Source organism: Acrocarpospora sp. B8E8, assembly GCF_039871605.1.
Lineage (GTDB): Bacteria > Actinomycetota > Actinomycetes > Streptosporangiales > Streptosporangiaceae > Acrocarpospora > Acrocarpospora macrocephala.
Map to the genome: position 1 here is coordinate 1 of NZ_JBDPLV010000031.1, position 56,095 is coordinate 56,095.

The following is a 56,095-nucleotide window of genomic DNA, read 5'->3' on the forward strand; positions in this document are numbered from 1 at the left end:
GGTGTGGTAACCGCCGTTCTATGGGGTCTTGTTGCATGTCAGGGCTACGCCACGCCGTACGCGATCCATCCGTGATCCGCAGAACCGGCACCCACCGTCTCAGCATCCGAGAATGCTGTCAGCCCTGCATTACCGCATGATGCGTCCACCGAGTTCCGGCGAGCGTTCCGGGCTTTTGCCGAGCGAATGGGCATCGAGAGAATCCAGATTAAGGCATGGGCCGAACACGCGCTGGAGCGGACTGAGGTGGCGAGTGACAGTCTTCTCGCGATTCACGCCCACGCGTTAAGCGCTCTGCTCGATCGTACGAGAGCTGACACGAAAGAGGACCGACCTGCCGGGCTTCACCCCATCACACGGCTCCTTCACCATGAAATTCATTACTGGAGAAAGACGGCAAGGGCATATGAGTTGCGTGAGCCATCGGAATGGCGCGTTGCCGAGGTCGTCTGCGCCGCTACACTCTTCGGCGGTCATGGCGCCGAAGCCCAGCGGCGCACTCTCCGGGCACTGCCCGTTTTCGATGGAGAGCCAGGTCACGTGATCGACGGGTACCTGCGCTGGGTCACCGCGCTGTATCCCGGGAGCGATGTTCTCGCCCCGGTCGCTCTGCGCCCCGACAGGATGGGTGAGGAGCATGTCGCTCAGGCTCTCGCACAGCGGCCGGGACTGATCGCCCGGATCGCGCCGTTGCTGGAGGGTTACCAGGTGCAAAGATCGCTAAGTGTACTCGCGCGGACACTGCCGCGTCATCCGTACATTATCCACGAGATCTCTGCCCTGCTCCGCACTGATCCCGAGCAGTTCCTTCCCACGGCGATCCTCGTCGCTAATAAGCAGGAAAGTCCTTGGCTCATGAGCGAGGCGATCAGCGATGCGCTGATAGCGCACAACGATCTGGGACTGGTGGGGCGGATCCGTTTGCTTTTTGGGGAGAGCAGGTTTGGCCCCCTGGCAGATGCCGAACGCGCCCTCGATTCTCGCCGGGACCCCGACGAGACGGACGACCTTGAGTTGTTCCGGCCTTCATCGGTGGACTCTCCGTTTTGCTACGCGGTCGCCTCCGGCTGTTTGTCCGCGCTCAGGTGCGTGGCCGACGGGGAGTTCGCCGACGCGCTGAGGATTCTCGAGGCGCTCCGTGCCGCGATACGTCGCGAAAGGCTTGACTTCGGCTCCCTCCCGCCGGCCAGCAAGGAGGTCCAGATTTGGAACACCGTAATCTCCGACCGACCCATGCACGATGCCTACCAAAGTGGAGATATCGGTATGCGCCGGGAACTCGCCCGGGTCCTGACCATGAGCTGTGACTGCTGGCTTGTGCTTGGCCATCCGGAGCGGGCGTTCGCCCGCGTACAGGACGCGATCGGAATACAGCGCGAGTTGGTCAGGCTGCATCCGCTGGGGGAGTCCGGACAGGTCACGCCCACGGGCGCGATTGGCATAGCTGCTGCCGAGGGTGCCGGATGGATCGCGAGAAGATTCGCTCTCGACCTGGCCGATTCGTACTCCTCGCTCGCAGCCGTCTACCGGCGGACAGGCCAACCAGACCTGGCAGGCCGGTTCCACGCCGAGTCGATCAGCCTCCGCGAGGCGGTTATGGCTGTACCTGTCGAATTAGAGTGCACGATCGGCACAGCGATGGCGGGACTGATCCGCCGACCGTGCCACCTTCTACAGGTCATCCTGCAGGAGGCGTACTCGTTCACCGTGACGTCCTCGACGACTCGCGCTTGTGGGACTACAGCATTCTGACGCTCGGCGGGCTCTGTGGGCACTGGTGGACAAGGGGCAGGTCGACTGAACGCACAATCACCGGGTTCAGGGCCTTCGTCCTGCTGATGGTCTTCGCAAGCCCTGCGATTGGGCGAAATTACAGCGCTGACTCGCGTTGAGCGCGGCAGCGCGAGGTGGCGAGGGCGCCGGACTCGGCCACCGCGCCCTATTCCCTGCACTTCCAACAGGGGTCCCACGGCGAAATCCAGAAGCAGACGGCGACCACGGGCAGGACAGTCGTGGGCATCACCGGTGCTCGTCGACGGAATTCATTGAGCTGAAAAGGGTAAGAAGCCGACTTCGGTACGGTTCTCTCGCTGGCCGTGGTCTTCCCATTCGTGTGACTGTGTCAACGGCCGAGCCCCACTGACAGCTGCTCATTCGCTGCGGGAACCGCCGCGCCTCCCGCTGCCCGGCCTGCGCCGAGACCTACCGGCGCGACATCTTCCACCTGATCCGCTCTGGTCTTCTCGGCGTAGACAAAGGCGTCCCGGAAATCGTCAGAATACACCCGCGCGTCCTGGCCACCCTCACCGCGCCCTCCTTCGGGCCGGTCCACCATGGCCCTGGCAAGGACGGCAAGACCATCGTCTGCCATCCCCGCCGCACCGGCCGGGCCTGCTTCACCTGGCACAAGACCGGACCGCATCGGCCAACCTCTGGACCCCGAGACGTACGACTACGCCGGGCACGTCCTGTGGAACGCCCACGCGGGCGACTTGCGGCGACGCTTCACCATCTACCTCTGGCGGCACATGGCCGCTGCCGCCGGACTCACCCGCAAAGCCTTCAACAACCTCGTACGGCTCTCCTCCCGCCAAGGTCGCCGAATACCTGGCACGCGGAGTCGTCCACTTCCACGCGGTCATCCGCCTCGACGGCCCCCCTGCGGTGCCCTACTGGCCGCTCCGCCCGCCCGGGCCACGGTCGAACTGCTGAGCGATGCCATCGGGTCGGCGGTCACCGCCGTGCGGGTCGAAGCGCCCGGCTACGGGCCACTCGCCTGGGACGAACAAGTCGACGTCGCCACGATCAGTCCCGCCGCACTCGACCACGAAACCGCACTCGGCGAACGCCCCGTGGCTGGATACGTGGCCAAATACGCCACGAAATCAGCCGAGACCTCGGGCACCCTCGACCGCGCCTTCAAGACCCGCCCGACCGGACCTTGCCCACCTCCGACTCCGCGACTGGGCACACATGCTCGGCTTCCGCGGCCACTTCTCGACCCGATCCCGCGGCTACTCCACCGCCCTGGGCGCCCCTCCGCCAAGCCCGTATCAACTACCGCGAACGCCTCCTCAACGACCAAAGGCGGGCCTTCGACCCTGACACCACGCTCGTACTCGCGCACTGGAAGTTCGCCGGTCAGGGCTACACGCCCGGCGAATCCGCGTTGGCCGCCTCGACCAACGGCGGTACCGATGACCAATGGGCACCGATGCGGCACGAACTCTCATTGATTCACGGACGGAGGTAGCTGAGTGAACAAGAAGCCAATCCCTTCGGGCATTGATCGTCTGCTGACGGCCGGTGAAGCGGCCGAGCGGCTGAACACCTCCCAGCGATTCCCACGCCGACTGATCGGAGAGCGCCGGATCACCTTCGTCCGCATCGGGCGCAACGTGCGCATACCTGGGTCGGCGTTGGAGGAGTTCATTCAGGCTGGCGTGGTCGCACCGATCGCCTCTTCGTCCTAGGCCACAGCATGGGAGGCAAGGTCGCCCCGCGGGTCGCCGCCGCCGAACCGTCCGTGGCCGGCCTGGTGCTCCTGGCCGGCGATACCCAGCCGATGCCGCAGGCCGTCGTCCGCATCGTCCGCTACCTCGCCTCGCTGGATCCCGGCCCGGCCGCCGAGGCCGCCGTCGAGATAATTACGCGGCAGGCCGCGATGGCCGACAGCCCCGACCTGTCGCCCGACACGCCCGCCGCGGAGCTGCCGTTCGGCTACTCGGGAGCGTACGTCCTCGATCTGCGCGACTACGACCCTGTGGCGAGCGCCGCCGCGCTGGACAAGCCCATGCTCATCCTCCAGGGCGGCCGCGACTACCAGGTGACGGTCGCCGACGATCTCTCGCCGTGGCGGGAGCGCCTCGGCCACCGGCCGGGCGTCGCCATCCGCGTCTACGACGCCGACGACCACATGTTCTTCCCCGGCTCAGGCCCATCCGCACCCGCGGATTACCAGGCGCCCCAGGACGTCGATGCGGCCGACATCGCCGACTGGCTGGCACCCCGCCAGAACAGGATCGCCCGGCTCTTCGCGGGCTTCACCCGCTGACCGCGATCATGCCGCCATCGTACCAACTAGTCCCGTTCCGGATTATCTACAAGCACGCCGGTTATGGGGAGCAGGTGGGGGCGTTTGGCGGTGCGGCCGTCGCCGGAGGAGCGGCCTTGTAGGCGTCGGGCGAGCCAAGGGCCGAGGAAGGTGGCGATCCAGCGTAGTTCGGTGGCTGCGGTGTGCCAGCCGGTGGAGGTGGCCGCCGGTGGGGGCAGGGGGTGGGTCCAGGAGTCGTCGCTGCCGGGGAGGCGGAGTACGTGGGCGACGGCCGCGGCGATTCGTTCGTGTCCGAGAGGGCTGGCGTGCAGGCGGTCCGGGGTCCACAGTCGCGGGTCGGTGACGACCGGATGGTGAGAGGTTTCGGCGACGGCCACCCCGTGGCGGCGGGCCGCGGCACGGATGCGCTGGTTGAGGGCGGTGACGCGGGAGCTGATCGGGCGGGCGAGCGGGGTGATCCTCGCGACGTCGGGAAAGGTGACAGTGGCCACGCGGGCACCCTGGGCGGTGAGCGCGGCGAACATCGCCTCCAGATGGCCGCCCACCTCGTCGGCGTCGAACCGGGACCGGAGCAGGTCGTTGACCCCGGCGACGACGGTGGCCAGATCGGGACGTAAGGCGAGGGCGGGCCCGAGCTGCTCGGCATGGACTTGGGCGGCCACTCGCCCCCGCACAGCCAGATTGGCGTAGCGGAGACCGGGATTACGCACCGCAAGCTGTTCCGCGAGCCGATCGGCCCATCCACGCAGCCCGCTGACGTCGTCGCCGTCACCGAGCCCCTCGGTCTGGCTGTCACCCAAGGCGACATAGCGCAGGTACTCATCGTCGGGCATGAGCCATCCGCCTTCCCGCGAGATCGCGAGGACCACCCGCTATTTCCCAATAAACCATGATAGTCAATTATATGACTAATCACCCCCTTGACTATGGGTGGGGGACGGGATGCGTGTGGTGGCGCTGCGGGCGGCGCGAGGCGATCTTGGCTGTCCCGCGCGACGTACGACCCGACCTGATCGGCCTGCAGGAGGTGTGCAGCCGCGGTGAGGACAATCTCGCGGGATGGCTCGCAAGACGGCTTGCCGTGACTTGTGGGCGGCGGCATGTTGGGCCAGGGCTCGTGTCCCGGGGATGCCCTGCCGTTGCGTCAGGTGGGGAAACGATCCACGCGGAGGACGACTACTTCATTCTGATGATCCAGAATGAAGTAGATGACCGACAGTCCGTTGTAGTCCCAGACGAGCGTGTTCCCGGTGCCGAGGCTTCGGCCGTTTCCCGGGGTCATGCGCAGGACCTCGTAGATTTCCAGCAGGATGTCGATCTCAGCGTCCGACAGGTCCGCTAGCCGCGCCTCGGCGACGGGACTGCCTATGCGGATGATGTACACCTACAGCTGGACTCCCCGGCGGGCCAGAACCTCGGCCAGCGTCGGTCCCTCTGGACGCCTGCCTGACTGGATCTGGTCCGCCTCGCGGTGCATCAGCTGCCAGTCGTCCCGGTTCCGGGCGCGCGTGGCAATGCGCCACCACCCGGAGAGGAAGCTGTCCAGCGCGGCCAGGTCGACAACGTCGGCGTGGGTGATCGCCTCTAGTTCGGCGTCGAACGCGGCAATGTTGGCGGCGGGCAGCGCGGCACGCACGGCGGTGAACGTGCGCTCGATCTCACGGTTGTGATCTTCATGCCACTGGACGGTCATGACGACGCCTCACCTCCTGCCTAGCACCGGCGTTGACCACAGTTTACCGGGCCGGGCACGGACAGGAACGGGAAACAGCCCGCAGCCCGGTCGATCAAAAGATCAGACAGTTACGCGAGCGGCTCCTTAACGGAGTTCTGATAGGCGTCCCGGTGTCAGCCGAGGATGCCGCGGTCGTAGGCGGTGGCGACGGCGGCGGCGCGGTCGTTGACGTCGAGTTTGGCGTAGATGTGGGTGAGGTGGCTTTTGACGGTGGCTTCGCTGATGAACAGGATGGCGGCCACCTCGCGGTTGGCGGTGCCCTTGGCGACCAGGCGGAGGATCTCGCGTTCGCGGGCGGTCAGGGTGGTGGTGGCGGGGGACCGTACCCGGGAGACCAGGCGGGCGGCGATGGCGGGGGACAGCACGGTGCGGCCCGCGGCGGCGGCGCGGACGGCGGTGAACAGTTCGTCGCGGGGGGCGTCCTTGAGGAGGTAGCCGGTGGCGCCGGCCTCGATCGCGGGGCACAAGGGCGTGCAGGTGGTGGACGACAGGTCTGCCTCGGCGGAGACGGGGTTGGGGTCCCATCGCGGTGACATGGACCAAAATCTGGACCAAACGATAGTGTGTTCGATGGATGAAACTGGTGGTGCGGGTGAAGCTCCTGCCGACACCTGAGCAGGCGGCGGCGCTGGGAGCGACCCTGCGTGCGGCCAACCGGGCCGCGAACTGGGTGTCGGGCGTCGCCTTCGAGCGCAGCCTTCGACGTCACTACGATCTCCGCAAAGCTGTCTACGGCCAGGTGAGAGAGGAGTTCGGGCTCGCGGCGCAGGCCGCCCAGCATGTGATCAAGAAGGTCGCGGACGCCTACGCGACCTTGCGGGCCAACATCCGCGCCGGGAACCTCGGCGAGGCGGGCTCGAAACGGCGGGTGAAAGCCGAGAGCAAGCCGATCGCTTTCCGCCCCGGCGCGGCGCAGCCGTTCGACGACCGCTGCCTGTCGTGGCAGGTCGACACCAGGACCGTCTCCATGTGGACGGTCGCCGGTCGGCTGCGCGGGATCGCGTTCACCGGCTCGCCGCAACAGGTGGCGATGCTGGCCAAACACCGCAAGGGTGAATCGGATCTGGTGCGCCAGGACGGGTCCTGGTTCCTGATCGCCACCTGCGAGCTACCCGACCTGCCCATCGCCGACCCGAGCGGCGGCTTCGTCGGTGTCGATGTCGGGATCGTCAACATCGCCACCACCAGCGACGGCACCCGCCACAGCGGTAAAGCGTTGAACGCCCACCGGTACCGGCAGCGGCGGCTGCGCCGCCGGTTGCAGGCCAAAGCCACCAAGAGCGCCAAACGCCTGCTGAAGGCACGGCGGCGCAAGGAGGCGCGGTTCGCCGCCGACACCAACCATGTGATCTCCAAACGCATCGTGACCGAGGCAGAACGCACCGGACGCGGGATCGCCCTGGAAGACCTCCACGGCATCCGCGAGCGGGTACGGCTTCGCAAGCCCCAGCGGGTCATCTTGCACACCTGGAGTTTCCACCAGTTGGCCACCTTCATCGGCTACAAGGCGGCCCGGGCGGGTGTCGCGCTGGTCTATGTCGATCCGGCCTATACCTCCCAGGAGTGCTGCCGGTGTGGGCATGTGGACAAGAGGAACCGGCCGGACCGGGAAACCTTCGCTTGTACGTCGTGCGGCTTCGCTGAGCACGCCGACGTCAACGCGGCCCGTAACATCGCCAGACGCGGTGTGATGGGCTGGGCAGTGAGTCACGCTGCCGACGACGCGGCCTGACCCGTACACGCCATGTACGGCGAGGAGCCGCAAGCTCGGCCCTTTAGGACTTTGTTGCCCGATTCGAATCGGGCAACAAAGTCCTTCAGAGCCGGGAAGCTGACTCATGGCGCACCAAGCCGAGACGGCGGTGCCGACACCGGGCTCGGACTCGATCTCGACGGAGCCCGCAACGCGTTCGGCCCTGGCGCGCAGCCCGCCGAGCGCCCGGGTCGGCCGCCCGGAAGGACGGCAGCAGGCCCAGGATCGTCAGCAGCAGGGGCGGGAAGGCCACGACCCAGAACACCCCCGCCCGGTTGCGGCCGATGAGGCGGGCCTCGGCTTTGAGTACGGCGGTGGAGGCGGACACGTCAGGTCTCCCGCTCGGTGAAGTGGAGGAAGGCGTCGTCCAGGGTGGGGGTGGTGACCTGGAGCCGGTGCGCGGTGATCTGGTGCCTGGCCAGCAGGGCGACCAGCGGCCCGACGGTCTCGTCGGTGCCGCGCACGCTCACCTGGCCGTCCTCGCCGTGCCGTACGGACACCACCGCGGGCAGCGCGGCCAGGCCCAGGTCGGCGACGGGCCGGGAGGGGATGAAGGTGATGACCGTGACGCCGTCGGTGCGGCGGATCAGCCCGGCGGGCGTGTCGAGGGCGACGACCTTGCCTATGCCTCGATGGTCGCGGGCGGGGCGGCCGCCGGGCATCGCCCGTCGCGCTACGCCCCCATCATCCGATCGGATGATGGGGGCGTACGACCGGGCTCAGTCGAAGCCGAAGCCCCAGGGGAGCGGTTCGCGGTGGAAGAGCCGGCTCGGGACGGCGTCGGCGATCGCCTTGTAGCCGGTCGGGTTCAGGTGCAGGTGGTCGCCGACGTCGTAGGCCGGGAGGAACTGCCGGGGGTTGGCCGGATCGCGCGTGGCCCGGTCGAGGTCGATGACGGCGTCGAACCTGCGGCTGGTGCGGATCCAGTCGTTGACCGTCTGCCGGGCCGCCTCCCGGAATCCCTGCGCGTCGTCGTAGGCGGTGTTGGCGCCGAACGGCGTCAGCGTCGCGCCGTACACCCGGATCCCGTGGGCGTGGGCCCGGACGATCATCTGGTCGTAGGCCGTGATCAGGTCGGCGGCGACCTGCTGCTGGGCGGCCTGGGTGGCCTCGGCCGTGCCGATGTCGTTGACGCCCTCGAACAGGATCAGCCACTCGACCCCGCTCTGCGCCAGCACGTCGCGGTCCAGCCGGCCCAGGGCGTTGGGCCCGAGCCCGTCGTTCAGGACCCGGTTGCCGCCGGCGGCCTGGTTGAGCACCGCCACGTTCGCCGTGTCGTGGCGGGCGTGCAGGCGGTCGAGCAGCTGGTCCGGCCAGCGGTCGTTCATGTTCGTGGTCGAGCCGCGCCCGTCGGTGAGCGAGTCGCCCACGACGGCGACCGCCGCGGTCGTGCTCTTCGACCACACCTCCACGCCGCTGAGGAAGTACCAGTGGTCGGTACGGGTCGCCCCCACCAGATCCGCCGCCCCGACGTGATCACCCGCCAGCAGGTACGACGAGGTCCGGGAACCGGGATGCGAGGTGATGTTGTTGGAGTTCTGCCCCTGGGCCAGATACAACGTCACGGTGAGGTTGGAGCGCGGGGCCACGGTGAAGTTCAGCGGGTCGGAGACCACCTGCGCGCCCACCGGGACGACCACCGAGGTCCGGCCGCTGAACGTGACCGGCCGGATGGTCGCCGGCAGGACCGCGCTGACACCCGCCTGCCCTCCGGCCGGCAGCGCGATGGTCACCTTGGTGATGGGCAGCGCCGTACCCCCGAAGGCGTTGGAGAAGCGCAGCCGCATCTGCTGCCCGCCGACCGAGGCGTGCACGGTCTGCCGCAGCGTGGCGTCGGCGAGCACCAGGTTGTCCTGCGTGAACGGCGCCGGCGGCATGTTGCCCGGCTCGGTCAGCTGGGGCATCGACACCCAGGTGTTGACCCAGTGCCCCGCCATCTTGGGCGAGACGCGCGCCGGATCCTGGGCGCGGCCCTGCTCGCCAAGGGCGCTGAAGGCCGGCGCCGCCACGACGACGGCCACCGCGACGACCGCGGCGATCATGACCCGGACGAGCTGCGACATCCGTTCGGCCGGCTGGGCGAGCAGGGCCGGGTACGGCCGGGCCCGCCTCACCGCCCGACTCCACGGCGCCGGGGGGAGTGCAAAGGTTTCATCGCTGACCCTCCATCAACTCTGTTCCTGACGACGATCGGCCCCGAAAAGTTTCTGACCAGTTCGGAAATATTTCGGGGGCAACGTACGACGCCTGGATCACCCGGTCAATGGGCTCCCCGCCACCGAGCGGAGCTCGCCCGCGAGGCCCTAGCGGCGGCCACCACGCACAGCCTCGGCTCCGGCGAGGTTAGGCCCACTGTGACGAGCGAGACCGACCCGGCGGCCGCAGACCCTCCGTCCCGTGAAACGTTCACCCCCGACGTGGATCAGGTCGTCCGCTTCTCCACCGTGCTGGGCTCGCGCGGCTCCGCCGACACCGTGCGCGACACCCGCGGCTTCGCGACCAAGTTCTACACCAGCGAGGGCGTCTTCGATCTGGTCGGCAACAACATCCCGGTGTTCTTCATCCAGGACGCGATCAAGTTCCCGGACGTGATCCACGCCGCCAAACCGCAGCCCGACCGGGAGATCCCGCAGGCGCAGAGCGCGCACGACACGTTCTGGGACTTCGTCTCCCTGCACACCGAGGCGACGCATCACACTCTGTGGAACATGTCCGACCGGGGCATCCCGCGCTCGTTCCGGACCATGGAGGGGTTCGGGGTGCACACCTTCCGCCTGGTCAACGCCGACGGCGGGACGTCGCTGGTCAAGTTCCACTGGAAGCCGAGGATGGGCGTGCACTCGCTGGTGTGGGAGGAGGCACAGTTGATCAACGGCGTCGACCCGGACTTCCACCGCCGCGACCTCGCCGACGCGATCGAGGCGGGGGCCTTTCCGGAGTGGGAGTTCGGCGTACAGGTCTTTCCCGACACGCCGGAGCAGACCTTCGAGGGCATCGACCTGCTGGATCCGACCAAGATCGTCCCTGAGGAGCTGGCGCCGGTCCAGCCGATCGGGCTGATGACCCTCAACGCCAACCCGGTGAACTATTTCGCCGAGACCGAGCAGGTGGCCTTCCACGTCGGCCACCTGGTGCCGGGGATCGACGTCACCGACGATCCGCTGCTGGCCGGGCGGCTCTTCTCCTACCTGGACACCCAGATCACCCGCCTGGGCGGGCCCAACTTCGCGCAGCTGCCCATCAACCGGACCCACGCCCAGGTCAACGACCTGCTGCGGGATGGCATGCACCAGACCGCCGTGCACGCGGGGGCGGCGCCGTACCGGCCGAACTCGCTGGACGGCGGGTGCCCGTTCCAGGCGGGGATCGCGGCGGGCGGGTATGTCGAGGCGCCGGTTCAGGTGGCCGCGGCGCCCCGGGTGCGGGCCGCTCCGGCGTCGTTCGACGATCATTTCAGCCAGCCGAGGATGTTCTGGCTGAGCCTGTCGCCGGTGGAGCGGGAGCACGTGATCGCCGCCTACACCTTCGAGCTGAGCAAGGTCTACGAGCCGGCGATCAGGGAACGCGTGGTGCGGGTGCTGGGCGGGATCGATCCGCGGCTGAGCGCCCAGGTGGCCGAAGGGCTTGGGCTGCCCGCGCCGGAGAAGCCGGGCAAGCCGGCGTCGGTGTCGGCCAGTCCGGCGCTGTCCCAGCTGGGCGGGACCTGGCCGACCACCGGGCGGGTGATCGGCATCGTGGCCGGTGACGACGATCTCGACGCCGTACGCCGGGTGCGGCAGGAGGTGTTCGACGCGGGCATGGTGCCGCTGGTCGTCGCGGCCGGCGGGGGCGTGCTCCCCGGCGGGGGCGAGCCGGTCCCGGTGCAGCGGATGTTCGCGGCGGCCCGGTCGGTGGAGTTCGACGCCCTGCTGGTGGCCGGCGCGCCCGGTCCCGGCAAGGACGCGCGCGCTGTCCGGGACGCGAAAGCCGCCAACGGCAAGGCCGCCATGGTGATCGATCCGCGGGTCCTGCTGATGCTGCGCGAGGCGTACCGGCATGCCAAACCGCTGGGCGGCTGGGGCGACGCGGCGACCGCGTTCGACGTGGCGGGCATCGCCACGGACGCTCCCGGGATCGTCATCGGCTCCGACCCGGCCGCCGTGCTGGGCGAGGTGACCGACCTGCTCACGCGGCACCGCGTCTGGGACCGGTTCCCGGCGGCCTGATCGTCAGCCGAAGCGCTCGGCCATCCAGGCGTCCCACGCGGCCTGCTCGTCGCGGCCCGCGAAGTTCTGGTGGCCGAGCACGAGGGCGTCGCCGCGGTCGCTCCCGGAGTGGATGAACCGGTACAGGCCCTCGCCGGTCCGCACGCCCAGGTTGACGGGCAGGTTCGCGTAGAAGACGACCCCGGCGGAGCCGTCCGGAAGCCGGACGGCCGCGCCGTCGGCGACCTCGGGCGTGACGCCCAGCGACTCGGTGACGACCTTCCAGACGGCGTCCGGGCCGCCCGCTCCGGGCCGGAAGACCGTGGTGACCGAGGGGGCGCGACCGGCGAAGTGCGCGAGGTACTGGCTGAGGGTCTCCAGGTAGATGGGCCAGCCGGCCTTCATCGCCTCGAACTCGGTCTCCCAGTCGTCGCCGAGCATGCCGCTGTGCACCAGCCGCAGCACGGTCGTGCCGCCGCCACGCCCCTCGATGAGGTATTCCATCGCCATGAAGCGGCCGTCGGGGGCTTCGTCACTGCGGGTCGCGAAGCGGCTGCCCGGCTCGTAGGCGGTGATCGTGGACTGCTCGGTGTGGCCCATCATCGTGAACGCGGCGCGGCCGTCGGCGAACTGGGTGCGCCCCATGAACCAGGAGTCGACGCCGGGGCCGGTCGCGATCGCCTCCCAGACCTGTTCGGGCGTGGCGGCGAGCTCGATCTCCTGGCTCAGCTCGAACGGGTGCGTCATCGGGCGTCCTTCACGCTCGGGTGGACGGCGACGACGATCCGGTGATCGCGGCCGTGCTCGGCGGACTCGTCATGGTACCGGGACACCAGGGCCGCGACGGCCCCGGCGAGCTCCTCGGCGAACGCGGCGCGGTCGGCGGCCGAGGCGAAGCGCACCTCGCCGTCGATCGCGAAGGTCGCGACCCGCTTGCGCGCCCGGGCCGCGCCGGTGATCAGCGCCCCGACGTCGCGGACCAGCCGGGCCGCGACAGCCAGCAGCCAGCTCGCCGACAGCTGGTCGGGGGAGCGGGCCGGGTCCGGCTCCAGCGAGCCCAGCGCGGTCGGGGAGATCACGTAGGAGGCCGCGGTCGCCCGCATGATGCGCTCGTGCACGTTGCCCTTGCGCCGCTCCTCGATCATCTCAACGAGCCCGTGCGCCTCCAGCGTCTTCAGGTGGTAGTTGACCTTCTGCCGGGGCAGGCCGACCTTGGCGGCCAGCATGGTCGCGGACCCGGGCTCGCTCAGCTCGGCCAGCAGCCGGGCCCGGATGGGCGCCAGCGACACCTCGGCGGCGGCCGGGTCCTCGATCACGGCGATGTCCTGCATAACCCGCAGGCTACATCCGACAAATTAATTATTTAAGAAAACCTCATTCACCAGGAGATTCCTCGTCGATGCATCTCCGATCATGGTGCGCCCGTCGGGGGCGTACCAGACCGGCTTCTCAGGTGGGCAGGGGGCGGTCGTTCACCACGTGCTTCATCACGAGGGTGGAGTTCAGTCGCTGCACGCCCGGGAGGGCGGACAGCACGTCGTCTTCCAGTTCCTGGTAGGCGGTGAGGTCGGCGGTGATGACGCGGAGCAGGTAGTCCGGGTCGCCGAACAAGCGCTGGGCCTGGACGACCTCCGGCACCCGGGCCACGGCCGCCTCGAAGCCCAGCAGGGTGTCGCGGTCCTCCTGGCGCATGGTGACGAACACCAGCGCCTGGAACGTCAGGCCGATCGCGGCGGGGTCCACGATCGCGCGGTAGCCGCGGATCGTGCCGCCGCGCTCCAGTTCCCGCAGCCGGCGGTGGCACGGCGAGACGCTCAAGCCCACCCGCGCCGCCAGCTCCGTGATAGTCAGGCGGCCGTCCTCCTGAAGGACAGCAAGAATCTTCCGGTCGATCGCGTCCATTTGGAAGATTCTTCCACAGAGGCAGCCTTACCGAGTGAAAGTTGGAAGCACTTTCGGGCTGATTGAAACTATTCTTCTCCCATCGTCCGCTAGTGGGGGATTTATGGCCGCCAGTTCCGTGCTCGCCTTCTGGGCGGTCGCGCTCCTGCTCATCGTGGTGCCGGGCGCCGACTGGGCGTTCACCATCAGCGCCGGGCTGCGCCGCCGGTCGGTGTATCCCGCGGTGAGCGGACTGGTCGTGGGCTACGCCGCGATCACCCTCATCGTCGCGGGCGGCGTCGGCGCCCTGGTCGCCGGAAACCCGGCCATCCTGACCGGTCTCACCCTGGTCGGCGGCCTCTACCTGATCTGGCACGGCACGACGACCTTCGCCCGTCCCTCCGAACCCACCACCCCCGCCGACGGCCTGACCGGCACCGACTGGAACACCTTCCTGCGCGGGGTCGGCGTCAGCGGCCTCAACCCCAAAGGCCTGCTGATCTTCCTCGCCCTGCTCCCGCAGTTCACCGACCCGCGCGGCCCCTGGCCGATCGCCGCGCAGATCAGCGTGCTCGGCCTGGCCTTCATGACCACCATCGGCCTGTTCTACCTCGGCATCGGCCGGCTCACCCACACCGTCCTGTACGGCAGGCCCGCCGCCGCACGCCTGATCAGCCGCCTGTCCGGAGCCGCCATGATCGGTATCGGCGCCTGGCTCCTCATCGACCACCTGCTGACCTGAACGGAGCGCCACCGGCCATGCTCGCGGAAAGACCGTGCTGACTGTGCCGTGATGAGCGATCGCTCCGGCCGTAGTATCGGCGGGAGGGCGCTGTGGACGTATGGCCGTTCGTGGGCAGGCGGGCCGAGCGGGAGTGGGCCGTGGCGACGCTGCGGCGTGGCAACGTGGTGATCGCCGGGGCCGCCGGGGTGGGGAAGAGCCGGCTGGCGAGCGAGGTCGCCACGGCGTTCGAGGCCACCGTGCACGTGCGCGGGACGCGGGCGGCCCGGGCGCTGCCGCTGGGGGCGTTCGCCCCGCTGCTTCCCGAGGGCGAGCCGGGTTTCAATCCGCTCCGGTGGGCGGCGGGGGCGATCCTGTCCCGGGCGCCGTCGCTGCTGGTGGTGGATGACGCGCACCTGCTGGACGCCTCGTCGGCCGCGCTCACGCACCAGCTGGCGGATGCCGTCCGGGTGCTGGCGACCGTACGGGCGGGTGAGGAATGCCCGGATTCGGTGACCGCCCTGTGGGAGGACGATCTGGGCAGCCGCCTCGATCTGGCCCCGCTCACGGACGCGGAGACGGCGGTGGTTCTCGCCTCCGTCCTGGGTGACCAGGTGGATCCACCCGCGGCCGCGCGGCTGCACACGCTCAGCCAGGGCAACGTGCTGCTGCTGCGCGAGCTGGTCACCGCCGCTCTGGAGGGCCAGGTTCTGGTCCGGCCCGACGGCCTGACCTGGCGGCTGGAGGGCGAGGTGCCCCGCGCGCCGCGCCTGATGGAGATGATCGAACGCCGGATGGGCCGGTTCGGCGACGCCGTCACCTCGGTCCTGGAGCTGGTCGCCCTGGCCGAGCCGATCGGCCTGGCCCCGCTGGCCGCGCTGACCGGCGGCGACGCGGTCGAGGAGGCGGAGTCCCGCGGCCTGGTCGATGTCGTCTCCGACGGGCGCCGCGCCGCCGTCCGCCTGGCCCACCCCCTGTACGGCGAGGCGGTGCGGCTCCCCGTCACGCGCCGGAGGCGCCGCTACGGGGAGCTGGCCGACGCGCTCCAGGCGACCGGCGCCCGCCGCCGCGAGGACGTGCTGCGGATCGCGGTCTGGCGGCTGGAGAGCGGCACCACCCCCGACCCGGCCCCGCTGGTGCGCGCCTGCCGCCTGGCCTGGGCCTCCCATGACTTCCCGCTGGCGATCCGGCTGGCCAGGGCCGCGCTGGCCCGCGCGGGAACCGACGAGGACCGGGTCGACGCCGCCATCATGCTCGGCACCCTGCTCAACTACTCGAGCCAGCCCGCCGAAGCGGAGACCTTGATCGCCCAGCTGCCCGCCGTCGCCGTCGACGAGCGGCGGCGCACCGAGCTCGCCCTCACCCGGGCGTGGAGCCTCGCGCTGGGGCTGGGCCGCGTCGAGGAGGGCATGGAGCTGCTGTCCCGGACCCGGGAACAGATCACGCAGGTCGCCTTCCGGCAGGACCTGTCCACGCTGCTGATCATGATCATGTCCGCGCACACCGGGTTCGAGGAGCTGCTGCGGCACATCAACGCGTTGCTGGCGGAGCCGCCGGTCACCGCCGCCGTACGGGCGCAGGCGCTGAACTGCCGGGCCCTCACCCTCGCCACGATCGGCCGCTACCACGAGGCGGAGGCCGACATCGCGGCGGCCGTCGGCGATCACGCGAACTGGGTGGACGCCGTGCCCGTGATCCTGCTGCCCCTGCACGCGAACTGGTCGCTGAACCGGATGATGCTGGGCGACGTCGACGGCATGGAAGCGGCCATGGACAACCTGGCGGGACTGGTCGGGTCGGGCCACGGGTTCTCGTACGCGGCCCAGGCCCTGGCCCTGCACCGCGCGATGGCGGCCCGGATGCGGGGCAGGTTCACCCAGGCCGCCAGGCTGCTCCAGGACGCCCGGCGGTTCCCGGGCGACGACGCGCTCACCGGCCTCCTCGTGATCGAACACGCCTACGTGCTGGCTTTGCGGGGCGACGGGCCCGCCGCGAGGGCGACCTTCGACGAGGGCGTCACCGCGTACACCCGGCTTGGCGGCCTGGTCGACATGTTCCGCTACCTGACCGAACCCTGGGTCATCGCCGCCTCCGGCGAGCTGCGCAAGGGCGTGGAGTTCGCCCTGGTCACCGCGGACGTGGGCCGGGGGATGGGCGCCGTGGCCTTCGAAACCCACGCCCTGCACACCGTGGCCCGCCTCGGTTTCGCCGAACGTGCCGCCGACCGTCTCGCCGAGCTCGCCTCGGCCCAGGACGGCGACCTGGCCTCCCTCTTCGCCGTGCAGGCGCGCGCGTCCGCCGTCCACGATGCTCCCGCGCTGGAGCGGGTGACGTCCGAATTCACCAGGCTCGGCCTCCTCCCGTACGCGGCCGAGGCCTGCGCCCAGGCCGCCCAGGCGTGGGAGCACGCCGGCCGCCACGCCTCCGGCCGCGCCGCCGCCAGCCGCGCCTGGCTGCTGGCCGCCCGCTGTGACGGCCTGCGCACCCCTGCCGTGGCCCACCTCACCGCTCCCGGCCTGACCCGCCGGGAGGCCGAGATCGCCCGCCTGGCCTGCACCGGCCTGCCCAGCAAGCAGATCGCCGAACGCCTGTTCCTGTCCCCCCGCACGGTCGACAACCACCTGCAGAACGTCTACGCCAAACTCGGCGTCTCCAACCGCTCCGACCTCAGGCGCGTGCTGCGCCCCGACTGATCCCGATCAAAGCAGGCCCCGCGCGAGGGCCGCCGCGTCGGTGACGCGGGTGTCGGCGAGGGTGATGACACGGGTACGGGGGTGGGTGGCCTGGGCGGTTCGGGCCAGGACGTGGCCCGGTGGGGTTTGGATGAAAAGGGTCGTGCCGAGTTCGCCGAGCAGGGCGATGCCGTCGCGCCATCGCACCGTGGTGGCGACGCTGCGGGCAAGGTCGTCCACACCGCCTCGATCACGGCCGAGCGGATCGCGGCCACGTCGTCGGCGACCAGCACGTCCGCCAGGCCGGTCCGCGTGCGTTGCGTGCCGCCGTCGATCGACCAGATCATCGTGTGATCGGAGGCGTCGAACTCGGCGACCCCGGCCTCGGACTCGATCACCTGGGGACCGTCCAGCCCGAGACGGCCCTCCCTGGTCATGATCAACTCGGTGCACAGCCCGGCCGCGATGCTCATCCCGCCGAAACAGCCCAGCATGCCGGCGATCACTCCGACGACAGGCTGGAGCGCACGTAACTCCAGCAGCGCCGAGCACACCTCCGCGACCGTGGCCAAGCCCAGATTGGCCTCCTGCAGCCGCACCCCGCCGGTCTCCAGCAGCAGAACCGCAGCCGTCGGAACACCCGCGCGGCTGTCCCGGGCGGCCAGCGACAACGCAGTGGCGATCTTCACACCGGAGACCTCGCCGATGCCGCCGCCCTGGAAAGCCTGCTCGATGCCGATCACGACCGCGGATCGCCCGTCCAGCTTGCCCCGCACTACAACCACACCGTCATCGGACTGCGGGACGACACCCTGAGGTTCCAGCCATGGCGACTCGATACGGTCGAAGGGACCGCACAGCTCACCGCCGGTGCCGCCGTCGAGCAGCGCGAATGCCCGCGCCCTGGCGTCCAGCTCGATGAAACTGAGCTTCATTCGCCGCCCTCTCCCAAGCTTTCCTCGACCGCCTGCCGCAGCCGTAGCGTGACCACACCGGGAGTCGCCCCCGAGTCGTTGAGCTCGAACCCCGCGGCCACCCGATGGCGGGCGAAGAAGCGCTCCAGCACGACCCGCCACACCGTGTCGAACCCATCCACGCTGGTACGCACGCGCACCCGCGCGACACCAGCCGGCCCCGGCGTCATCAGCACCTCCAGATCCCCCGAACCCGCCACCCCCACGTGCGCCCGCCGCGCCGGCGGCCGGTCGGCGGGAAACTCGAAGTTCAGCGTCTGCACGAGACCACCCCCAGCTCGGCTCCGGCGACGGACCCAGGCCACGGCACCAGGTCAAGGAAGAGCCCTGCGGCCAGCAGGTCACCGCTCCCGCCCGGCGAGAGCCGGCCCGCCCGCAACCGCCCGTCCAGCTCCAGGAGGGCGGCCCGGCCGGAGTCCGTCCCCGCACCCCCCTCGGCCAGGACGCGGGCGGCGCCGAGCCGTACCACCCGGAGCCCCTCAAGGCCGCCGCGATGCAGCACGCAGGTGTCGTCCAGGAGGCTCATCACCGCCAGCAGCGCGTCCAGCCGGGCCACGTCCTCGGCGAGCCCGGCCGCCCGGCCCGCGCGCAGCCGCGGCAACGCGACCTCGACCACGTGGGGGAAACCGGCCGCCGCCTCGGCGCGAGCACCGCCCACCCGGAACCGACGCCGTACCCGCTCGCCATGGGAGACCGGCACGTCCCCGTCCGGGATGGCGGCCAGCCTGGCCGCACGACCCACGGCCTCCGTCTCGTCGTCGGCGGTGGCGGCGCCCGCGACCAGCAGCCCGAGCGCCCACAACGCGCCCCGGTGGGTGTTCACCCCACGGGTGACCCCCAGCATGACCCGCTCACCCGCCCGGCCCAGCCGCCCCAGCTCCGCACGAAGCCCGGCCCCTACCGGCATCCGCCGCGCCGCCCGCGCGAGAGACCGGAAGACGGGCCGCAGCGCCTCGGCGGAGGCCAGCATGAGCTCAAGATCCATGTCGTCGTGCGCGCCGCGGCCCCGATGGTCGACCAAGCCCGGCTTGGGACCCAGGCGCGCCTCCGCGCACAGGGCCTGGACCGCGAGATCGGCCAGCATCGGATCACCAGGTCCTGAACCGGGCAGGCGGATCATACAGACCTCCCGACCAGTCGACCAGATCCTCGATGCTGCGGACCGCCAGCAGGGAGCGCTTCGCCTTCCGCACATCCACCTTCAGATCCTCGGGCAGCGCCACCAGACCGTCGCGGCGCAGCGCCTCGACGCGCCGCTCGTCCAGGCCCCGGCCGACCGGGGTGGCGCCCGCGATCGCGGCCAGCGCCTCGCGCCGCTCGGCCAGGCCGGAAGCCTTGTACAGGTAGGCCACGCCCTCCTCGGTCACCACGTGACTGACGTCCGCTCCGTAGATCATGACCGGGGAGATGGGCATGCCGATGTCCGCGCCCACCTGGATCGCGTCCAGGGACTCCACGAACGCCGGAGTGCCCCCGGAGCGGAACGTCTGGGTGATCTGCACGACGAGCTTGCGCCCCCGCGGCGCGGGCGGCTCACCGGCCGGCAGGCTCAGCCACGCGGGGGAGGAGTGCCCGCGGCCGTGCGGATCGTGCCCCATGTTGGGAGCCCCGCCGAACCCGGTCAGGCGGCCCTCGGTGACCGTCGAGGAGTTCGCGCAGGCGTCGATCTGCAGCGAGGAGCCGATGAACATGTCCACCGCGTACTGGCCGGCGAGCTGGCACAGCACCCGGTTCGAGCGAAGCGACCCGTCGCGGCCGGTGAAGAACACGTCCGGCCGCGCGGCGACGTAACGCTCGGTGCCGGGCTCCCCGCCGAAGCAGTGCACCGACTCCACCCAGCCGCTCTCGATCGCCGGGATGAGCGTCGGATGCGGGTTGAGCGTCCAGTGCTTGCAGATCTTCCCACGCAGGCCCAGCTCCTCGCCGTAGGTGGGCAGGATGAGCTCGATCGCCGCGGTGTCGAAGCCGATCCCATGGTTCAGCGCCGTCACCCCGTGCCGCTCGTAGACGCCGCGCAGCGCCAGCATGGCCATCAGGATGTCCACCTGGCCGATCTGGCGCGGGTCCCGCGTGAACAGCGGCTCCATGGCGTACGGCCGGGGGCTCGCCACGACGAGATCCACCCAGTCGCCGGGAATGTCCACCCGGGGAACCCGGTCCACCAGCTCGTTGACCTGGACCAGCACGACACCGTCGCGGAACGCCGCCGCCTCGGCGATGGTCGGGGTGTCCTCGGTGCCCGGGCCGGTGAACAGGTTTCCCTCCCGGTCGGCCTGCTCGGCGCAGAGCAGCACCACATCGGGGGCGAGGTCGACGAACATCCGCGCGTACAGCTCGACATAGGTGTGGATCGCCCCGACCTCGATCTTGCCGTCGGCCAGCAGCTGCGCCACGCGCACGCTCTGCGGTCCCGCGTAGGCGAAATCCAGGCGGCGGGCCACACCACGCTCGAAGACGTCCAGATGCTCGGGCAGGCTGATCGAGGAGATCAGCAGATGCAGGTCGTGCACCACGTCCGGATCGCAGCCCGCCAGCGCCTCGGCGAGGAAGTCGGCCTGTTTCTGGTTGTCGCCTTCCAGCGCGACTCGATCACCCGGCCGCAACAGCGCCTGCAGAGCCTCACGCATCCGCCCGGCGTCCAGCACCCGGCCCGAGGCGAAGGCCCCGACGGCCTCCATCCGCTCCCGCTTCGCCGCCCGTCGCCGGGTCCAGCTCCGCGTGGAGATTCGCCTCGATGCCGACATAGGCAGGTGATGCCTCCAGCGGCGACGCGTTTAACTCAACGGGAGTTAAATACCGTGAGGGCGATCCATTCGGTTCGTCAGGAGATGTGTTCTCGCGTGCGGTAGTGGTAGCGGCACAGTTCGGTGAAGCCCGCGCGCTCGTACAGCCGTAGAGCCGGGGCGTTGTCCCCCACGACCTGGAGATACATCTGGCCGGCGCCCTGGCTGCCGGCCCAGCCCGCGAGGGCGGCCAGCACGCTCGCGGCGGCGCCTCGCCCGCGCGCCTCGGGAAGGGTGGCCATGCTGAACACGCCCGCCCAGCCACTGTCGACGACCGCGCGGCCCACGGCGACGACGCGGTTCCCGTCAACCACACTGGCGTAGACGCTCGGTTGATCCACTCTTCGGAGCATGTCCCACTCGGGACCGGGATCCCCGCCGTGCACGGCATGCCAGGCCTCGAACCACGCGTCCGTCGGGCGCTCATCCAACCGGCCGCGCACCGGCCCTGCCGTCCGTGCCACGACGGAGGAGGTCACAGCCGACTGCAACGATATCGAGTATTCGCGGCGATAACCCCGCTCCGCCAAGGCGGCGTCGAGCTCGGCCGGGGAGGCACCCGGAGTGACCTGAAACCGCGTGGCGGCGCCGTGCGCGGTATAGAACTCCTCAGCGAAACCGATCCTGCGCGACAGATCCGCGGGCGTGGCCTCGCCATGAGCCAGCACCGTCCCGGCCCACCACGCCCCGCAGTCCACGCGGCGCAGCCACCAGCCCTCGAGATGATCGACAGACACCGGCGGCATGGCCCGGGCCGCTCGTTCCTGCAGACCTTTCACCAGTTCGGGGGCGATGAGTGGTACGGACATGGCACTCACTCTTATCACGATCCAGTAGTTGATCACGAGATCATGAACCCCGCTGATAGACGAACGACCTTCGCGCTGCTGCGCACGCGCGACGACTTCGACCTACCGGCGGTCGCCCGCGTCTGACGGCGGGTCCTTGATCTCGCATATGGCCGCGCCCGCGGCCACCGTGGCCCCCACCTGGGCGGACAGGCCGACCACGATTCCGGTCTTGTGGGCGGTGAGGGGCTGTTCCATCTTCATGGCCTCCAGGACGACGATGATGTCCCCGGCGGCCACCTCGTCGCCTTCGGCGGCCAGCACCTTGACGATGGTGCCCTGCATGGGGCTGACCAGGGAGTCCCCGCTCGCCGCGGCTTTCGCCGGGCCGGTGCCGCCGCGCCTGCGCGCGGGAGTGGCCCGGTTCGCGGTCCGCGGGCCGCCGAAACCGGCGGGCAGTACGACCTCCAGGCGTTTGCCCGCCACCTCGACGGTGATCCGCTCACGTTCGGCGGGATCCTCGGCGGCGGCGGTCTGGCCCGCGTAGGGAGCGATCGTGTTGTCGAACTCGGTCTCGATCCAGCGGGTGTGGACGGTGAAGGGTTCGCTGGTGAAGGCCGGATCCGCCGCCACCGCCCGGTGGAACGGGAGCACGGTGGGCATGCCGTCGATCTCGAACTCGGCCAGCGCCCGGCGGGCGCGTTCAAGCGCTTGGGTTCGGGTGGCGCCGGTGACGACCAGCTTGGCGATCAGCGAGTCGAACGAGCCCGGCACGGTTTCGCCCTGCTCGTAGCCGGAGTCCAGGCGGACGCCCGGGCCGGAGGGGGCGCGCCAGCGGGTGATGGTGCCGGGGGCGGGCAGGAAGCCGCGCCCGGCGTCCTCGGCGTTGACGCGGAACTCGAGGGAGTGGCCGCGCGGCTCCGGGTCGCCGTAGCCGAGTTCCTCCCCGGCGGCGACGCGGAACATCTCCCGCACCAGGTCGACGCCGGTGACCTCCTCGGTGACCGGGTGCTCCACCTGCAGGCGGGTGTTGACCTCCAGGAAGGAGATCGTGCCGTCCTGGCCGACGAGGAACTCGCACGTCCCCGCTCCGACGTAGCCGGCCTCGCGCAGGATCGCCTTGGAGCTGTCCCGGAGCAGGGCTTCCTGCGCGGCGGTGAGGAACGGCGCGGGCGCCTCCTCGACCAGCTTCTGGTGGCGGCGCTGCAGGGAGCAGTCGCGGGTGGAGACCACGACCACGTTGCCGTGCGCGTCGGCCAGGCACTGGGTCTCCACGTGCCGGGGCCGGTCCAGGTAGCGCTCCACGAAGCACTCGCCCCGGCCGAACGCCGTCACCGCCTCGCGTACGGCGCTGTCGTACAGGTCGGGGATCTCCTCGGCGGTGCGCGCCACCTTCAGGCCGCGACCGCCGCCGCCGAAGGCCGCTTTGATCGCGATGGGCAGGCCGTGCTCGGCGGCGAAGGCGATCACCTCGGCCACCCCGGAGACGGGGTCGGGAGTGCCCGCCACGAGCGGGGCGCCGACGCGCTGGGCGATGTGCCTGGCCTGGACCTTGTCGCCGAGCGCGGTGATCGCCGCGCTCGGCGGCCCGATCCAGACCAGCCCGGCGTCGATGACCGCCTGGGCGAAGCCGGCGTTCTCCGCCAGGAAGCCGTACCCGGGGTGCACCGCGTCCGCGCCGGACCGCGCCGCCACGTCGATGATATTGTCGATGGCGAGGTAGGTCTCGCTCGGCGTGGCGCCGCCCAGCGCGTACGCCTCGTCGGCCATGCGGGCGAACAGCGCGTCGCGGTCCTGGTCGGCGTAGACGGCCACGCAGCCGATGCCGGCGTCCCGGCAGGCGCGAATGACCCGGACGGCGATCTCGCCGCGGTTGGCGACGAGCACTTTGCGCATGGTCGTGGATCCTTTCACAGGGGGATGTTCCCGTGCTTCTTGGGCGGCAGGGCGTCCCGCTTGCCGCGCAGCAGCCGCAGCGCGCGGGTGACCTCGCGGCGGGTCTCACTCGGCGCGATCACCGCGTCCACGTACCCGCGTTCGGCCGCCAGGTATGGCGTGGCGAGGGTGTCCTCGTACTCACGCACCAGCTCGGCCCGCAGGGCGTCGGGGTGGTCGACCGCGGCCAGCCGCTTGCGGTGCAGGAGGTTGACCGCGCCCTGGGCGCCCATCACCGCGATCTGCGCGCTGGACCAGGCCAGGTTGACGTCCGCGCCCAGATGTTTGGAGCCCATCACGTCGTACGCCCCGCCGTACGCCTTGCGTGTGATCACCGTGACGAGCGGCACCGTGGCCTCGCCGTAGGCGTACAGCAGCTTGGCCCCGCGCCGGATGATGCCGTTCCACTCCTGCTCGGTGCCGGGCAGGAAACCGGGCACGTCCACGAGCGTGAGCACGGGGATGTTGAAGGCGTCGCAGGTGCGTACGAAACGGGCCGCCTTCTCCGAGGCGTCGATGTCCAGCGTGCCGGCCAGCATCAGCGGCTGGTTGGCCACCACGCCGACCGGCTGGCCTTCGACGCGCCCGAAGCCGACCACGATGTTGGGCGCGAACAGCGCCTGCACCTCCAGGAACTCGCCGTCGTCCAGCAGGGCGGCGATGACGGTGTGCATGTCGTAGGGCTGGTTGGGGGAGCCGGGGAGCAGCGAGTCCAGGGCCAGGTCACCGGCGGAGATCTCCAGGTCCGCCGCTAACCCGGAGTACGGCGGCTCGTCCAGGTTGTTCCGCGGCAGGTAGGACAGCAGGGCCCGGGCGTAGTCGAGCGCGTCGTCCTCGTCGTGCGCCAGGTAGTGGGCGTTGCCGCTGCGGCTGTTGTGCACGCGGGCGCCGCCCAGGTCCTCGAAGGTGACGTCCTCGCCGGTGACCGTCTTGATGACGTCCGGTCCGGTCACGAACATGTGGGACGACTCATCCACCATGATCGTGAAGTCGGTGAGGGCCGGGGAGTAGACGTGACCGCCCGCGCACGCGCCCATGATCAGGGAGATCTGCGGGATCACGCCGGAGGCGCGGATGTTGCGGCGGAAGATCTCGCCGTACAGGCCGAGGGAGACCACGCCCTCCTGGATGCGGGCGCCCGCGCCCTCGTTGATGCCGATGATCGGCGACCCGGTCCGCATGGCCAGGTCCATGACCTTGCAGATCTTCTGGCCGTACACCTCGCCCAGGCTGCCGCCGGACACGGTGAAGTCCTGGGAGAAGACGCAGACCTGGCGGCCGTCGATCGTGCCGTGACCGGTGACCACGCCGTCGCCGTAGCCGAGGGTGCCCCGGGCCAGGGCGTCCAGCTCGGCGAACGAGCCGGGATCCAGCAGGCGCTCGATCCGCTCCCGGGCGGTGAGCTTGCCCTTGGCGTGCTGCTTGGCGGCCGCCCGGGCTTCGCCGTCGTGGACCGCCTCGTCCAGGCGCTCCCTGAGGCGGGTGAGGGTGCCATGCGGTTCCATCGATCACCATATCTGCGTTGATACTCAGTTTCACAATGACGATACTCAGTCCTCTGTGCGGGGACAAGCCCGGGGTCCGCGAGAATGGCCGCGTGCCCAAACCGCCTATCAGCCAGCGCCTCGCCGAAGCCGCCGTGGCGCTCTTCGACGAGAACGGCTACGACGAGACCACCGTCGACGACATCGCGGCCCGGGCGGGGGTGAGCCGCAGCACGTTCTTCCGCTACTACCGGTCCAAGGAAGACGCGATCTTCCCCGACCACGACACCCTGCTCGCCACGGTCGACGCCCGCCTGCGCTCCTCGACCGCCGACACGGCGATCGTCGCCATCATCGACGCGGTCCGCATCGTGCTGACGCACTACGTGGACGACGCGGAGGTGTCGCTGCGCCGCTACCGCCTCGTCGGCCGCGTGCCCGCGCTACGCACCAGGGAGATCGCCAGTGTGGCCCGCTACCAGCGGTTGTTCCGCGAGTTCGCCGGCGAGTGGCTGGCCGGATCGCCCGACGCCGACCTGCGCGCCGAACTCGTGGCCGCCTCGGTCGTGGCCGCGCACAACCAGGTCCTGCGCGGGTGGCTGCGCAGCGGCGGCACGTACGACCCCTTCGGCCCGCTCGATCACGCCTTCCGGTATGTGATCGCCACCTTCCGCGAGCAGCCGCGGGAGGACGCCGACGAGGTCGTCGTGGCGACATTCCGCCGCTCGGCCTCTCCGCAGGCGGTCATGGCGGCCATCCAGCGGCACCTGGAGTGATGGCCACCTTGACCGCGTCCTGATCTTCAAGGGAGTAGGCGAAGGCGGCGTTGATGTCGGTCAGCGGGAAGGTTCGGGTGACCGCGGCGCCGAGGCGTACGGCGTGGGTGTTGATGAGGGTGGCGGCGTGGCGGAACTCTTCGGTGCGGTAGCCGAAGGAGCCGTGGATCTCGATCGGGTGGGGGAGGGGCGGCAAGGGAGCGGGGCCGAGGGCGGCGACGGCGATGTGGCCGTGCGGGGCGGTGGCGTCGACGGCCAGGCGGAGCGCCGCGGGGGTGCCCGCCGCGACGATGGTCCACGGGAACGCGCCGATCGGGCCGCCGGGTGGGTGGACGGCTTGGGCGCCCGCGGCCAGGGCGGTGGCGTGGCGTGCTGGGCGGGGTTCGACGACGGTCACTTTCAGGTGGCGGGCGTGCGCCGCCGCGATCACGCACAGGCCGAGCGGACCCGCGCCGACCACCAGCAATTCGTCGCCGGGCCGGGTGTCGCCGAGAGCGGCCACGCAGTGCAGGGCGACCGCGAGAGGCTCGGCCCAGATCGCGTCCAGAATCGGGACGTCTGCGGCCAGCAGGGTCACGTCGCCGGGTTCCAGATCGCGCAGGATGAGCTCCTCGGCGTACCCGCCGGGCCGCTGGAAGGACAGGGTGAGCTCGCGGGACCGATCGCACAGCTGCGTTCTGCCCTGGGCGCAGTACCAGCAGCGTCCGCACGAGCGCATCGGGCGGACCATGACCCTGGCGCCGACCGGCAGGGCGCCCGCTTCGGATACGCGGGCCACGATCTCGTGGCCGAGCACCTGGTCGGGGGCGGCGTCTCCGGCGCGGAAGGTCGCCAGGTCCGAGCCGCAGATCCCGACGGCCAGCACGTCCATGCGCACGTCGGCGGGACCAAGGGAACTCTCCGGTCCCGGCGCGACCTCGAACCGCCGGGGCGCGGTCAGCAGCGCGCGCTTCGGTCCCTCACTCATCCCGGCCTCCGATGACGGTCACCTCTCGGGCGACCAGCGTGTCCAGGCTGGGCATGACGGTCCCGGCCGCGAGGGACGCCACCCGGCCGCCGCGCCGCACCCAGCGGGCGGCCAGATCCAGCCGCCCCCGCACCGACACCACGACGTCGGCCCGCCCGCTGCCGCCGCGCGCCTCCAACGCCGCGCGCGCCGCCGCCAGGGTCGGGCCCTCGCCGTCGAGGAGCTCGTCCGCGCCGTACGCCGAGGTGAATCCGGCCGCCACGAGCCCGGCCAGCAGCCCCGGCAGTTCCTCCGCCGGTCCCAGCACCAGCAGCACGTCCTCGACGTGCGCGAACTCCTTCATCGAACCTCCCCGGCCAGCAACTCCCCGGCCCGGTCCAGCATGTACGGCGAGGCGTCGGCCAGCACCTCCCAGGCCGGATCGGGCCGCCGCCCGGTCCGATGCAGGCGCAGGCTCATCGCGGTGATGCAACTGAGCCGGAACCCGGCCAATGCCCGGAACCAGGCCAGATCCGGCACCTCCGGACCGCCCGCCGCGCGATACGCGCCCAGCAGGAACTCCGGCGAAGGCGACCACCGCGACCACTGATGCCGGGCCGGACCCCAGCTGCGCGGGTCGTACATCATGCAGATCCACCCGATGTCCACCCCCGCGCACCCGATCGAGGCGATCTCCCAGTCCAGCACCGCGGTCAGCCGCCCATCGGCGAACAGCCAGTTGTTGGAGTAGAAGTCGCCGTGCACCACGCTCGTCTCGGCCACCTTCGGCATGCTCGCCACCAGCCGATCCCTGAGCCGCAACCCGCTCTCGATCCAGCGCGGGTCGTCGGACTTCAGCAGGCTCGGCGTCCAGGAGTCGATCTCGCCGGCCAGATCCCGCGGGGTGCTCCAGCCGGCCAGCTCGCGCCGCCAGTCCACCCGGTGGATCGCCGCCAGCACGCCCATCGCCTCCGCGAACACCGGCTCGAGCCCCGAGCCGTCGACCAGCTCGGCCGCCCCGGCGTCGAACAGGTGCGTCGACTGCCCGCGCACGTGCTCCACCATGTGGTACGGCACGCCGAACCACGACTCGTCCGCGTCGAACCAGCGCACGCCGGGCACCGGCAGCCCGGCCCGTTTCATCGCGCGCAGCAGCGGCACCTGCCGCATCACGTCGGCGTTGCCCTGCCGCGCGACCCCGGGCGGGGCCAGCCGCACGACCAGCGCCTCGCGCTCACCCAAGTGTTCGACGTCGAAGCCGTAGCTGATCCCGGAGTTGCCCGGCATCCGGCGCACGCCGCCCACCACCGCCCCGGGACCGTAGTGCGCACGCGCCCACGCCTCCAGCCGCCCGGCGAAGACAGCATGATCCACAGCAGTTCCCCCCATTTAGTACGCGACCAGTTGCTCGACGGCCCGGACCACGGCGGCCTGGTCGGGCAGCCAGAGCCGTTCCAGGTTCGGCGCGTACGGCGGCGGCATCCTGGCGGCGCCGACCCGCTTGATCGGGGCGTCCAGCAGCTCGAACGCGTGCTCGCCGACGTGGGCGCTGATCTCCGCGCCGACCCCGAAGTCGGTGATCGCCTCGTGTGCGATGAGCAGGCGCGAGGTCTTGGCCAGCGAGGCGATGATCGTCTGGTAGTCCAGCGGCGCGATGGTGCGCAGGTCGACGACCTCGCATTCGATGCCGCGTCCGGCCAGCTCCCGCGCGGCGGCCAGGCAGACCTGCGCCATCCGCGAGTAGCTGACGACGGTGACGTCGGAGCCTTCCCTGACGACGTGCGCGCGGCCGAGTTCGAGGGCCTCGCTCCGGTCGGGCGCGTCCCCGGAGACCTCGTAGAGCAGCCGGTTCTCGATGACGATGACCGGGTTGGGGTCGCGCACCGCCGCCCGCAGCAGGCCGTACGCGTCGGCGGGGGTGCCCGGCATGACCACCTTGAGCCCGGGAATCGCGGCCAGCAGCACCTCAAGGCTCTGCGAGTGCTGGCTGCCGGAGGACCGGCCCGCGCCGAACTGGGTGCGCACGGTCAGCGGCACCTGGACGGCGCCGCCGGTCATGAACCGCATCTTGGCCGCCTGGTTCATGAGCTGGTCCAGGCAGACCCCGATGAAGTCGATGTACATGAGCTCCACCACCGGCCGCAGGCCGGACATGGCCGCGCCCACGCCGAGGCCCATGATGGCGGTCTCGGAGATCGGCGTGTCGATGAGCCGCCCGGGGAAGCGCTCGTGCAGCCCCCGGGTGAGGCCGAAGACGTTGCCGCCCGCCGCCACGTCGATCCCGGCCAGGAAGACCGAGGGGTCGGTGGCCAGCTCGTCCTCCAGCGCGGCTCGGATGGCCCGGCTGGTCTTGATGGCGGGGGTGGCCTGGACGTCCGCGGGGACGGGGAGCGGCGGCCGGTGCCCGACCGGCGAGTAGACGTACTCCTGGAGGGTTTCCGCGCCGGGTTCCGGTGCGGCCCTGGCGAACGCGATGGCCGTCTCGACCTCGCGCTCGACTTCGTCGGCGATCTTGGCGAGCAGGTCGCCGTCGCCGTCGGCGCGGATCCGCGCGGCCAGGATGGCGAGCGGGTCGTTGGCCTCCCGGGCGGCCAGGTCCTCGGGGGTGCGGTAGCGCTGCTGGTCGCCTTCGTAGTGGCCGCGGGCCCGGTAGGTCTCGGCCTCCACCAGGACGGGACCCGCGCCCGACCTGGCCCGGGCGACCTGGGCGGCCATGACCCGGGCGACGGCTTCCACGTCGTTGCCGTCCGCGTGGGCGTAGGCGATGCCGTAGCCGCGCGCGCGTTCGGCCAGCGGGAGTTCGCGGATGACCGTCGCGTCGGAGAACTCGGCGAAGTGGTTGTTCTCGCAGAGGAACACGATCGGCAGGTCCTTCACGGCGGCCAGGTTGACCGCCTCGTGGAAGGCCCCTTGGGACACCGCGCCGTCCCCGAAGAAGGCCACCGCGACATCGGAGGTTCCGCGTAGCCGCATCGCCATGGCCGCGCCGGTGGCGATCGGCAGACCCGCGCCGACGATGCCGTTCGCGCCGAAGACCCCGGCGTCCAGGTCGGCGATGTGCATGGAGCCGCCCCGCCCCCGGCAGCTGCCGTCGGCCCGGCCGAGCAGCTCGGCGAACATCCGGCCCATGTCCCCGCCCTTGGCCAGCACGTGCCCGTGACCCCGGTGCGTGGAGGTGATGATGTCCCTGCCGGTCAGCACCGAGCACGCGCCGACCGCGACCGCCTCCTGGCCGATCGACACGTGCACGAAACCGGGGATCTCGCCGTCCCGGTAGAGCTGCGCGGTGCGCTCCTCGAACCGCCGGATCCGCGCCATCCGCCGGTACAGCTCGACCCTCACCACGGGGCACCGGCCTGGACCACGGTGCCGTCGCCGACCAGGTCGTCGACCTCCGCCGCCGACAGCCCCCAGGAGGTCAGCCCGGCCACCGTGTCCTGCCCGGGCGCGGGCGGCGGCGACGGCACTCCGGGGGCGGTACGGCTGAAGCGTGGCGCGGGCGCGGGCGCAGCCATCGACCCGACCCGCACGAAGGCGTCCCGCTCGACATTGAGGGGATGCCCGGCCGCCTCCCCCAACGGCACCACCTCGGTCAGGCAGGCGTCGGTTCCCTCGAACTCGGCCAGCCATTCGGCCTGGGTACGGCTCCGGAACACCTCCGCCATCCGCTTCTTCAGCACCGGCCACAATTCGGGCCTGGCCTGCCCGTCCAGGAAGTCCCGGTCCTGGTCGAGCCCGAGCCCGGCCAGCAGCCGCCGATAGAACTGCGGCTCGATCGCCCCCGCCGCGACGTGCCGGCCGTCGGCGCATTCGTACACGTTGTAGAAGTGCGAGCCGCCGTCCAGCAGGTTGACGCCACGCGCGGGTGACCAGAACCCCTCGCCGGCGAACGCGTGGAACAGCGTCATGAGCAGCGAGGCGCCGTCCACGATGGAGGCGTCCACCACCTGCCCGCGACCGGAGGCGCGGGCCTCGTGCAGGGCGCACACCAGCCCGAACGCCAGCAGCATGCCGCCCCCGCCGAAATCGCCCACCACGTTGAGCGGCGGCAGGGGCGACTCGGGCGTGCCGATCGCCGCCAGCACGCCGGTCAGCCCGATGTAGTTGATGTCGTGCCCGGCCCGGTCGGCCAGCGACCCTTGCTGGCCCCAGCCGGTCATCCGCCCGAAGACGATGCGCGGGTTACGTTCCGCGCAGGCCTCGGGGCCGATGCCGAGCCGTTCCACCACGCCGGGCCGGAACCCCTCGAAGATGATGTCCGCGGACTCCACCAGCCGCAGCACGGTCTGCGCGCCACGCGGCGCCTTCAGGTCGATCGCCACCGAACGCCGCCCCCGGTTCATCAGGTCGGCGTGCGGCGGCAGCGGGTTGGCCGGGCTGCGGTAGCCGGGCCGGTCCACCCGCAGCACCTCCGCACCCATGTCGGCGAGCATCATGCCGCAGAACGGCCCCGGGCCGATCCCGCCGATCTCGATGACCCGCACGCCGCTCAGCGGTCCTGCGCTCACAATGTCCACCCGCCATCCACGGTCAGCACCGCGCCGGTGCAGAAGGTCGCGTCCTCCGCCAGGAAGACCGCCGCTCTGGCGATCTCCTCGGCCGTGCCGAACCGGCCGAGCACCGTGCGCTCCACGATGCGCCGCCTGGCCCGCTCGCCGAGCCCGGTGGTCATGTCGGTGTCCACGAATCCGGGGGCCAGCACGTTGACCCGGACCCCGCTTTCCTTGGCCAGCGCCCGCGCGAAGCCGGTCATGGCGGACTTGGCGCTGGCGTACGCGGTGTCGCCCGGGAAACCGGCCTGGCCTATCACCGAGGAGACCAGCAGCAGCGAGCCCGCGCCGGACGCGCGGAGCGCGGGCAGCGCGGCGCGGGCCAGCAGGTGGTTGCCGCGCAGGTTCGTCTCCACGACCCGCCACCAGTCCTGCGGCGGCAGCTTCTCGATCCGGCCGCCAGCCCATTCCCCGGCGTTGAGGATCACGGTGTCCAGACCGCCCAGCCGCCGCACGCACCGGTCGATGAGATCCTCGGCGTCGCCGTCCAGCAGGTCGTACGGCTCCGCGTCCGCCATCTCGGGCGAGGGCTTCCGGGAGGTGAACACGACATCCACCGCGCGATCGGCCAGCTCAGACACGATCGCCCGGCCGATCCCGCGAGCGCCACCCGTCACCAGCGCCCGCCTGCGCGTCGCGCCCACTAGTGGGCCGCCATGCCGTCGATGATGAGCACCACCAGCCGCTCGGCGATCTCGTCCACCGAGGTCGGGCCCTTCGGGTCCAGCCACACGTAGGTGTAGTTGAGCAGGCCGAGCACCCCCATCACGTCGATCGGATGCGCGGTACGGAACACCCCGCCGGCCACGCCGCGCTCGAAGACCTCCTCGAACAGGCTCTGGTACTCCCGCCGCAGCGCCCGCAGCCGCACCGACCGGTCGCCGGTCAGCGAGCGCATCTCGTGCTCGGCCACGATGACGTCGCTGCGCCGCTCGGCCAGCGTGTTGAGGTGGGCGTGCACCAGCCGCCGCAGCTGCTCCCGGGGGTCGGGGGTGCTGGCCACCGCCGCCCTGCCCCGGATCAGGGCCTCGTCCACGTGCCGTTTGCACAGGTCGAACAGCAGATCCTCCTTGGACCCGATGTGGTAGTACAGCGCGCCGCGCTGCAGGCCCGCCGCCTCGCCCAGCTCGGACACGCCGGCGCCGTGATAGCCCTTCACGGCGAATATCTGGGACGCGACCTGCAGGATGCGGTCACGGGTGGAGTCCGCTGGCTGCTCGCCGGACACGTGGTCCTCCGTCTGTTGGGGATGGGTGGGGGTCATCGGGCTTTGTGGGTTCTCAGGACATTGCGGGCCACCGTCTGCCGGTGCACCTCGTCAGGGCCGTCGTAGATCCGGGCCGACCGGGCGCGGCGGTACATGTCCTGCAGCGGCAGGTCGGTGGTGAGCCCGAGCGCGCCGTGCACCTGGATGGCCCGGTCGATGACGTCGTGCAGCATCTGCGCGCCGCGGAACTTGATCGCGCTGATCTCGGTCCTGGCCGCCTTCACGCCGTACCGGTCGATCGTCCAGGCCGCGTGCAGGGTCATCAGCCGCGCGGCGTGCAGGTCCGCCCACGATTCGGCGATCCAGTTCTGCACGGTCTGCTTGTCGGCCAGCGGCGAGCCGTGGCTGTAGCGCGACAGCGCCCGCTCGCAGAGCAGGTCCAGGGCGCGCGAGGCCTGGCCGATCCACCGCATGCAGTGGTGGATGCGGCCGGGCCCGAGCCGCTCCTGGGCGATGCGGAAGCCCTGGCCGCGCTCGCCCAGCAGCGCGTCCGGGCCGACCAGCACGCCGTCCAGGACGACTTCGGCGTGGTTCTCCAGGCGTCCCCACTCGGGCCGGGAGTCCTCCAGCGTGCCGATCTCCCGGACCACCCGCAGCCCGGGCGTGCCGGTGGGCACGATGAACTGGCTGGCCCGCTCGTGCGGCCCGGCGTCCGGATCGCTCACCGCCATGACGATCATGAAGTCGGCCGCCGAGGCGTTGGTGATGAACCACTTGTGGCCGTCCAGACGCCAGCCGCCGGAGCCCTCGACAGCCCTGGTGGCCAGCAGCGTCGGGTCGGCTCCCGCGCCGGGCTCGGTCATCGCGTAGCTGGAACGCAGCCGCCCCTCCAGCAGCGGGACCAGCCAGCGTTCGCGCTGCCCGGCGGTGGCGTGCCGGGCCAGGATCTCGCTGTTGCCCGCGTCGGGGGCCTGGTTGCCGAACACGTACGGCGCGACCGCGCAGCGGCCGATGATCTCGTGCATGAGGCCCAGCTTGAGCTGCCCGAAGCCGGGCCCGCCCAGGTCGGGCGCGAGGTGGGCGGCCCAGAGACCGCGCTCCTTGACCACCTGCTGGAGGGGCACGATGAGCGCGGCGAACTCCTCCCGATCCGGCCGGAGCGTCTCGATCGGCACGATGCGCTCGTCGACGAAGGTCCGCATCCAGTCGAGCTGGGACTGGAACTCCGGGTCGGTCTCAAAGCTCCACATCTGATGTTCCCTTCGGCAGGTCGCGCAGTTTGGACTTCAGCACCTTGCCGGAGGTCGTCCGGGGCAGCGGCTCGGCGCCGAGCACCCACACCCGGGGCACCTTGTAACCGGCCAGGCTCTGCCGTGCGTGCCGCGCCAGCTCCGGCGGGGTGACCCCCGCGTCCGGCGCCACGACCACGTGCGCCCGGCCGACCTCGCCGTACACCTCGTGCGGGACGCCCACGACGGCGACCTCCCGCACGGCGGGGTGCCGGAGCAGGACCCGCTCGATCTCGGCCGGGTAGACGTTGAGGCCGCCGGAGATCATCATGTCCTTGGCCCGCCCGGCCACGTAGAGGTAGCCCTCCTCGTCCAGCCAGCCGTTGTCACCCGTGTGCAGCCAGCCGTCGCGCAGCGCCAGCGCGGTCTGCTCCGGCGCGCGGTGGTAGCCGATCATCGAGGCGGGGGAGCGGACCACGATCTCGCCCACCTCGCCGGGATCGGCCGCGGCGCCGTCGGATCGCCTGATCTCGATGACGGTCATCGACATCGCCTTCCCGGCCGAGCCGCGCTTGCGCACGGCGCTGTCCCGATCGAGGTACGTCATGATCATCGGCCCCTCGGTCATGCCGTAGCACTGCATCACCCAGATACTGGGCAGCGCCGCCTCGAACTCCTCGATGAGCTCCACCGGTAACGCCTCGCCGCCGGAGGCGAGCAGCCGGATCGACCCCCAGGTCGCGGCCGACACCAGCCCGGAGCGCAGCAGGATCCTGAGCACCGAGGGCACCAGCACCACGATGCTGACCCGGTGGCGGACCAGCAGGTCGCGGAAGCGCGCGGGGTCGAACGAGCGGCTCGGCAGCAGCGTCACCCGGCCGCCCGCCCAGAGCACCGCGAGGGTGAAGTCGTGGAACCCGGCCGCCCAGCACAGCGCCGGCACGCAGAGGTAGGAATCCCGCTGATCCACCCCGAAGTCGACGACCTGCTGGACCGTGTTCCACATCAGCGTGTGGTGGGTGTGCACGGCGGCCTTGGCCACGCCGGTCGTGCCCGAGGTGTACTGCAGGAGCACCACGTCGTCCGGCGCGACCTGCGGCCTGGTCGCGAGCACGCCCGAATCGCGGAGCGCCTGGTAGTCGTCGCCGCGCTGGATGACCCGGGTCCCGGACAGGTCGAGCCCGCTCAGCAGGCCGGTCATCGAGCCGTCCACGACGATCCAGCCGGCTCCGGAGTCCCCCTTGATGTGGCGGACCTCCTCGGGGCTGAGCAGGTAGTTCACCGGGACGATGATCCCGCCCAGGGTGGCGACGGCGTAGAAGAGCTCGACGTACTCGACGCAGTTGGGCAGCACCGCCAGCAGCGCGTCGCCCGGGCCGAAGCCGAGCCGGTCCAGGCCGGCGGCGACCTCGTCCACCCGGCGGCCGAGCTCGGCGTAGGTCAGCTCGGTCTCCTCGAACGCCAGGGCCACCGCCTCGGGCGAGCGGGCGGCGCCCACGTCCAGCGTGGCGCGGAGCGTGAATCCGGTCATCATTGCCTCCCCATCAGTGCACGGCCGCGAACATGACGGACTCCTCGGTGGCCGAGTCCGGCGCGAACTCCGCCACGATCCGGCCGCCTCTGGCGACCAGGATCCGGTCCGACAGCGAGAAGATCTCCGGCAGGTACGACGAGATCAGCACCACCGCGACCCCCTGATCGGCGATCTGGCGGATCAGCTGGTGGATCTCCTCGATCGACCCCACGTCCACCCCCCGGGTCGGTTCGTCGAAGATGACCACCCGGGGGTCGCCGGTGAGCGACTTGGCCAGCACGACCTTCTGCTGGTTGCCCCCGGACAGCTCGACCACGCGCGCGTTCGGGGTGATCGTGCGGATCTGGAACCGCTGGATGAACCGGGCGGCCACCGCCTTGACCCGGCGGGAACCCCGCAGCAACGACAGCCTCCGCCCGGCGGCCGCCTCCCCGATCGCGATGTTCTCGGCGATGGACATGGTCTCGAAGAAGCCGTTGACCTTACGATCCTCGGTGACGTAGACGATCCCGTCCCGCACCGCCTGGCGCGGCACCCGGTAGCGCACCGGCCGCCCGTCCAGCAGCACCCGCCCGCCGTTGACCCGGTTGCGCTTGAGCGCGCCGGTCACCACCAGGCACGCCTCGGTACGGCCCGAGCCCACCAGCCCGGCGATGCCGACGATCTCCCCGGCGAAGGCCGAGAACGTCATGTTCCTGACCACCGTGCCCATGGTCAGGTTCTCCACGCTCAGCACCTTCGGGCCGCGGACCAGGCCCGGCTTCGGCGGGCGGCGGGCATACTCGACCGAGCGGCCGACCATGAGCCGGATCACCTCGTCCCTGCCGATGTCGGCGGCCTTGGTGGTCAGCTGCCGCCGCCCGTCCCGCAGGATCGTGACCCGGTCGGCGATGTGCAGGGACTGCTCGATGGCGTGCGAGACGAAGATGACGCCCGCGCCGGACCGGGTCAGCTGGCCGATGGCGCCGAACAGCTGCTCGGTCTCCTCCGGGGTGAGGGTCGCCGTCGGCTCGTCGAAGATCACGACCTTGGCGCGCCTGCGGATCGCCCGGGCGATCTCCACCATCTGCTTCTGGGCGCTGCCCAGCGCGGACACCAGCGAGGTCACCTGCACCGGGAAGTTCATCGACCGCAGCAGCTGGCGGCCCTCGATGTTGAGCGAGCGGAACCGCGACAGCAGCGCCTCGTCGCCGAGGCGCAGGTTCTGGGCCACGGTCATGGTCGGGACCAGGCTGGTCTCCTGGTAGACCATGGCCACGCCGTCGCGGAGCGCCTGGCTGGGGTGGGTGTACTCGCGCGGCTTGCCACCCATGGTCAGGCGGCCGGCGTCCAGCCGTACCGCGCCTGAGATGACCTTGCACAGGGTGGACTTGCCCGCGCCGTTCTCGCCGAGCAGCGCGTGCACCTCGCCCGGGTGCAGGGTGAAGTCGATGTCCTGGATGGCCCGTACCCCGGCGTAGCTCTTGGATCCGGCGACGATCTCCAGCAACGGCGTCATGCCGCCTCCCCTTCCGCGGCGAGCAGCATCCGGCCGCCCTTGCTGACCATGACGATGTCCGCGCCCGCCCGCCGTCCTGCGGTGATCCCGGTACGGGCCGAGCCCGCCCGCGCGTGCCACCCCCGCAGGAACGTGCCGTCGGCCGCCATCCGCGCGAGCAGCCCGTACGAACGCGACGGCGCCCACGGCTTGGTCTGGTTGAGATGCTTGATCGAGCCGATCTGCAGCGGCTCCCACCGCTCCCCGGTCGAGCGCAGCGCCGGCGAGATCCAGAACTCCGGCGGCACGGTGCGGATCATCTCCTCCCGGAAGTAGTCCTCCCGGAGCACGAAGTCCACCAGATGCGTCCGCAGCGCCACGAACGCGAGCAGGTAGTCGCCGTTCCCCTCGGGAGCCAGCCGCCAGGGGTAGCCGGGCAGGTTGGCCAGCAGCGGGCGGCTTGTCCGGCGGGCGACGTCGAACTCCAGCACCCGGTGCCGCCAGGCCTCGGTGACCAGCAGTGTCGACGGCCCGTCCGGGCCGAGGGCGGCCCCGGCGGGCCAGGCCAGACCGGCGGACAGCGTCTCGGCCCGCCCGGAGGCGAGATCGACCCGCACCAGGCTCCCCGACGCGCCCTTGCCCATGAGGTCGTGCGTCCACTGGTCGGCGGCGAACTCGGCGCTGCCCAGGGTGAGGTACGCCTGCCCGCCGGTATGCACGAGGCTGGTCGGGCAGGTGAACGAGGTGTCGCCGACGCGCTCGGCGACGCCGCCGGCCAGCCGGTAGAGGCCGCCCCCGTCCACCACGGCGAAATCGCCGTCCGGGGCGAGGGCCGACACCCGGCCCGGCAGCGACGCGACCGTGTGCGTGCGCCCGGTCCGCCGGTCCAGGCCGAGCACGTCGCGGCCGGCGGTGAACAGCAGGGTGTGCTCGTCGGCGACCGCGAGGTCGTCCGGCTCGGCGTCGGCGCCGGACCAGAGCACCCGGCAGGCGTCCACGAGGTCGTTGGCGGCCAGGCCGCCGTCCAGTGACGGGATCGCGCGGTTCTCCGACCGGGAGGGCAGCAGGAACTCGGCGGCGAGGCCCAGGCTGCGGCGGAGTTCGGAGGTGAGGCTCATGGCGCGCTCACCACCCGCTCGGAGTCGGCTCGCGCCGGGATTTCGCGCTGGGGGAGGGCGATCCGGCCGAGCCGGTCGTTGGTCAGCCCGCCCAGATACAGGTAGCCGTCGTGCTCGCGCATCGAGGTGATCACCGCATGGTCCTTCTGCTGTCCGTCCCACAGGGACTCGACCACCTGGCCCGCCTCAGTGATCTTGATGACGCACGAGGTGTTCAGGTTGGGCACGAGCCATTCGTCGAAGGGGAGTTCCTTCACCATCCGGCGGCGGAACTTCGGCATCGAGATGGCGAGGTCCCACACCGGCGTCCGCATGCCCGCGAAGGCGACCCAGTAGCCGCCGTCCGAGGCGCGATTGATGTTGTCCGGAATGCCGGGCAGGTTCTCGGCGAAGGGTTCCAGCTGCCCGGCCTTCGGCCCGGCGAGGTGGAACCGGTCGATCCGGTAGAGGTTGGAGGAGTTGATCAGCACGGACGCGCCGTCGTGCGACACGCAGATCCCGTTGGGGAAGGCGTAGTTGCGCAGCACGACCGTGGTCTGCCCGGTGTCCGGGTCGTAGCGGAGCAACCGGCCGTTGGGGCGCGACTCGATCAGGTCGAGGAAGTACTCGTCGCCGTCGAACCGGGTGCTGGCGTCGCTGAAGTAGATCTTCCCGTCCGCGGCGACGTCGAGGTCGTCGGCGAGGCGGATGGCCGAGTCGTCGTTGATCCGGTACCAGGTGCGTTTGACGTCGGTGGCCAGCGGGGTGACCTGGCCCTCGGGGGTGATGCCGTACAAGCCCATCCCGGCCACGCACATGGCGATATTTCCGTCTTTGTCGATGACCAGGCCGAGGGGGTGGCCGCCGACCCTGGCCACCAGCTCCGCCGGGGCGTCCGGGCCGTCGAAGCGCCACAACCAGCCGCGGCGGTCGCCGCAGTACAGCCGCCCCCGCTCGTCGAGCACCACGTCCTCGGGCCCGTCCAGCTCGCCGAGACCGATCGCCTGCGCGCCGGTGAGCCGGTCGTTCAGCTCCCAGACACCGCCCTGCTGGTAGATGTCCGGCGAGGCGCGCAGGCGGAACCTGCCAGGCGCCATGTAGATCTTCTGGATCGCCTTGCCCCGGTTCTTCCCCCACTTCAGGTCGGCCGCGGCGAAGACCAGCAGGATCACCGCGAGCACCGCCGAGTAGAGGGGACGCGGCTGGGCCTGCAGGGTGAGACCCTGCGAGATCGCGGCCACGGTGAGCGCCCCGATGAGCGCGCGCATGGCCGTGCCCCTGCCCCCGGCCAGGCTCACCCCGCCGATCACGACGGCGGTCAGCACCGCGAACTCCATCCCCAGACCGGTCGAGGCCGAGCTCTGCTCCAACCGGCTGGCCGTGAGCAGCCCGGCCGCGCCGGCCAGCGCGCCCGCGACGGCATAGGTGCTGAAGGTGATCGCGGGCAGGTTCATCCCGGCCCGGCGGGCCGAGGTGCGGGACGAGCCGATGGCCGTGATCCGCCACCCCCACCGGCTCCGGCTGAGCAGCACGTGCACCACCAGGGCCACCACGACCAGCAGCACGAACTGGGTGGTCAGCCCGGCGAGGCGCCCCGCGCCCAGCATGTCCCAGATGGGGTCGATCCGCGTGGTCGTGGCCATGCGCGGGCTGTACATCGTGTCGATGTACTCGGCCACCGTGCGGTAGGCCAGGAGGGTCACCAGTGTGGTGATGAACGGCCGCGTCTTCGCGTACGCGATGAGGACGCCGTTCACCGAGCCCAGCAGCGCGCCCAGCGCGATGGCCGCCGCCACCACCAGCGGGACCGGCCAGCCCAGCAGTCTGAACGCGATCAGCGCGAAGCCGTTGACCACCCCGAAGACCGCTCCCACGCTCAGATCGATGCCACCGCCGATCAGCACGATCGTCATGCCGAGCGCGACCAGGCCGAGCTCGGCGAAGTTCTGGGACAACGTCGAGGCGTTGTCCAGGGTGAGAAAGCCGTCCGCCGTGACGCCGAAACAGGTCAGCACGCTGACCAGCAGCAGGCACGGGACCATCGCCTCCATCCAGCGTTTGCCGAGCAGCTCGGCCAGGGATCGCTGGAAGGAGAACCTGTGTCGCCAGGACATACCGGTGAGAGCGAAAGCATCCTTGGGCACGTGTCGTTCCCCATTCTCGAAGCGCGGGTCACCCCGATCCGCGGGTGGGTGAGTGACCACCCACCCGCGGGGGTGGGCTACTGCGCCGCCGCCGCGTAGCAGGAGCCGGCCAGCTGGTAGTTGGACTTGTCGATGATCTGGGTCGGCGTGAACAGGGCGGTCCTGCTGGCCCCAGGGGTGACCCCGCTCTGCAGCAGGTACTGGGTGACCGCGACCGCGTTGTCGCCCATCGTCGTGCCGCCGCCGTAGTTGACGGCCGCCGCCACCGTGCCCTTGGCGATGCCGTCGCAGGCGACGTCGCTGGAGTCGGTGGTGTAGACGCCGACCTGGCCGATCTTGCCGGCCTGGGCCACGGCGTTGGCGGCGCCGGACATCATGCCGTCCCAGTTGCCGATGAGCGCGCACAGGCCGGGGTGCTGCTGCAGCAGCGTGCGGGTGATCTCGTTGGCCTTGGTCGGGTCGTACTGACCGGGCTGGCTGGCCACCAGGTTCATGCCCTGGTCCTTGAAGACCTGGGTGGCCGACTCCACCGTCAGCAGCGAGCCGGTGTCCGAAGCGAAGCCGCTGATGATGGCGACGTCCTTCTTGTTCATCGCCTTGCAGTCGGCGGCGGCCCGCTCGGCCAGCTTGCCGACCATCGCGGTCCAGTTCGGGCCGATGTAGGCGTCGCTCTGGGCGTTCGAGCCGAGGTTCAGCACGATCACGTAGATGCCCGCGCTCTGGGCCTGCTGGATGAGCTTGGCCAGGCCGCTGAGGTCGGCGTTGTGCAGGATCAGCGCGTCCGGCTTCTGGTCGATCGCCGTCTGCACCTGCTGGGCCAGGACCTGGGTGTCGAAGTTGGCGTTGATGGCGGTGAAGTCGACACCTACCTCCCGGAAGCCGAGCACGGTGCGCTCTTTCCAGGCCCGGGTCAGCGCCGCGCCGTCGCCGCTGATGGTGATCATCTGCACCTTCTTGCCGCGCATCGAGCTCAGCGACTTCGCGATGACCTCCTGCGGGGAGGCGATCGCCGGCAGACCGCCGGATCCGGTCTGCTGGGTGGTGGTGCTCTTCTCGGCCGTGCCTTCGTTTCTCGTGCTGGTGCAGCCAGTCAGGACGAGGGTGAGGGCCACCCCCGCGGCCACGATCACCTGCTTGTATGTGCCCATTGGTGCCTCTTTCGATGAGCGGGGGGTTGTGTCACATGTCGCCGGCACGTGCGGTCTCCTCATCACGGGGATGCAGGAGGCTGTCCAGCACGATCGCCAGCAGGACGATGAACGCCTTCGACAGGGACTGTTCGATGACGCTCATGTTCAGCAGCGTCATCGCGTTGCCGATGACGCCGAGGAGGAGGGCGGCGCAGACGACGCCGCCGATGCTGCCCCGCGCTCCCGCGAGGCTCACGCCGCCGATCACGACGACCGCGATGACGTCGTACAGCTGGGTTCCGGTGACCGCGGCCCGCAGGTCGTACGAGCCGGCCACGGAGACGCCCACGACGCCGGCCACGAAGGCGGCGGACGCGGACACCAGGTAGGTGGAGACCAGCAGCGGCCGGGTGGGCAGGCCCACCAGCGCGGCCGCGGCCGGGTTGTCGCCCTGCGCCCGGACGAACCTGCCGTAGTTGCGGGACATGAACCAGGTGGCCAGGGCCGCCGCCGCGGCCAGGACCAGGACCGGGCTGGGCACCCCGAGAACCGAGCCGCGCCCGAGCCAGGTCATCAGGCTCGCCCCGGCCGGAACGGCCTGCTGGTCCTTGGGCAGCAGCACGAGCCGGAAGAACCCGAGGTAGAGCAGGCTGGTCGCCAGCGTCACGAACAGCGGCGGCACCTCGACGTAGGCCACCAGCAGGCCGTTGACCAGGCCCAGGCCGAGCGCGATCAGCAGGCCGGCGCCCAGCGCGGCCGCCTCGCCGTAACCGGCGAGCATCAGCTCGACGGCCATCGCGCAGCTGACGCTCATGATGATCACGACCGACAGGTCGAGCCCGCGGGCGATGACCACCACGGCCATGCCGATGGCCAGCAGCCCCAGGACCGAGGCGCTTCTGGCGGCGTTGAGCAGGTTGGCGGTGGAGAAGAAACCCGGCAACGTCACCGAGAACACCACCACCAGGGCGAGCAGCACGCCCGCGACGATGTAGCCCTGATCCATCGCGGCGAGCCGGCGGCGAACACCGCCGGCTGGGGTTTCCGAGGCCACTGAGCTTGTCACCATGGCTCCTCTGTACTGACTGATCGGTACATAATGGGTCGGCCCTAACAAGTGCCGCAATACCGGAGAAATGGGTGTTACGGGCTTGTTACAGGGGGTGAGAATTCCGCGCATGCCAAATCCACGGGGGCGCGTACGCCTCCCGTGGACCTGGCCGTTATGGGGTCAGAAGTGGTAGCCGCCCCCGCAGACGAGGGTCTCCCCGCTGATGTAGTCGGATTCCGGCGTGCAGAAGAGGTACACCGCTCCGGCCGCCTCCTCCGGCGTGCCGGCCCGGCCCAGCGGGATGGCCGCCTCCAGCTCCGACACCCGCTCGTCCGGCATGCCGACCCTGACCTCGTGCCCCGCCACGGTGATGTGGCCGTCGGCGACCGACCTGGCCTGGGTCAGCCGGGTCTGGATGAAGCCGAACGCGACCGCGTTGACGGTCACCTGGTAGCGGCCCCACTCCTTGGACAGGGTCTTGGTCAGGCCGACCACGGCGGCCTTGGCGCTGGAATAGTTGACCTGGCCGGGATTGCCGTCCAGGCCGGAGATCGAGGAGATGTTGACCACCTTGCGGGTGTGCGCGATACCGGCCTCCCGCTCCGCCCGGTGCAGGCCGCTGATCACCGGCTGGGCCGCGCGCAGGATCCGGAACGGCGCGGTCACGTGCACGGCCAGCATGGCCTCCCACTGCTCGTCGGTCATCCGCTGGATCACGGAGTCCCAGGTGTAACCGGCGTTGTTGACGATGACGTCCAGCGCGCCGAACCGGTCCACGGCGGTGCGCACGAACCGGCCCGCGAACTCCTCGTCGGTGACGCTGCCCACCACCGCGACCCCGCTCGCGCCGACCTTGCCGATCGTCTCCAGCGTGTCGTGCGCCGCGTCGGCGTCGATGTCGTTCACCACGACCCGGGCGCCCTCGGCGGCCAGCTTGAGGGCGATCGCCCGCCCGATTCCCTGCCCCGCCCCGGTGACCAGGGCCACCCTGCCGTCGATGGAGCCCATCGGCCTCAACCCTCTACTTTGTTGACTTAACGGTCGCTAAAGTAACTCGGGTCGCGTCGACGCACAAGCCCGGTTCCCATTAGCCTTCAACCCTTGAGAGGAGTGACGACCGGATGGCGCCCGCACACTGGCGGCACTACCCCCCGCTGGACCTGCCGCCCATCCTCCGCGGCGCGCTGGAGGTCTTCACCGCCCGCGGCTACCACGGCAGCTCGGTCCGCGAACTCGCGACCCACGCCGGGGTCACCGTGCCGGGCCTCTACTACCACTACCCCAGCAAGCAGGCAGTCCTCGTCGCCCTCCTGGACGCCTGCGTCGGCGAGCTCCTGTCCCGCGCCGGCGCCGCCCACGACGAGGCCACCCCCACCCCGCGGGCCCGCTTCACCAACATCGTCGAGAGCATCGTCCTCACGGTCACCCACCGCTCATCCCTGACCGTGCTCGACTCCGAACTCCGCTACCTGGAACCCGAAAGCCGCCGCCACTACGCCGCGACCCGCAAACAACTGGAAAACCTGCTCCTCGGCGTGGTCCGCGCAGGCCACCAGTCCCGGACCTTCGACGTCTCCTTCCCCGAAGACACCACCCGCGCCCTGCTCGGCATGTTCCAGGCCATCGTCACCTGGTACGACCCAGCGGGCCCGCTCACCCCACCCGAAATCGCCACCCGCTACCGCACGATCGCCCTGCACACGGTCGGCGCCGCTGAAGATCAGCGGTAGTCGCTCTCCTTCAGCTCGATCACCCAGGCCCGACGCTCGCCGATCTTGCCGCCGCGCATGACGAACACATCGATCCACCCGGCGTTGAAGAGGGCCGTGGCGGCCGGGATTTTCGACCGGCGCGGCGAGAGGGGGTTGTGTCGCACGACCTCGTCGCGGATCCGCAGCAGAACCGCGTGCTGGGCGGGGGTTGGTTTGGCCATGCGGGCTACCTCGGAATGAGGCGGATGTCCCGATTGCGCAGGCATGTGTGCGCAGCTGCCCGGGTGGGTGGGTCTGGCCGGGCCGTGTGCCTGCGGGCCATCGCCTGACCGTAATCGTGGAACGCCCGCCCCCTCCGGGAGGGCGGGCCGATTTCGTCATGTCCGGGGTAGACAGGGCTGGCTACCGTGGTCCCGGCGGTCGAGCGCCCTCGGGGAGGAAGACCGTGTACCCGGTTACATGGCCGTTCAGTCCGTTCATGGCCTGCTCTGGAGTCCAGCCGTGACGATCAGCTTTGAGGGCGACGGTCTGCTCTAGCGCCCGGTCACTGCAAATCAGGTTTTGGCCGCGCAACTCCACCGAGCCAGTAGCTTCTCCCGTGAGGCAGTTGTAGGCGAGAAGTTTGGTCGGGGCCGTCATAGGCCCAGACTAGGACGCTCCCAGCGGGTCTGTGGCGGGGTTTCCCGATTGTGGCAGCCCGGGCGGGGAGTTCCCCGGGTGGGTGGAGCTGGTCGAGCGGCGGCCGGAGGCGTGGGCCGGCAGGATGGGTGCTGAGTCCAGCAGTTGGTTTTGCCAGCGCACTGCGGTGACGTCTGGACGTGGGGCCCGGGTTCTGCGCATGTTGCGGGCGCCGCATGGGTTGGGCCTATTCGGCATCCAACGTGTCCAACATGGCTTGCGCTTCTGCGGCACTCACCGGTCCGACACACTCGGCGTTGTTCACTAGAGGATGAGTGACGCGCGAAGAGCCAGCTCCTCTTCGTCGCTGTCTGTGGCGAACTCCACCTTCTCGGTGAGCCGGACCGCCGCTTCGGCCGCCGCCCAGCAGCGGAGCCCAGGTACGAAGGTTGGAGGCCAAGACCCAGCATGTGCAGCACAGGACCAGGCGACCGAGGTCATGTAGCCCGTTCCCGGCCCAAGCAACCTGTACGACGTGGTCACCGAACGGCTGACCATGCGCGGCGTACTGGTGAGCGACCATCTCGACCGCTTCCCCGAGTACATCGCCAAGGCCGCGGCCTGGCTCGCCGACGGCAGCCCGCGAACCCGGGAACGGTGGTCGAGGGTCTCGACCTGGCTCCGGCCGCCTTCCTCGGCGTACTGCGCGGCGCCAACACCGGCAAGATGCTGGTCCGCCTGACGTGAAGGAGGACGTCACCGGCTTCACCGGTCCTCCCAATGACTAACCCGCTCGTAACCAGCGACCTCGTGTCGCACCACGGGAAAGTGCTCCGGAACTTGGCGCGGAAAGGACCTTCGAGAAATCCTATCCTCCCAGTTCAGAGAGCACTTTCCGATGTGAACGATCAGATCCTGTGCCGTCTGGGCGAAAGCCCGAGGTTAGAACCGCGGCATGTCGAAGTACAGCTCCTGCTCGACGCCGTCGAACTGCTGGGTCAGCACGCGGCCGTCGACGATCGGTAGTTTGGCGGCGGCGAACAGGTTGCTCCACGCGTTCTTCAGGGCCCACCTGCCGTTCTTGTACGGCGTGAACCACTGCTGGCTCGGGCTACCGTCGCACTGGCGGATCGCCAGGTCGGCCCCGATCGCCTTGGAGTCGTTGAGGACGTCGAGGCAGCCTTCGTTGTGGTTCTCCACGAAGTACGCGCCCGGGTTCCCCGGCACCGGCGTGAAGTGCCAGAGCACGCTCACGTAGAACGGATTGATCGTCCCCGGCATGTTCCAGAGTTTGACCCGGATGGCGTCGGGGCCCAACTTCTCCGTTACGGTCAGCCCGCTGTTCCTGATCCACCAGAGCGTCGGATCCGTGGGCGGCAGCGCCGCGGCGGCGGCCGGTTCAGGAGCCCCGGCGCGGGCGGCCTGGGCGGTCCCCGTCGCCGCCAGGCACAGCCCGGCGGCCAGCAGAGCGGCGTAAGCCATCCTGCCGACACGTCCGAACGCGTAGTGATTGCGCTTCATTTCTCTCCCCGTGACGAGGCCGGGGCCTTTTGCCCCGGCGACGGCATCGAGTAGACCGGTAGTTCGCGTCGCGTAGTACGGAGAATTACCGGGAAGCTTTAGAGGGATTGGCCGTGGTGTTCTAGAGATTCACCGGTGGGACCCGCACGCGGTCGCCCGATTCCGCCGTGACGGCGGGGTCGGTGGCGTACAGGCGAATCTGGACGCCGTCGGGGTCGCGGAAGCCCAGGCCGTACCCCCGGGACGCGCGGATGACCGGGGAGTGCGCGATGCCCCGCGCGTCCAGGTGGGCGATCCACTCGTCCAGCCCTTCGCGGGTCGTGGCCAGGGCGAACGGGTCGGCGTCGTGGAGCGCCTCGGCGAGCCGGCGGTTCTCCCGCAGGGCGATCTCGAAGTCGGTCCCGGCGACGCGGAACGCCATGCCCCGCACCACGCCGTCCTGATCCTCGAAGCTCATCGAGAGCTCCAGGTCGAAGACCTTCTCGTACCATTCACGGCTGCGGGCAAGATCGGTAACCCAGATTTTAATGTGGTGTACGCCGGTTACGAGCATGCCACAATCATCGGCGATGGAGCCGCGGGGGCTTGAGTACCGGGCTACTCATCTTTGCCTCACCGGCACGAGGACCTGGTTTGGGAGAACAATGTCCACGGACTACCCGGCGTCACCGCGGTTTCCGCGGACCTCGCGATACCACCCGGAGTGGATCCGATCAAGTGCCAGCGGCGGCGCCAATTCATTGTGGCTGACCGAATGGCTGGCCGAGGCGATGGACCTGCGGCCAGAAATGCGGGTGCTGGATCTGGGTTGCGGCCGCGGCGCATCATCGGTCTTCCTGTCCCGCGAGTTCGGTGTTCAGGTATGGGCCACCGATTTGTGGTTCAGCGCCGACGAGCGCCTGCAACGCCTCCGCGACGCCGGGGTCGGCGACTCGGTGTTCCCCATCCATGCCGACGCCCGGGCGTTGCCGTTCGCCGCGGGCTTCTTCGACGCCATCGTCAGCATCGACTCGTACTTCTATTACGGCACCGACGACCTTTACCTGAACTATCTGGCCAGGTTCGTCAAACCCGAAGGCCAGATCGGCATCGCCGGGGCGGGGCTGGCGCAGGAGATCGACGGGCCGGTTCCCGAGCATCTCCAGGAGTGGTGGGAGCCGAGCCTGGCCTGCCTGCACTCGGCCGAATGGTGGCAGCGGCACTGGGAACGCAGCACCATCGCCCGCGTCGAACTGGCGGACGCCATGACCGATGGCTGGAAACACTGGCTGGAATGGCAGCACACGGTCGCCCCCGACAACAGCGTGGAAATCGACGCCCTCACCGCCGACAGCGGACGCTATCTCGGCTACGTCCGCGCGATCGCCCGGCGACGCCCCGACGTTTCGCTCGACGACCCCATCTCGTCGATCCCCGTCGCCTACACCAAACAGTCGTTGTACCGCGTGTGAGGTCCCTATTCGGGCCAGTCGGAATCGCGGATTACTTCGACAAAGTCGGTGTGCGTGAAACCGGGGACGAAGTGTTCAAGGACATCGGCATTCATCGTGCCGAACGTGGTGTCGGGCCGATCCTTGAATCCATCGGTGAACGCCCGAAGAATGCGATTCTTGAAGTCCGGTCGTGGATGCGCCGCGACCACCGCGTCGATGTCCTCCTTGGCCAGTTCGCCATAGCCGAAGCCGAGGACGTCGGTCTCGACACCGGCGGTCACCAGCGCCACCTCAGGCTCCAGCCGATAGGGCACTTCCGGCGTCGTGTGCAGCGCGATGGCCTCCCACACCTTGCGCACGTCGATTTCGGGCACATTGCGTGACGCCAGGAAACGACGCGCCGCGTCGGCACCGTCCAGCTCGAAACGCTGGTCACTGCGGTGCCCCTCGGTCAGGCCGAGATCGTGGAACATCGCCCCCACGTACAACAACTCGGCGTCCGGTTTCAGACCAAGCCGCTTCCCCTGCAAGGATCCGAAGAAGTACACCCGCCGGGAGTGGTCGTACAGCAACGGAGGCTCCGCTTCCCGCACGAACTCGGTGGCCTCCCGCGCCAGCGCCGAGTCAGGAACGGCAACACCTGCGATCTTCTCGGTCATGAACGCCCCTCTCGGGATCATGTCAGAGACACCCTCGCAATCTTCACCCTCTCAAACGTCGGTGCGGATGTCCCGCCGCCTGGCACACAATCTCCGCAACCGAGTAGATGGCATGGGATACCGGATCGCAGCTGGAATGCAACGGAAAATGCAACCGCTCATGTTCACGCATGCTCCCGTGCGCGGACGGACGCGTGAAATCGGCTGTCCGTGTGCGACGGATGGTTAATTAGCCGGGGCGTCGCATCGGGTTCGGGTGCCCGCTGATTCTGGGAGGTATGGTCCGGTCATGATCAGCTGCCGCACCGTGGTGTGGTGCGCGGGACTGGGGATGGCCGCATTCTCGGTGGCGGGGTGCGCCACCGATGATGAGATCTACGTGTCGAGCTTCGTCTACACCTCTCAGGAGCCCGCAGGGCTGGGCGACAGCAGGGACGTGGACGTCAGCCAGCTCGACTGCGAATACCCTCCCCCGGGCCAGCGCCATCCCATGGACTTCGGAGCCGAACCATCCCCGCCCACGACGGCGTGACCCGCCCCTGCTCACCTTCCGCTGACTCCGAGGTCCCACCCTCCGCGCCATCCACGCCATCGCCGACCTGCTGAACGAGCAGGTCACCCATGGCGTCTCCTGACGAAGGCCCACGACCACGCCGACCAGGTGACCACAAACCGCCTTACCAATTGACCACTGATCTTCCTTCCGCACGAAAGACAAACGCGAAGTGGACGCAGTGATCGAGACCCCCAGACGGCAGAGTTGAATTTGCCGTATGAAGAGACTTTCGAGAACGAAGACCCGCCTCAAGTGGGCAGCCTCAGGTGGAGACGACCCAAGAGGAGGTGGCATGAGGACCGAATCGGCGGAGCGGGTCTCGTGGTCGGGCCGATACTTCGAGGACTTCTCGGTGGGTGAGGTGTATCGACACCCGCTGGGACGCACGGTGACCGCCACGGACAACGTCTGGCAGGCCCTGCTCACCCAGAACACCATGCCGGTGCACTTCGATGCGCACTACGCCGCCCAGACCGAGTTCGGGCGGCGCCTAGTGGACTCGACGTTCACGCTGGCGCTGGTCACGGGCCAGAGCGTGACAGATGTCTCGCAGCACGTGATGGCGAACTTGGGGTGGGACAAGGTGCGGCTCCCGAACCCGGTGTTCGAGGGCGACACGATCTACTCGCAGTCGGAAGTGCTGTCGGTCCGGGAGTCGCGATCGCGGCCCAACGTGGGGATCGTGACAGTCCGTACGGTCGGCTTCAACCAGCGCGGGGAGATCGTCATCGTGTTCGAGCGCACCATGATGATCTACCGCCGGGGCCAGGGCCCGGACGTGACCGCCGTACGGCCGGTGTGGGACGAGCGAGCACAGCGGGCGTTGCAGCCATGAGGGCAAGATCGTGGCTGTTCACGCCTGGTGATCGTCCCGATCGGTTCGGCAAGGCGGCGACCGCCGGGGCGGATGTCCCGATCCTCGACCTCGAAGACGCCGTCGCCCCCGACGCAAAGGGCCGTGCCCGCGACGCCGTCGCGAAGGCGCTGAGCGAGTTACAGGCCTACGTTCGCGTCAACGGGGCGGGAACCCCGTGGCACGAGGAGGACCTGCGCGCGGTCGCCGGCAAACCGGGCCTGCTGGGCGTGATGCTGCCCACGGCCGAAAGCCCCGACGTGCTCGACGGCCTCGGCGTGCCGGTGGTCGCGCTGGTCGAGACGGCCGCCGGGGTGGAGAACGCCGCCCTCATCGCCGCCCGGCCGGACGTCGTCCGGCTCGCCTTCGGCAGCGTGGACTTCGCGCTCGACATCGGCGCGGCCGAGGACGACTTTGTCTACGCGCGCTCGCGTCTGGTGGTGGTCTCCCGGGCGTGCGGGATCGGCGCGCCGGTGGACGGGGTCACCACCGACCTCGACGACCCCGACCGCACCATGGCGGACGCTCGGCGGGCCCGGGCCTTGGGCTTCGTCGGCAAGATGTGCCTGCATCCTCGCCAGGTCGGCCTGGTCAACCATGTGTTCTCCCCCTCGGAGACGGAGCTGGCGTGGGCCCGGCAGGTGGTGGCGGCCGCGGGCGCGGGCGGCGCCGTACGCGTCGGCGGGCAGATGATCGACAAGCCGCGGCTGGAGTCGGCCCGCCGGCTGCTGGAGCAGGAGAACCCGGAAACGGAGGAGGCCGGGCCGCCGTAGCGGCCGCGGTCCATCAGGAGGTGTCATGAACGCGCCGACCGACGTGCTGGACTTGATCAGTGACGGTGCGGACTTGATCGTGCCGATCCACCACGGTGAACCGCACACCGTCATCGACACCTTGGAGGCGCACGCCGACCGCTTCACCGGGGTGCGGATCCACCAGATGGACCCGGTCCGCGAGCGCCCCTACATCGCCGGGAAGTTCCCGGGGCACCTGAGCCACGTCAGCTACTACCTCGGGCCCGGCTGCCGGCGGGCGTACTGGAATGGCACGTGCGAGCTCGTCCCCGCGCACTTCAGTGAGATGCCGCGGTTGCTGCGCGAGTGGACTCGGCACTCCCTGGTGCTGGCCGCGGCCACCCCACCCGACGAGCACGGCTACTTCAGCCTGGGCACCAACGCGGACTACGTGTCCGCGTTCATCGGCGTGGTGCCGTTCTTCCTGGAGGCCAACCCGCGCATGCCGCGCACCTCCGGGGAGAACCAGCTCCACATCAGTCAGGTCGCCGGCTGGTGCACCGCCGACTACCCGCTGGACGAGACCGCGCCGGCCGTGCCCGACGACCGAGACCGGCGCATCGCCGAGCTGGTGGCCGAACGCGTCCCGGACGGGGCGTGCCTGCAGGTCGGCGTCGGCCGCATCCCCAACGCGCTGCTGGCCGCGCTGACCGGCCACCGCGATCTGGGCGTGCACACCGAGGCCATGTCGGACGGCGTCATGCACCTGGCAGAACAGGGTGTCATCACCGGCACCAGGAAGCAGCAGCATCGCAACAAGCACGTCGCCACCTTCCGCATCGGCACCCGGCGCTTCTTCGACTGGCTCGACGGCAACGCCCCGGTGGCGATGCTGCCGGTCGACTGGGTCAACGACCCCCGGGTCGTGGCCCGAGAACCCGACATGATGTCGATCAACGCCACCAGCGAGGTCGACCTCATGGGACAGGCGGCCAGCGAGACCATCGCGGGCCGGTACTGGTCGGGATCGGGCGGACAGGCCGACTTCGCCCGCGGTGCCATGTACTCCGCCGGCGGCCGGGCCTTCCTGGTGACCCACGCGGCCACCAGCGACGGCTCCAGCCGCATCAAGGCCCAGCTCGGCCAGGCCACCCCGGTCACCACCCTGAAGAACACCGTCGATCACGTCGTCACTGAGTACGGCGTCGCGGAGCTGCGCGGCCGCAGCCTCTCGCAACGCGCCACGGCTCTGATCGCCATCGCCCACCCCGATCACCGCGACCGGCTGGCCTTCGAGGCCCGCCGCGCCGGACTGCTGCGCTGAACAGGAAAGGGACCGGTCATGACAGACATCGCCATCCACGACACCGACACCGCCCACCAGCGGCTTCGCGCGGAGGTACGCGAGCTGTGCGACCGCTTCGGCAGCGAGTACTGGCGCGCCCGCGATCGTGAGCGGGCCTACCCGGAGGAGTTCGTTCGTGCCCTCACCGAGGCCGGCTACCTGTCCGTCCTGATCCCGAAGGAGTACGGCGGGCTGGGGATGGGCGTCACCGAGGGGGGCATCATCCTGCAGGAGATCAACCGCTCCGGCGGGCACTCCGCCGCCTGCCACGCCCAGATGTACACCATGGCCGCGCTGCTGCGGCATGGCAGCGAGGAGCAGCGGCGGCGCTACCTGCCCGATATCGCCCGCGGCGGACTGCGGCTGCAGGCTTTCTCCATCACCGAACCCGAAGCCGGCTCCAACACCCCGGAGATCCGCACCACCGCCGTGCCCGACGGCGCCGGCTACGTGGTGACCGGCCACGAGAACTGGACCAGTCGCATCTTGCAGTCCGACCTGCTGATGCTGCTGGCCCGCACCCAGCCGCTGCCCGAGGACCCGGCCGAACGAGCCGAGGGCATCAGCCTGTTCCTCGTCGATCTGCGCCGCATCCGCGCCGAACAGCCCGGCACGCTGGTCGTCGAACCGGTGCGCACCATGTTCAACTACGCCACCAACCAGGTCTGGTACAAGGGCATGCGGATCCCCGCCGACAGCCTGATCGGCCAGGAGGGTGAGGGCTTCCGCTACGTCATCGACGGCTGGAACGCCGAACGCATCCTGCTGGCCTCAGAGGCCATCGGCGACGGCTACTGGTTCCTGGACCGGGCGATCGACTACGCCAACCGGCGTTCCGTCTTTATGGTTGAAAGCTTCGCGATTGCTGACGCTTCCGTGGGTGATGGGGAGGTGCTGGGGGAGATCCACGCGGAGTCCTGGAAGGCGGCCTACGCCGGGTTCTTCGAGCCGGCGTTCTTCGCCGAAGCGGTACGGCACCGGCGCGGGAAGTGGCACGACGTGCTCGCCAAGGGGCAGGACACCATCCTGCTCGCCGCGCGAGCGGGGCGGCCGCTGACCTTCTCCTACTTCGGCTCCTCGCCGACGCGGCCGGGATGGGCTGAGATCTTCGGGTTCTACAACCACCCGGACGGGTGGGGCAGCGGCAGCGCGGCCGCCCTGATGGTCGCCTCCCTGCGCAGGCTGCGCGAGGACGGCTTCGGCGGGGTGCACCTGTGGACGCTGCGCGACACACCCCAGTCACGCCGCTTCTACACCAAGAGCGGTTTCACCGAGTCGGGTGCGGTTCGCGGGCACGATTTCGGTGACGGCCACCCCATCGAGCAGGTCGAGTACGAGCTCATCTGACCCTCCGTCACCGAAAGACGCAGGACAGGGCGCGGCGCAGGATGGCGGCGAAGGGTTCGGGGTTGCCTGGCTCGAGCCAGCGCCGCCCCGCGACGCGGATGGCGCCGGCGACCGCGGCGGCCATGACGGCGGGGAACAGGTCGCGTTCGGCGCCGGTACGCGTCGCGATCGCCTCGGCGAGCGGGCCCTCGGCCATGCTGAACGCCTTCAGCGCCTCGCCCTCCAGTTCGGGCGTCGACATGATCATGGACAGACCGGCTCTGTCGGGCTCGGGGTTGGTGTAGAGCTCGATCACGGCCGCGATGACGGCCTGGTCGAGTGGCTCGCCGGCGGGGCGGGAGCGCAGCGCCTGCCCCATGCGCCTGGACTGGTCGGCCTGGAAGGCGCAGATCGCCTCCGCCCTGCTGGAGAAGTAGTTGTTGTAGGTCCGGGGTGAGACTCCCGCGGCCGTGGCGATGTCATGGACGCGGACCAGGGCCAGCCCGTGCGGGCCTTGCTCGATGGCCAGGCGCAGCGCGGCATGGCTGATCGCCTCCCGGGTGGCCTGGCTGTTGCGTGCCCGGAGGTCCATGGCGTCGTCGTTCATGAGGTCAACCCTACCTGGTATTGCGTGTCGCGCACTATATGCGTGACGCGCAAGTTGTGAGTAGAGTGCGGGGGGAGCGCCTGGCACTCGCGCCTGGAGAGTGCCAACCCCAAGGCGTGCCGGGACGGCGAGGTCCGTCAGTGGACCGTCCGTCGCGGGCGCCGTCCCGGAGACCCCGACCACGAGCAGGAGCAGGAATGACTTCGAAAATGATCGCTTTCGACGAGGAAGCCCGGCGCGGTCTTGAGCGCGGTATGAACCAGCTCGCCGACGCCGTCAAGGTGACCTTGGGCCCCAAGGGCCGCAACGTCGTGCTGGAGAAGAAGTGGGGCGCCCCCACGATCACCAACGATGGTGTCTCCATCGCCAAGGAGATCGAGCTTGAGGACCCGTGGGAGAAGATCGGGGCCGAGCTGGTCAAGGAAGTCGCCAAGAAGACCGATGACGTCGCGGGTGACGGCACCACCACCGCCACCGTGCTGGCCCAGGCCCTGGTTCGTGAGGGTCTGCGCAACGTCGCCGCCGGCGCCAACCCGATGGCCCTGAAGAAGGGCATCGAGGCGGCCGTCGAGCGGGTCAGCGAGGAGCTCTCCAAGCTGGCCAAGGATGTGGAGACCAAGGAGCAGATCGCCTCCACCGCCTCCATCTCGGCCGGTGACACCGAGATCGGCGAGCTGATCGCCGAGGCGATGGACAAGGTCGGCAAGGAAGGCGTCATCACGGTCGAGGAGAGCAACGCCTTCGGGCTGGAGCTCGAGCTCACCGAGGGGATGCGCTTCGACAAGGGCTACAACTCGGGTTACTTCGTGACCGACCCCGAGCGCATGGAGGCGGTCCTGGACGATCCGTACGTCCTGATCGTGAGCGGCAAGGTCTTCGCCAACAGGGACGTGGTGCCCTTGCTCGACAAGGTCGTACAAACCGGCAAGCCGCTGCTGGTCATCGCCGAGGACGTCGAGGGGGAGGCCCTGTCCACCTTGATCGTCAACAAGATGAAGGCCGTCCTCCGGTCGGTCGCGGTCAAGGCTCCGGGCTTCGGCGACCGGCGCAAGGCCATGCTGGGCGACATCGCGATCCTGACCGGCGGCCAGGTCATCGCCGAGGAGGTCGGCCTCAAGCTGGAGAACACCACCCTCGACCTGCTCGGCCGGGCTCGCAAGGTCGTGGTGACCAAGGACGAGACCACGATCGTGGACGGCGCAGGCCTCGCCGAGGCCATCTCCGGCCGGGTCAACGAGATCCGCGCCGAGATCGAGCGTACCGACTCCGACTACGACCGCGAGAAGCTTCAGGAGCGCCTCGCCAAGCTCGCCGGCGGCGTGGCCGTCATCAAGGCGGGCGCGGCCACCGAGGTCGAGCTCAAGGAGCGCAAGCACCGCATCGAGGACGCCGTCCGCAACGCCAAGGCGGCCGTCGAGGAGGGCATCGTCCCCGGCGGCGGCGTCGCGCTGCTCCAGGCCGGCGCCAAGGCGTTCGACAAGCTCGAATTCCTCGGCGACGAGGCCACCGGTGCCGCGATCGTCAAGAAGGCGCTCGAGGAGCCCCTCAAGCAGATCGCCGTCAACGCCGGCCTCGAAGGCGGCGTCGTGGTGGAGAAGGTCCGCAACCTCACCCCCGGTGAGGGCCTCAACGCCGCCACCGGTGAGTACGTGAACATGTTCGACACCGGCATCATCGACCCCGCCAAGGTCACCCGCTCCGCCCTGCAGAACGCCGCCTCCATCGCGGCGCTCTTCCTGACCACCGAGGCCGTCATCGCCGAGAAGCCCGAGAAGAACCCGGCCGCTTCCGCCATGCCCGGTGGCGGAGACATGGACTTCTAACCAGACACGGAGACCCCTGATGCGTGCCTACGGTGTCACCTACGACACCGGCTTCCCCTCTGCCGGAACCACCACCCACGAACCCTTCAACGCCGACGTGGTACGCCGCGAAATGCAGATCATCCACGACGACCTGAACTGTGACGCGGTCCGCGTCACCGGAGGAGACCAGGACCGTCTTGAGACCGCCGCCCGCCACGCCGCCGGCGCGGGCCTGGAGGTCTGGTACTCGCCGTTCACCAACGGCCTCACCCAGGACGAGCTGATGGCGTTCATCGTCGACGGCGCCGAACGGGCCGAACGCCTGCGCCGGGAAGGGGCTCGCGTCGTGTTCCTCACCGGCTCCGAGATCAGCTTGCTCACCGGCGGCTTTCTGCCTGGTGACAGCCTCCACGAGCGGCTTGGCGGGCTGGCCGACCCCGCGCGGGTGCGCGCCGCGCTCCCCGGCCTGCATGCCCGCGTCAACGCCTTCCTCGCCCGAGCCGTCACTGCGGTGCGCGAACGGTTCGGCGGCCCGGTCAGCTACGCCTCCCTGCCTGTCGAAGGCGTGGACTGGGCTCCGTTCGACATGATCGCCACCGACGCCGGATACCGCGACGCGGCCACCGCGCCCGGTTTCCGTGCGGGTCTGCGCACGCAGACCTCGCAGGGCAAACCGTTCGCCGTCACCGAATTCGGCTGCGTCACCTACCGTGGCGCCGCCGATCTGGGCGGGCGCGGCGACTCCATCGTCGAATGGGACGAACACGCCCGCCCCGCCCGCCTGACCGCAGCCGTCATACGGGACGAAGAAGAACAAGCCG

55 protein-coding genes (1 of these 55 cut by a window edge) are annotated in these 56,095 nt (G+C 70.1%); 18 read left to right on the forward strand and 37 right to left on the reverse strand.

Annotated features, from left to right (window positions below; translation table 11 throughout):
- The first annotated feature begins 186 nt into the window (after positions 1-186).
- From ABGB08_RS27500 to ABGB08_RS27510, 3 genes are all read left to right on the forward strand, one after another.
- Positions 187-1,752: a hypothetical protein gene (locus ABGB08_RS27500; RefSeq protein ID WP_347595298.1), complete on the forward strand. Its 1,566-nt coding sequence runs from the start codon at positions 187-189 to the stop codon at positions 1,750-1,752.
- A gap of 1,505 nt (positions 1,753-3,257) precedes the next feature.
- Positions 3,258-3,473 carry an excisionase family DNA-binding protein gene (locus ABGB08_RS27505; protein ID WP_347595301.1) on the forward strand — a complete coding sequence of 72 codons (216 nt, stop codon included), beginning with the start codon at positions 3,258-3,260 and terminating at the stop codon, positions 3,471-3,473.
- Positions 3,474-3,481: 8 nt separating this feature from the next.
- Positions 3,482-4,054 carry an alpha/beta hydrolase gene (locus tag ABGB08_RS27510; RefSeq protein WP_347595304.1) on the forward strand — a complete coding sequence of 191 codons (573 nt, stop codon included), beginning with the start codon at positions 3,482-3,484 and terminating at the stop codon, positions 4,052-4,054.
- A gap of 26 nt (positions 4,055-4,080) precedes the next feature.
- Here the strand turns inward: ABGB08_RS27510 and ABGB08_RS27515 are convergent, their stop codons facing one another.
- The 4 genes from ABGB08_RS27515 to ABGB08_RS27530 all read right to left on the reverse strand — a co-directional run bounded on the left by ABGB08_RS27515 (position 4,081) and on the right by ABGB08_RS27530 (position 6,325).
- Positions 4,081-4,887, reverse strand: coding sequence for an SGNH/GDSL hydrolase family protein (locus ABGB08_RS27515; protein ID WP_347595306.1), 807 nt, complete (start codon positions 4,885-4,887; stop codon positions 4,081-4,083).
- Between the two features lie 311 nt (positions 4,888-5,198).
- Positions 5,199-5,438, reverse strand: coding sequence for a hypothetical protein (locus ABGB08_RS27520; protein WP_347595309.1), 240 nt, complete (start codon positions 5,436-5,438; stop codon positions 5,199-5,201).
- Positions 5,439-5,747: a DUF6247 family protein gene (locus tag ABGB08_RS27525; protein WP_347595312.1), complete on the reverse strand. Its 309-nt coding sequence runs from the start codon at positions 5,745-5,747 to the stop codon at positions 5,439-5,441. It abuts the gene before it with no gap.
- Between the two features lie 155 nt (positions 5,748-5,902).
- A complete protein-coding gene (locus tag ABGB08_RS27530) occupies positions 5,903-6,325 on the reverse strand; it encodes a response regulator transcription factor (protein ID WP_347595315.1) in 423 nt (140 codons plus the stop codon).
- A 38-nt stretch (positions 6,326-6,363) separates the two neighbouring features.
- Here ABGB08_RS27530 and ABGB08_RS27535 point away from each other — a divergent pair, with 38 nt between their 5' ends.
- Positions 6,364-7,521, forward strand: coding sequence for a transposase (locus ABGB08_RS27535; protein WP_347595318.1), 1,158 nt, complete (start codon positions 6,364-6,366; stop codon positions 7,519-7,521).
- A gap of 85 nt (positions 7,522-7,606) precedes the next feature.
- Here ABGB08_RS27535 and ABGB08_RS27540 read toward each other — a convergent pair whose 3' ends face one another.
- From ABGB08_RS27540 to ABGB08_RS27550, 3 genes are read right to left on the reverse strand one after another with little or no spacing between them, the layout of a single operon-like run.
- A complete protein-coding gene (locus ABGB08_RS27540; protein WP_347595321.1) occupies positions 7,607-7,870 on the reverse strand; it encodes a hypothetical protein in 264 nt (87 codons plus the stop codon).
- A gap of 1 nt (position 7,871) precedes the next feature.
- A complete protein-coding gene (locus ABGB08_RS27545; RefSeq protein ID WP_347595324.1) occupies positions 7,872-8,204 on the reverse strand; it encodes a hypothetical protein in 333 nt (110 codons plus the stop codon).
- 57 nt (positions 8,205-8,261) lie between these two features.
- A complete protein-coding gene (locus ABGB08_RS27550) occupies positions 8,262-9,656 on the reverse strand; it encodes an SGNH/GDSL hydrolase family protein (protein WP_347595327.1) in 1,395 nt (464 codons plus the stop codon).
- 240 nt (positions 9,657-9,896) lie between these two features.
- Here ABGB08_RS27550 and ABGB08_RS27555 point away from each other — a divergent pair, with 240 nt between their 5' ends.
- The gene (locus tag ABGB08_RS27555; protein ID WP_347595330.1) at positions 9,897-11,747 is read left to right on the forward strand and encodes a catalase; all 1,851 of its coding nucleotides are present in this window, start codon (positions 9,897-9,899) and stop codon (positions 11,745-11,747) included.
- A 3-nt stretch (positions 11,748-11,750) separates the two neighbouring features.
- Here the strand turns inward: ABGB08_RS27555 and ABGB08_RS27560 are convergent, their stop codons facing one another.
- The 3 genes from ABGB08_RS27560 to ABGB08_RS27570 all read right to left on the reverse strand — a co-directional run bounded on the left by ABGB08_RS27560 (position 11,751) and on the right by ABGB08_RS27570 (position 13,628).
- Positions 11,751-12,473, reverse strand: a complete 723-nt coding sequence (locus ABGB08_RS27560) for an SRPBCC domain-containing protein (RefSeq protein ID WP_347595333.1) — start codon at positions 12,471-12,473, stop codon at positions 11,751-11,753.
- Positions 12,470-13,057 (reverse strand): helix-turn-helix domain-containing protein, encoded by a 588-nt coding sequence (locus ABGB08_RS27565; RefSeq protein WP_347595336.1) that lies wholly within the window; start codon positions 13,055-13,057, stop codon positions 12,470-12,472. Before ABGB08_RS27565 ends, ABGB08_RS27560 begins: the two co-directional genes overlap by 4 nt.
- A gap of 118 nt (positions 13,058-13,175) precedes the next feature.
- On the reverse strand, positions 13,176-13,628 hold the full coding sequence (locus ABGB08_RS27570) for an Lrp/AsnC family transcriptional regulator (protein ID WP_347595339.1): 453 nt from the start codon (positions 13,626-13,628) through the stop codon (positions 13,176-13,178).
- A gap of 103 nt (positions 13,629-13,731) precedes the next feature.
- On the opposite strand from ABGB08_RS27570, the gene ABGB08_RS27575 reads away from it, so the two are divergent.
- Together ABGB08_RS27575 and ABGB08_RS27580 are read left to right on the forward strand one after the other, a co-directional pair.
- Positions 13,732-14,349 carry a LysE family translocator gene (locus tag ABGB08_RS27575; protein WP_347595342.1) on the forward strand — a complete coding sequence of 206 codons (618 nt, stop codon included), beginning with the start codon at positions 13,732-13,734 and terminating at the stop codon, positions 14,347-14,349.
- A 92-nt stretch (positions 14,350-14,441) separates the two neighbouring features.
- The gene (locus ABGB08_RS27580; protein WP_347595345.1) at positions 14,442-17,021 is read left to right on the forward strand and encodes a LuxR C-terminal-related transcriptional regulator; all 2,580 of its coding nucleotides are present in this window, start codon (positions 14,442-14,444) and stop codon (positions 17,019-17,021) included.
- Here ABGB08_RS27580 and mdcD read toward each other — a convergent pair.
- From mdcD to ABGB08_RS27615, 7 genes are all read right to left on the reverse strand, one after another.
- Positions 16,961-17,935, reverse strand: a complete 975-nt coding sequence (mdcD, locus tag ABGB08_RS27585; protein ID WP_347595348.1) for a biotin-independent malonate decarboxylase subunit beta — start codon at positions 17,933-17,935, stop codon at positions 16,961-16,963. The genes ABGB08_RS27580 and mdcD overlap by 61 nt on opposite strands.
- The gene (locus ABGB08_RS27590; RefSeq protein WP_347595351.1) at positions 17,932-18,237 is read right to left on the reverse strand and encodes a malonate decarboxylase subunit delta; all 306 of its coding nucleotides are present in this window, start codon (positions 18,235-18,237) and stop codon (positions 17,932-17,934) included. Before ABGB08_RS27590 ends, mdcD begins: the two co-directional genes overlap by 4 nt.
- Complete coding sequence (locus tag ABGB08_RS27595) at positions 18,225-19,094, reverse strand: triphosphoribosyl-dephospho-CoA synthase (protein ID WP_347595354.1); 870 nt, start codon at positions 19,092-19,094, stop codon at positions 18,225-18,227. Before ABGB08_RS27595 ends, ABGB08_RS27590 begins: the two co-directional genes overlap by 13 nt.
- Positions 19,063-20,652, reverse strand: coding sequence for a malonate decarboxylase subunit alpha (gene mdcA / locus ABGB08_RS27600; RefSeq protein ID WP_347595357.1), 1,590 nt, complete (start codon positions 20,650-20,652; stop codon positions 19,063-19,065). The genes ABGB08_RS27595 and mdcA overlap by 32 nt, the downstream gene beginning before the upstream one ends.
- A 143-nt stretch (positions 20,653-20,795) precedes the next feature.
- Positions 20,796-21,566, reverse strand: coding sequence for a GNAT family N-acetyltransferase (locus ABGB08_RS27605; protein ID WP_347595360.1), 771 nt, complete (start codon positions 21,564-21,566; stop codon positions 20,796-20,798).
- A gap of 102 nt (positions 21,567-21,668) precedes the next feature.
- The gene (locus ABGB08_RS27610) at positions 21,669-23,441 is read right to left on the reverse strand and encodes a biotin carboxylase N-terminal domain-containing protein (RefSeq protein ID WP_347595363.1); all 1,773 of its coding nucleotides are present in this window, start codon (positions 23,439-23,441) and stop codon (positions 21,669-21,671) included.
- 14 nt (positions 23,442-23,455) lie between these two features.
- Positions 23,456-24,985 (reverse strand): acyl-CoA carboxylase subunit beta, encoded by a 1,530-nt coding sequence (locus ABGB08_RS27615; protein WP_347595366.1) that lies wholly within the window; start codon positions 24,983-24,985, stop codon positions 23,456-23,458.
- 92 nt (positions 24,986-25,077) lie between these two features.
- Here ABGB08_RS27615 and ABGB08_RS27620 point away from each other — a divergent pair, with 92 nt between their 5' ends.
- On the forward strand, positions 25,078-25,740 hold the full coding sequence (locus ABGB08_RS27620) for a TetR family transcriptional regulator (protein ID WP_347595369.1): 663 nt from the start codon (positions 25,078-25,080) through the stop codon (positions 25,738-25,740).
- Here ABGB08_RS27620 and ABGB08_RS27625 read toward each other — a convergent pair.
- From ABGB08_RS27625 to ABGB08_RS27695, 15 genes are all read right to left on the reverse strand, one after another.
- Positions 25,709-26,707, reverse strand: coding sequence for an alcohol dehydrogenase catalytic domain-containing protein (locus ABGB08_RS27625; protein ID WP_347595371.1), 999 nt, complete (start codon positions 26,705-26,707; stop codon positions 25,709-25,711). The two genes, ABGB08_RS27620 and ABGB08_RS27625, sit on opposite strands and share 32 nt — an antisense overlap.
- Positions 26,700-27,050: a hypothetical protein gene (locus ABGB08_RS27630; RefSeq protein ID WP_347595374.1), complete on the reverse strand. Its 351-nt coding sequence runs from the start codon at positions 27,048-27,050 to the stop codon at positions 26,700-26,702. Before ABGB08_RS27630 ends, ABGB08_RS27625 begins: the two co-directional genes overlap by 8 nt.
- Complete coding sequence (locus ABGB08_RS27635) at positions 27,047-28,060, reverse strand: phosphotransferase family protein (RefSeq protein WP_347595377.1); 1,014 nt, start codon at positions 28,058-28,060, stop codon at positions 27,047-27,049. Before ABGB08_RS27635 ends, ABGB08_RS27630 begins: the two co-directional genes overlap by 4 nt.
- A gap of 15 nt (positions 28,061-28,075) precedes the next feature.
- The gene (locus ABGB08_RS27640) at positions 28,076-30,028 is read right to left on the reverse strand and encodes a dehydrogenase E1 component subunit alpha/beta (protein ID WP_347595380.1); all 1,953 of its coding nucleotides are present in this window, start codon (positions 30,026-30,028) and stop codon (positions 28,076-28,078) included.
- A complete protein-coding gene (locus tag ABGB08_RS27645) occupies positions 30,025-31,203 on the reverse strand; it encodes a CaiB/BaiF CoA-transferase family protein (protein WP_347595383.1) in 1,179 nt (392 codons plus the stop codon). Before ABGB08_RS27645 ends, ABGB08_RS27640 begins: the two co-directional genes overlap by 4 nt.
- Positions 31,191-31,880 carry an SDR family oxidoreductase gene (locus ABGB08_RS27650; RefSeq protein WP_347595386.1) on the reverse strand — a complete coding sequence of 230 codons (690 nt, stop codon included), beginning with the start codon at positions 31,878-31,880 and terminating at the stop codon, positions 31,191-31,193. The genes ABGB08_RS27645 and ABGB08_RS27650 overlap by 13 nt, the downstream gene beginning before the upstream one ends.
- Entirely contained in the window at positions 31,880-32,464 is a 585-nt protein-coding gene (locus tag ABGB08_RS27655; protein ID WP_347595389.1) for a TetR/AcrR family transcriptional regulator, read from the reverse strand. Before ABGB08_RS27655 ends, ABGB08_RS27650 begins: the two co-directional genes overlap by 1 nt.
- Positions 32,465-32,496: 32 nt before the next feature.
- Positions 32,497-33,693 carry an acyl-CoA dehydrogenase family protein gene (locus ABGB08_RS27660; RefSeq protein WP_347595392.1) on the reverse strand — a complete coding sequence of 399 codons (1,197 nt, stop codon included), beginning with the start codon at positions 33,691-33,693 and terminating at the stop codon, positions 32,497-32,499.
- Positions 33,680-35,206 (reverse strand): AMP-binding protein, encoded by a 1,527-nt coding sequence (locus ABGB08_RS27665; RefSeq protein ID WP_347595395.1) that lies wholly within the window; start codon positions 35,204-35,206, stop codon positions 33,680-33,682. The genes ABGB08_RS27660 and ABGB08_RS27665 overlap by 14 nt, the downstream gene beginning before the upstream one ends.
- A 10-nt stretch (positions 35,207-35,216) precedes the next feature.
- Complete coding sequence (locus ABGB08_RS27670) at positions 35,217-36,704, reverse strand: sugar ABC transporter ATP-binding protein (RefSeq protein ID WP_347595398.1); 1,488 nt, start codon at positions 36,702-36,704, stop codon at positions 35,217-35,219.
- On the reverse strand, positions 36,701-37,801 hold the full coding sequence (locus ABGB08_RS27675; RefSeq protein ID WP_347595401.1) for a hypothetical protein: 1,101 nt from the start codon (positions 37,799-37,801) through the stop codon (positions 36,701-36,703). The genes ABGB08_RS27670 and ABGB08_RS27675 overlap by 4 nt, the downstream gene beginning before the upstream one ends.
- Entirely contained in the window at positions 37,798-39,924 is a 2,127-nt protein-coding gene (locus ABGB08_RS27680; protein ID WP_347595404.1) for an SMP-30/gluconolactonase/LRE family protein, read from the reverse strand. Before ABGB08_RS27680 ends, ABGB08_RS27675 begins: the two co-directional genes overlap by 4 nt.
- Positions 39,925-40,001: 77 nt before the next feature.
- Positions 40,002-41,072, reverse strand: a complete 1,071-nt coding sequence (locus ABGB08_RS27685; RefSeq protein ID WP_347595407.1) for a sugar ABC transporter substrate-binding protein — start codon at positions 41,070-41,072, stop codon at positions 40,002-40,004.
- A 31-nt stretch (positions 41,073-41,103) separates the two neighbouring features.
- Entirely contained in the window at positions 41,104-42,123 is a 1,020-nt protein-coding gene (locus ABGB08_RS27690; RefSeq protein WP_347595410.1) for an ABC transporter permease, read from the reverse strand.
- Positions 42,124-42,285: 162 nt separating this feature from the next.
- Entirely contained in the window at positions 42,286-43,113 is an 828-nt protein-coding gene (locus tag ABGB08_RS27695; RefSeq protein ID WP_347595413.1) for an SDR family oxidoreductase, read from the reverse strand.
- Positions 43,114-43,226: 113 nt separating this feature from the next.
- Here ABGB08_RS27695 and ABGB08_RS27700 point away from each other — a divergent pair, with 113 nt between their 5' ends.
- The gene (locus ABGB08_RS27700) at positions 43,227-43,835 is read left to right on the forward strand and encodes a TetR/AcrR family transcriptional regulator (protein ID WP_347595416.1); all 609 of its coding nucleotides are present in this window, start codon (positions 43,227-43,229) and stop codon (positions 43,833-43,835) included.
- On the opposite strand, the gene ABGB08_RS27705 is transcribed toward ABGB08_RS27700, so the two are convergent.
- Positions 43,826-44,038, reverse strand: a complete 213-nt coding sequence (locus ABGB08_RS27705) for a hypothetical protein (protein WP_347595419.1) — start codon at positions 44,036-44,038, stop codon at positions 43,826-43,828. The two genes, ABGB08_RS27700 and ABGB08_RS27705, sit on opposite strands and share 10 nt — an antisense overlap.
- Positions 44,039-44,970: 932 nt before the next feature.
- On the opposite strand from ABGB08_RS27705, the gene ABGB08_RS27710 reads away from it, so the two are divergent.
- The gene (locus ABGB08_RS27710; RefSeq protein WP_347595422.1) at positions 44,971-45,177 is read left to right on the forward strand and encodes a hypothetical protein; all 207 of its coding nucleotides are present in this window, start codon (positions 44,971-44,973) and stop codon (positions 45,175-45,177) included.
- Between the two features lie 200 nt (positions 45,178-45,377).
- Here ABGB08_RS27710 and ABGB08_RS27715 read toward each other — a convergent pair whose 3' ends face one another.
- Entirely contained in the window at positions 45,378-45,956 is a 579-nt protein-coding gene (locus ABGB08_RS27715) for an RICIN domain-containing protein (RefSeq protein WP_347595425.1), read from the reverse strand.
- A gap of 121 nt (positions 45,957-46,077) precedes the next feature.
- Positions 46,078-46,509, reverse strand: coding sequence for a VOC family protein (locus tag ABGB08_RS27720; RefSeq protein WP_347595428.1), 432 nt, complete (start codon positions 46,507-46,509; stop codon positions 46,078-46,080).
- A gap of 187 nt (positions 46,510-46,696) precedes the next feature.
- Between ABGB08_RS27720 and ABGB08_RS27725 the strand changes: the two genes are divergently transcribed.
- Complete coding sequence (locus tag ABGB08_RS27725) at positions 46,697-47,407, forward strand: methyltransferase domain-containing protein (RefSeq protein ID WP_347595431.1); 711 nt, start codon at positions 46,697-46,699, stop codon at positions 47,405-47,407.
- A 5-nt stretch (positions 47,408-47,412) separates the two neighbouring features.
- Here the strand turns inward: ABGB08_RS27725 and ABGB08_RS27730 are convergent, their stop codons facing one another.
- Positions 47,413-48,048, reverse strand: coding sequence for an HD domain-containing protein (locus ABGB08_RS27730; protein ID WP_347595434.1), 636 nt, complete (start codon positions 48,046-48,048; stop codon positions 47,413-47,415).
- A gap of 289 nt (positions 48,049-48,337) precedes the next feature.
- Here ABGB08_RS27730 and ABGB08_RS27735 point away from each other — a divergent pair, with 289 nt between their 5' ends.
- The 5 genes from ABGB08_RS27735 (at position 48,338) to ABGB08_RS27755 (ending at position 52,883) form a co-directional block, all read left to right on the forward strand.
- The gene (locus ABGB08_RS27735) at positions 48,338-48,580 is read left to right on the forward strand and encodes a hypothetical protein (protein ID WP_347595437.1); all 243 of its coding nucleotides are present in this window, start codon (positions 48,338-48,340) and stop codon (positions 48,578-48,580) included.
- Positions 48,581-48,896: 316 nt separating this feature from the next.
- Positions 48,897-49,439, forward strand: coding sequence for a MaoC family dehydratase (locus tag ABGB08_RS27740; protein WP_347595440.1), 543 nt, complete (start codon positions 48,897-48,899; stop codon positions 49,437-49,439).
- Positions 49,436-50,230, forward strand: a complete 795-nt coding sequence (locus ABGB08_RS27745; protein WP_347595443.1) for a CoA ester lyase — start codon at positions 49,436-49,438, stop codon at positions 50,228-50,230. Before ABGB08_RS27740 ends, ABGB08_RS27745 begins: the two co-directional genes overlap by 4 nt.
- A gap of 25 nt (positions 50,231-50,255) precedes the next feature.
- Positions 50,256-51,515 (forward strand): acetyl-CoA hydrolase/transferase C-terminal domain-containing protein, encoded by a 1,260-nt coding sequence (locus ABGB08_RS27750; RefSeq protein ID WP_347595446.1) that lies wholly within the window; start codon positions 50,256-50,258, stop codon positions 51,513-51,515.
- Between the two features lie 18 nt (positions 51,516-51,533).
- Complete coding sequence (locus ABGB08_RS27755) at positions 51,534-52,883, forward strand: GNAT family N-acetyltransferase (RefSeq protein ID WP_347595449.1); 1,350 nt, start codon at positions 51,534-51,536, stop codon at positions 52,881-52,883.
- Between the two features lie 7 nt (positions 52,884-52,890).
- Here the strand turns inward: ABGB08_RS27755 and ABGB08_RS27760 are convergent, their stop codons facing one another.
- Positions 52,891-53,469, reverse strand: coding sequence for a TetR/AcrR family transcriptional regulator (locus ABGB08_RS27760; protein WP_347595452.1), 579 nt, complete (start codon positions 53,467-53,469; stop codon positions 52,891-52,893).
- A 197-nt stretch (positions 53,470-53,666) separates the two neighbouring features.
- On the opposite strand from ABGB08_RS27760, the gene groL reads away from it, so the two are divergent.
- Both groL and ABGB08_RS27770 read left to right on the forward strand, forming a co-directional pair.
- Positions 53,667-55,292, forward strand: coding sequence for a chaperonin GroEL (groL, locus tag ABGB08_RS27765; protein ID WP_347595455.1), 1,626 nt, complete (start codon positions 53,667-53,669; stop codon positions 55,290-55,292).
- A gap of 19 nt (positions 55,293-55,311) precedes the next feature.
- On the forward strand, positions 55,312-56,095 hold the 5' portion of the coding sequence (locus ABGB08_RS27770) for a hypothetical protein (protein WP_347595458.1). Its footprint extends 284 nt past the window's final position; the window shows 784 of its 1,068 coding nt (coding positions 1-784); it begins with the start codon at positions 55,312-55,314; its stop codon lies beyond the right edge, outside the window.

Bases quoted from the DNA above. Each gene is read 5' to 3' on its own strand.
- ABGB08_RS27500 (WP_347595298.1), top strand. From the start codon at position 187: ATGGGCATCGAGAGAATCCAGATTAAGGCATGGGCCGAACACGCGCTG.
- ABGB08_RS27510 (WP_347595304.1), top strand. From the start codon at position 3,482: ATGGGAGGCAAGGTCGCCCCGCGGGTCGCCGCCGCCGAACCGTCCGTG.
- ABGB08_RS27515 (WP_347595306.1), bottom strand. From the start codon at position 4,887: ATGCCCGACGATGAGTACCTGCGCTATGTCGCCTTGGGTGACAGCCAG.
- ABGB08_RS27525 (WP_347595312.1), bottom strand. From the start codon at position 5,747: ATGACCGTCCAGTGGCATGAAGATCACAACCGTGAGATCGAGCGCACG.
- ABGB08_RS27530 (WP_347595315.1), bottom strand. From the start codon at position 6,325: ATGTCACCGCGATGGGACCCCAACCCCGTCTCCGCCGAGGCAGACCTG.
- ABGB08_RS27535 (WP_347595318.1), top strand. From the start codon at position 6,364: ATGAAACTGGTGGTGCGGGTGAAGCTCCTGCCGACACCTGAGCAGGCG.
- ABGB08_RS27545 (WP_347595324.1), bottom strand. From the start codon at position 8,204: ATGCCCGGCGGCCGCCCCGCCCGCGACCATCGAGGCATAGGCAAGGTC.
- ABGB08_RS27560 (WP_347595333.1), bottom strand. From the start codon at position 12,473: ATGACGCACCCGTTCGAGCTGAGCCAGGAGATCGAGCTCGCCGCCACG.
- ABGB08_RS27565 (WP_347595336.1), bottom strand. From the start codon at position 13,057: ATGCAGGACATCGCCGTGATCGAGGACCCGGCCGCCGCCGAGGTGTCG.
- ABGB08_RS27570 (WP_347595339.1), bottom strand. From the start codon at position 13,628: ATGGACGCGATCGACCGGAAGATTCTTGCTGTCCTTCAGGAGGACGGC.
- ABGB08_RS27575 (WP_347595342.1), top strand. From the start codon at position 13,732: ATGGCCGCCAGTTCCGTGCTCGCCTTCTGGGCGGTCGCGCTCCTGCTC.
- mdcD (WP_347595348.1), bottom strand. From the start codon at position 17,935: ATGAAGCTCAGTTTCATCGAGCTGGACGCCAGGGCGCGGGCATTCGCG.
- ABGB08_RS27595 (WP_347595354.1), bottom strand. From the start codon at position 19,094: ATGATCCGCCTGCCCGGTTCAGGACCTGGTGATCCGATGCTGGCCGAT.
- mdcA (WP_347595357.1), bottom strand. From the start codon at position 20,652: ATGGAGGCCGTCGGGGCCTTCGCCTCGGGCCGGGTGCTGGACGCCGGG.
- ABGB08_RS27605 (WP_347595360.1), bottom strand. From the start codon at position 21,566: ATGTCCGTACCACTCATCGCCCCCGAACTGGTGAAAGGTCTGCAGGAA.
- ABGB08_RS27610 (WP_347595363.1), bottom strand. From the start codon at position 23,441: ATGCGCAAAGTGCTCGTCGCCAACCGCGGCGAGATCGCCGTCCGGGTC.
- ABGB08_RS27615 (WP_347595366.1), bottom strand. From the start codon at position 24,985: ATGGAACCGCATGGCACCCTCACCCGCCTCAGGGAGCGCCTGGACGAG.
- ABGB08_RS27625 (WP_347595371.1), bottom strand. From the start codon at position 26,707: ATGAGTGAGGGACCGAAGCGCGCGCTGCTGACCGCGCCCCGGCGGTTC.
- ABGB08_RS27630 (WP_347595374.1), bottom strand. From the start codon at position 27,050: ATGAAGGAGTTCGCGCACGTCGAGGACGTGCTGCTGGTGCTGGGACCG.
- ABGB08_RS27660 (WP_347595392.1), bottom strand. From the start codon at position 33,693: ATGTGGAGCTTTGAGACCGACCCGGAGTTCCAGTCCCAGCTCGACTGG.
- ABGB08_RS27665 (WP_347595395.1), bottom strand. From the start codon at position 35,206: ATGATGACCGGATTCACGCTCCGCGCCACGCTGGACGTGGGCGCCGCC.
- ABGB08_RS27670 (WP_347595398.1), bottom strand. From the start codon at position 36,704: ATGACGCCGTTGCTGGAGATCGTCGCCGGATCCAAGAGCTACGCCGGG.
- ABGB08_RS27675 (WP_347595401.1), bottom strand. From the start codon at position 37,801: ATGAGCCTCACCTCCGAACTCCGCCGCAGCCTGGGCCTCGCCGCCGAG.
- ABGB08_RS27685 (WP_347595407.1), bottom strand. From the start codon at position 41,072: ATGGGCACATACAAGCAGGTGATCGTGGCCGCGGGGGTGGCCCTCACC.
- ABGB08_RS27690 (WP_347595410.1), bottom strand. From the start codon at position 42,123: ATGGTGACAAGCTCAGTGGCCTCGGAAACCCCAGCCGGCGGTGTTCGC.
- ABGB08_RS27695 (WP_347595413.1), bottom strand. From the start codon at position 43,113: ATGGGCTCCATCGACGGCAGGGTGGCCCTGGTCACCGGGGCGGGGCAG.
- ABGB08_RS27700 (WP_347595416.1), top strand. From the start codon at position 43,227: ATGGCGCCCGCACACTGGCGGCACTACCCCCCGCTGGACCTGCCGCCC.
- ABGB08_RS27705 (WP_347595419.1), bottom strand. From the start codon at position 44,038: ATGGCCAAACCAACCCCCGCCCAGCACGCGGTTCTGCTGCGGATCCGC.
- ABGB08_RS27715 (WP_347595425.1), bottom strand. From the start codon at position 45,956: ATGAAGCGCAATCACTACGCGTTCGGACGTGTCGGCAGGATGGCTTAC.
- ABGB08_RS27720 (WP_347595428.1), bottom strand. From the start codon at position 46,509: ATGCTCGTAACCGGCGTACACCACATTAAAATCTGGGTTACCGATCTT.
- ABGB08_RS27730 (WP_347595434.1), bottom strand. From the start codon at position 48,048: ATGACCGAGAAGATCGCAGGTGTTGCCGTTCCTGACTCGGCGCTGGCG.
- ABGB08_RS27735 (WP_347595437.1), top strand. From the start codon at position 48,338: ATGATCAGCTGCCGCACCGTGGTGTGGTGCGCGGGACTGGGGATGGCC.
- ABGB08_RS27740 (WP_347595440.1), top strand. From the start codon at position 48,897: ATGAGGACCGAATCGGCGGAGCGGGTCTCGTGGTCGGGCCGATACTTC.
- ABGB08_RS27745 (WP_347595443.1), top strand. From the start codon at position 49,436: ATGAGGGCAAGATCGTGGCTGTTCACGCCTGGTGATCGTCCCGATCGG.
- ABGB08_RS27750 (WP_347595446.1), top strand. From the start codon at position 50,256: ATGAACGCGCCGACCGACGTGCTGGACTTGATCAGTGACGGTGCGGAC.
- ABGB08_RS27755 (WP_347595449.1), top strand. From the start codon at position 51,534: ATGACAGACATCGCCATCCACGACACCGACACCGCCCACCAGCGGCTT.
- ABGB08_RS27760 (WP_347595452.1), bottom strand. From the start codon at position 53,469: ATGAACGACGACGCCATGGACCTCCGGGCACGCAACAGCCAGGCCACC.
- groL (WP_347595455.1), top strand. From the start codon at position 53,667: ATGACTTCGAAAATGATCGCTTTCGACGAGGAAGCCCGGCGCGGTCTT.